Raw genomic sequence first — 55,788 nt, 5'->3', positions numbered from 1 at the left:
CGGCCAAGACCGTTTCGGTGGGCATCGATTTCGTGACGCCCGATGGCATGGTGGTGCCTCGCGCCTTGGGCGAAGCCGCCCTCTTGGGCCGCACGGCCGTGCTGGTGGGCGGCCTACTGGTAGGGGTATGGCCCCAGTCCTGATTCCTCCTTTCCGCGTTAGCTTCTACAGATTAAATCCAGTCGATTATCGATAACTTATTCAATCTCTTGTATTTGGTATAATACACTACTCATTTCTACCCACATTTCGCCTCTACCGCTCGCTGGCTACCCCTGACGAGTTTTAACCCGCCGTCTACCCCGGCGGGTTTTTTTTATAGTCTATTTTCGCTCTGCCGGCCAATGATGGCAATGCCTTCGGGGAAGGAATGGGGCGTGTAGCCAAGCTCGTGCCGGGCTTTGGCGATGAAAAACCCCGTGCGGGCCGGCCGCCGGGCGGGCTGCGAAAACGTGCTGGCGTCTACCCGCTCAATCAACGTTTTATCGAGGCCGAAATAGTCGGCTACCTGCAGGGCCATGGCGTGGGGCGTGAGCATGTCGGCGCCGCTAAGGTGGTAGATACCCTGCGCGCTTTGCCGCGCCAGCAGCCAGCAGCCTTCGGCCAGGTCTTCGGCCAGGGTGGGCGTGCGCCACTGGTCGGCCACCACTTTGATGGCTTTGCCGGCGCGCAGAGAATCGCGTACCCAGAGCACGATGTTGGTGCGGCCATACTCATGCGCTACGCCGTAGACCAGCACGGTGCGGGCAATGGCCCAGGGGCCGGGGCTGGCTTGCACCAGGCGTTCGGCGGCCAGCTTGCTTTCGCCGTAAAAATTGACCGGACCGGGCGCGGCGTCTTCGGCCAGCGGGCCCGCTTCGCCGCTGAAAATAAAGTCGGTGCTCAAGTGGGTGAGGTGGATGTGGCGCGCGGCACAGGCTTCTACCAGATGGCCGACAGCTGTCACGTTTTGCTGCCAGCAGGCGTCGTGGTTCAGCTCGCACTCGTCCACGTTGGTCATGGCGGCGGTGTGGATGACGTGGGTGGGCTGTTCCTGGGCGAGCACCTGGTGTACCTGAGCAGCGTCGGCTACGTCCAGCGGCACGAAACGAAGGTCGGGGTAGAGGTCGGCCAGCTTATTGGCGCCGCGGGAAGTGGCCACCAGGTTCACGTTGGGCTTGGGGAGCAGCAGAGCCACCAGCTTCTGCCCCAGCAGGCCGTTGGAACCGGTGACGAGAATTTTCATAAAAAGCTTTTGAAAAAGGCAGCAAAGCCGACTGAAACGTCATGTCGAACTGGCCGAGACATCTCGCGTGCTGGAGTAATCTAACCGAGATGATTAGTGGCGGCACGCGAGATGTCTCGGCTGCGCTCGACATGACGTTCCCTCAACAAGACGTGCCACTGGGCAAACCGCTACTCGTACTTGTAGCCGTAGAGCTTGGTGATTTTTTTGCGCTTGAGCTTCTCCACTTTCACGGTCATTTTGGCATCGGCCAACGGACGGTCGCGCGGGTCTTTGGGCAGTTTGGCAATTTTGTCGATAACATCGAGTCCTTGAATGGCTTGGCCGAAAACGGTGTACTGGCCGTCGAGGAAGTGGGTACCGTCGTGGTTTTCGACCAAATAGAACTGGCTGCCGCTGCTGGGCGTGCCGGCCGGGCCGCCCATGCGGGCGGCGGCCAGGGCGCCGTAGTTGTGCGGGTGGCCCACCAGCTCGGCCGGAATGGTGGGCTCGTTGGGTTGGCCCTGGCCGTCGTTGGTGGGGTCGGCATCCTTGGAGTTGGCATCGCCGCCCTGAATCATGAAATTGTCGATGACACGGTGAAATGTGGTGCCGTTGTAGAAGCCACTCTGCGCTTTTTTCAGGAAGTTAGTTTTGTGCAGCGGCGTGTCATCGAACAGTACAAGCCGGATAACACCCTGCGGCGTGGTGATGGTGACGACTTCGTCTTTACTGCTCTTTTTGGGCTTGCCGGGTTTGGCGGCCCAGGCCGGTGCGGCGGTCATCAGGGCCAGAAGCACCCAGATAAAGCGGGAAGAAATGCGGTTCATGCTGTAGATGGAAAGCAAAATGTGAAGCAAAACTACGGTCGGTGCGCAAGGCTACCCACGGTGCTCCCGGATGCTGGCCAGGATTTCGCGGCCACCGCGCGCCAATACGGCATCGGCTACGGATACGCCCAGCGCGTGGGCGCCTGCTTCGGTGGCTGCGTCGGTGGTCTGAATTTCTTCCACGTATTCTTCGCCGCTGAGGCTGATGAGGCCGCCGTGCAGGCGCAGGTGGCCATTTTCTAAGGTGGCCAGCGCAAATGACGGGATGCTGCATCCGCCCTCCATGGTGTGCAAAAAGGCGCGCTCGGCCAGCAGGCAGGTGTGGGTGGCGGGGTGGTCGAGAGCGGTTTGGAGGCGGGCTTTAAGGTCCGCATCGAGGGCGGCGGCGCACTCCACGGCGATGCTGCCCTGGCCGGTGGCGGGCACAAACTGGTGGGCCGGCAGCGTGTGGCGCACCAGGTGCTCATAGCCCATGCGGTGCACGCCGGCGTAGGCCAGCACGAGGGCATCGAACTGGCCTTCTTCGAGCTTGCGCAGGCGGGTTTGGAGGTTGCCGCGGGCTTCGGCGGTTTCAGCGTGGGGGTAGAAACGGCGCAGCTGGGCCTTGCGGCGGGTGCTGCTGGTGCCCAGCACAATGCCCGGCTTGTCGAGCGAAAACTGCTCGTCGAAGCTCAGCACCACGTCGTTCACCTGCTCGCGCTCCAGGAAAGCCAGCAGTTCCAACTCGCGCGGGATGCTGCTTTGCACGTCCTTGGCCGAGTGCACGGCGAGGTGGGTTTCACCGCGCAGCAGGCTGGTTTCCAGCTCTTCGGTGAACACGCCTTTGGAGCCGATTTTGGCCAGGCTGCGGTCCTGCACGGCGTCGCCGGTGGTTTGCATGGGCACGATTTCGGTTTCGAAACCGGCTTTTTTCAGCAGCGCGGCCACGTGTTCGGTTTGCCACAGGGCGAGGCGGCTGGCGCGGGTGGCGAGGCGGATTTTCATAATTGAGGCAGTTGTTATACAAAACGTCATGCTGAGCGGAGTCGAAGCATCTTTACCGCGCAACACAACTCATTTACTATTGCGGTAGAGATGCTTCGACTGCGCTCAGCATGACGTTCCTTTTGAATCTTAAACTCTTAAAAACCCGCCCATCCGCAGCGAGCTGTCGACAAACACCATTTTGGCGTTGGCGTTGCGCTCGATGTGGTAGTGGGCATCGGTGAGCTCTTTGGTTAATAAATCGGCGTTGCGCGGGGTCACGAAGCGGGCGAAACCCGTTACGAATTGCTGCTCGCCGCTGGCCAGGTGCGGCACGAACTTCGGGTCGATGCCAAACAGCAGCACCTTGCGCAACAGGCCCAGCGAGTAGCTCAGCAGCTCCTTCTGGTTTTCGCGGCCCAGTTTCTGGAATTCGTCGCTTTGCTTGAGAATATCGGCCGCCTTCTGGCTGTAGCACTGCCGCATCCACTTTGCAAAAAACTCAAAATAGTCGTGGTCGGCGTTGGCGTCGCGGCTGGCGATGGCGGCGCCCAGGCTGCCTTCGGCCAGCTGCGCCACCTGGCGGGCTTTGGCCTCGGGCACTTGGTATTCGGTTTGCAGAAAGGCCGTGATGTCGTCTTCCGAAAACGGGCGCACCACCACCGGCTGCACCCGGCTGATGATGGTGGGCAGCAGCTGCTCGGGCGCGTGGCTCACGAGCAGGAAGATGGTGGCGGGCGGCGGCTCTTCCAGCAGCTTGAGCACGGCGTTGGCAGCGGCCGGGTGCATGAGCTCGGGCAACCAGATGATGACGATTTTGAAGCGGGCTTCGAAGGCTTTCAGGCTCACCAGCTTCAGAATCTGCACGGCCTCGTCCTTGCTGATGTTGCCCTGCTTGTTTTCGGCCCCGATGTGCTGCATCCAATCGTTGAGGCCCTGGTAGGGGTTGTCGAGCACGAAGGTGCGCCACTCGGCCATGAACTTGCTGCTCACCGCGTCTTTGGCCACCGATTTGGTGGTGGTCACGGGCATGATGAAGTTCAGGTCGGGGTGGGCCAGCTTGGCTATTTTGGTGCAGGCGGGGCAGTGGCCGCAGCTGTCGGCGGCATCGGCAGCGCGGTCTTCGCAGTTCAGATACTGCGCGTAGGCCAAAGCCAGCGCCAGCGCCGCGCCGCCCTCCTGCCCCCGGAAAAGCTGGGCGTGCGCCACGTGCTGCCGCTGCACCGACTGGCGCAGCAGGGCCTTAACGGCGGATTGGTTGGGGATGTCGGCGAAGGTCATGACTTTGCCTTCTCCCACACCCGGTCCTCTTCCGTCGCCTCAAATACGGCTTTCATAATAACCTGTTCCACCGCATCATACGGCAGATTGCGGCGCGCCATCACACGCTCGGCTACTTCGTTGGCTTTGGGCAGCTTGAAGGTTTCGAAGCCCGCCGCGCCGCCCCAGCTGAAGCTCGGGATGAAAGTACGGGGGAAGCCGGCGCCGAAAATATTGGCCCCCACGCCCACCACGGTGCCCGTATTGAACATGGTGTTGATGCCGGCCTTGCTGTGGTCGCCCATCATCAGGCCACAGAACGTCTGGCCGGTGTCGACGAAGCGCTTGGCGGTGTGGCTCCAGATTTTGACGGGCGCGTAGTTGTTCTTGAGGTTTGAAGTGTTGGTGTCGGCCCCGAGGTTGCACCACTCGCCGATGACCGAATTGCCGAGGTAGCCGTCGTGGCCCTTGTTGCTGTAGCCCAGCAGGATGCTGTTGCCCACTTCGCCGCCCACCTTCGAGAACGGGCCCACGGTGTTGTCGCCGCGCATTTTGGCGCCGGCGTTGATGTGCGAGCCTTCGCACAAAGCCAGCGGCCCTTTGATGATGGCCCCCTCGTGCACCTGCGAGTTTTTACCCAGATAAATCGGGCCGTCCTCCGCATTGAGAATGGCGGCCCGGATTTTCACGCCTTCCTCAATGAAGATGTTTTCGGCCCCGTACACAATGGTGTGCGCGTCGCCCACCGGCTGTGAGGTGCGGCCTTTGGTGAGCAGCGCGAAGTCGCGGCGGATTTCGACGCCGTTGCGCAGAAACAGCTGCCACGGCCGGTCTATCACCGTCACAGGCTCAGCTACCTGCCGGGTTTCGGGAATGCCGTCCTGAATGAGCTCGGCCACCAGCGAGGCGTCGGCCACGTGGGCGGCCACCAGCAGCTCGTCGCAATACAGGGCCTGACCGGGCCGCAGGGCTTGCACCTGGCGGGTCAGCAAATCGTCGGGGCACACGGCACCGTTGATAATGAGGGCCGCGCCACACACGTCGCCGGCTGGGAACTTGGCCTGCAAATAAGGCTGCGTGAGGTAGCCCACGGTTTCAACACCTAGGCGGTACTGCCACTTTTCGGCCAGCGTGAGGATGCCGCAGCGCAGCGCCGCCACCGGCCGCGTGAACGTGAAAGGCAGCAAATGGGGCCGAATGGCCGGGTCGTCGAAGAGAAGAACGTGCATTCTTTTTAGCGGCTGGCTTTTGATGGGAAAGGCAAATTTACGGCTGCCGCTTTCGGCAGCGGCAATAAAAAAACTCCTTCCGGCGAAACCGAAAGGAGTTTTCAAAAAGCTAACAGCTAGTAGCCAAGGGCTAACAGCTCGAATAAAAGCTATTCTTTGTTGGCGCTGTTCTGCTCTTTCTTGGCGTAGCGGCTGCGGAATTTCTCCACGCGACCGGCTGTGTCGATGAACATGTTTTTGCCGGTGTAGAAGGGGTGCGAAGCAGAGCTTACTTCGATTTTCACCAGCGGGTACGTCTTGCCGTCTTCCATCGTGATGGTGTCGGTCGGCTTCATCGTGGAGCGCGTGATGAACTTGAAGTCCGAAGAGGAGTCCTGGAATACGACTTCCTGGTACTCGGGGTGGGTGTCCTTTTTCATATCGAGAGGTCGGTTTTACCGGTTGAACCCTGCCGATTTTGCGGAAGGGACTGCAAAAGTACAGCTTAGCTCTGAAATACCCAACCTCCGACCCAATATTTTCTACCGGACGCGGGCTGCCAGGGCGTACAGCTTAGCTTGTTGGCTTTCTGAAAAGGTTGTACATTTGAATCCGGCCCACACTCGGGGCCGCCTCGTCGCGCGTGTTGAAATCGCTACTCATTCGCCGCTTGTTTCGCCGTTCCGGCCCTGCCGTGCTGCTGCTCGTGCTGGGCAGCGCCGTGGCCGCCATGGCCGCGTCGCTGACGGTGTTCACCGCTGCTTACGACAGCTCGCGGGTGCGCATCGACTGGGAAGTGAACTCCGAAACCGACGTCACGGGCTTCGACCTGGCCCGCAAGGGCTCCAACGAAACCAGCTACTCCGCCGTCACCAGCGTGACGCCCAACGGCCAGCGCCGCTACACGTACTACGACGCCAACGTGTTCCGTACCGCTACCGGCGGCGCGCCCACGCCGGCCCAGGTGGGCGGCCCCTTCACCTACCGTCTCACCATCCACAGCCCCGGCGGCGACCAAAGCTTCCTTACGGTGCTGGCCGGCACGCCCAGCAGCGTGCAGCGCTCCTGGGGCACCATCAAGTCGATGTTTCGGTAATAAAACCGAAAAAAGGACGTCATGCTGAGCGCCGCCGAAGCATCTCTACCGCGCAAGTAATCCAAATCGACAGGATTTGCTATTGCGGTAGAGATGCTTCGGCGGCGCTCAGCATGACGTCCTTTTTATTTGCCTTTCTTTTAATCCCTCACCCCATGCCCGCCCCCACCCAACTCTGCTTCGCTTCCAATAACGCCCACAAGCTCGATGAAATCCGGCCGCTGCTGCCCGCCGGGCTCACGCTGCTGAGCCTGGCCGATATCGGCTGCCACGAAGAACTGCCCGAAACCCAGGACACCCTGGAAGGCAACGCCCGCCAAAAGGCCGAATACGTGCGCCAGCACTACGGCGTGGACTGCTTCGCCGACGACACGGGCCTGGAAGTAACGGCGCTGGGCGGGGCACCCGGCGTGTACTCGGCCCGCTACGCCGGGCCCCAGCGCCGGGCCGAAGACAACGTGGCCAAGCTGCTACAGGAGCTGCGCGGCGCCCCCGACCGCTCGGCCCGGTTCCGCACGGTGGTGGCCCTGGCCCGGGCCGATGGCCGCACGCAGGAGTTTGCGGGCGAAGTAGCCGGCACCATCACGGAATCGGCCCAGGGCGCGGGCGGCTTCGGCTACGACCCGGTGTTTGTGCCCGCGGAGGGCGACGGCCGCACCTTTGCCGAAATGAGCGGCGCGGAGAAAAACCGCATCAGCCACCGGGCGCGGGCGGTGGCGGGGCTGCTGGCGTTTTTGCAGGCGGAATAAAAGAAAGACCGTCATGTCGAGCGCAGTCGAGACATCTCGCGCGGGGTAGTAACTCAATTCAATCGAAAGAATTACTTCGGCACGCGAGATGTCCCGACTGCGCTCGACATGACGGGCCAGAGGCTTTCCATATAGCTACGCCACCGTGATTCTTCCGCCCTCCTTTTTCATTCCTCATGAAGCAAAGCATTATCTTTGCCTGCTATGCACACCCCGTATCTAATTGGCATCACCGGCGGCAGCGCTTCTGGTAAAACCACGTTTCTGCGCCGGCTTCTGGCTTCGTTTCCTGAAGAGCAGATTTGCCTCATCTCGCAGGACAATTATTATCACCCGCGCGAAAAGCAGCTGCGCGACGACCAGGGCGTAGAAAATTTCGACCTGCCCGCCAGCATCGACGCCGCGGCCTACGCCAACGACGTGCTGCGCATCAGCCAGGGCCACGAGGTGCGGCGCAAGGAATACACCTTCAACAACGCGGCCGTGACGCCGCAGGAGCTGGTGTTTCGGCCGGCGCCCATTGTGGTGGTGGAGGGCATTTTCGTGTTTCACTTCAAGGAAATCGCCGAGCTGCTCGACCTCAAGGTGTACATCGATGCCCAGGAGCACGTGAAGCTGCACCGCCGCATCATTCGGGACCGCGACGAGCGGGGCTACGACCTGGCCGACGTGCTGTACCGCTACACCCATCACGTGGCGCCCACCTACGAGCAGTTCATTGCGCCCTACAAGCACTACGCCGACATTGTGATTCCCAACAACCGCCACTTCGAGAAGGGACTGGAGGTGCTGGTGGGCTTCCTACAGGGCAAGGTGGCGGCCGCGGCGCAGCAATAACCTCTCGTACGCAGCAATCGGACCCTTTTTAGCACGTCCCGACTGGCCGGTTTGGCCCGACGGGACGTGCATTTTTTTGGCCGCTTCATCAGTATTGAAGTAAAAACAGATTATCTTGGACCTGTAATTAGAAACGGCTGTGCGCCTGCGAACGGTGTCGCTCCGCTCCCCTTTCACCCGGTTTAGATAGTTTTTTGCTTTGCTGCTTATGAAACGCACACGTTTACTCCTCTCTCGTCTGGCCACCTTCACCGTAGTTTCGGCTGGCCTGCTGGGCCTGATTAGCTGCGACAAAAATGGCCAGGCGGGCATTTTGCAGCACCCGGCCGGCAACACGGCCTACCGCGTGGAGGTGACGCCCGACAACGCCTACGGCCAGGCCTTCGACGCCAACCTGGGCAAGCTCAACGACACGACTTACCTCATCATCACCAAGGCCGAGCGCGGCAGTGTGTTTGCCGTGCACACCGGCCCGCTGCCCACCGCCGACCACGCCGTGTGCTTTGCCAGCACCAACAACGCCGGCTTCAAAGAGTGCGTACAGGAATACTACCACAACGCCGGCGGCGTGGCCATCCAAAGCAACGAGGCCGGCTGGTGGGCCACGCCGCTGTAGATAACGGGCTCATTCGGGCAGTTTTAACGGACAACAGCACGTCATGTTGAGCCTGCCGAAGCATCTCTACCGCGCAGCTAATCTTATCGATTGAATTAGTATTGCACGCGAGATGCTTCGGCAGGCTCCGCATGACGTTCTTTTTTCCCTAATCGATGTATAGCAAAGCAGAAGCTACCCAGCTGCGGCAGGCGTTCTGGACGGCCTTTGGCCAGTATATGGCGCCCGTGCCCTCGGCCGAGGGCGAAACCACCAACTGGATTAACTACAAGACGGGCTTCCGGCACTTGTATTTCCGGATGCAGGCCGACAACCGCCACGCCAGCATCAGCATTGAGCTGAACCACCCGGACCCGGGCATCCGGGAGCTGTTTTATGAGCAGTTCAAAGAGCTGAAAACCCTGTTGCACGAAACCCTTGGCGAAACCTGGACCTGGGAAGCGGAGACAATTGATGCCCAAGGCCTGCCGCTGAGCTGTATCTCCAAAGAGTTGAGCCCGGTCAACATCTTCAACCGCGACGACTGGCCGAAACTGATTTCGTTCTTCAAGCCCCGCATCATGGCCCTTGATGCCTTCTGGGCCGATGCACAGTACACGTTTGAGGCGCTGAAGTAGGCAGGACGCTATATTGCAACCATGTCGACCAAACTTATTCTGGCGCTGGGTGTGGTGGCGCTGCTGGCTTACGTGGCGGTTTCATACGGGCTGAAGCAGCGCTTCCCGCGCGTGGAGGTGGCTGCTGATACGGCGCTGAAAGGCCGCGTCAGCGGGGTCGTGCATATGCAGGGTTCCTATTCTTTTTTCCTGAACGGCCAGACAACTACCCGCTACGATTTTGACGCCTTCGCTCCTGCTCCGGGCCAGGCGCCATTCCGCCGAGACAGCAGCCTGAACCAGTACCTGCACGTCGGCGATTCCATTAACAAACGCCCCCATTCTGGGGCGTTAACCGTGCGGCGGGGCCAGCGCCTGTCGCGGTGAACATGCCTGCCGGTAGCTGCGGGCCAGCAAGCCAGTCGGCGCGGCTTATAGAAGGGAGCACCAAATAACGGCCATGCCGCGCTTGTAGGGGCAGCCGGCCGGGCTCGTCGTGCACCCCGACCAGTGGCCAAGCGTTCAGGGAGAGGAGGCGGTATTCACCCTCTGACGATTAGTAAACGGTCGGCTATTCGGTTTTGACCATGTCCGGATAATCCGTAATCAGCCCGTCGACTTGCAGGGCCTGCAACCGGGCAGCATCGGCGGGCGCGTTTACCGTCCAGGGGATGACCTGCAGCCTGCGTTGGTGGCAGGCCTGCACCAGCTCTTCCGTCACCCGCCGGAGCTGCGGGCTGTAAATGGCGGCCGTGAAGCTCAGGCGCCGCAACGTTTTAAGTCCCCGGCGTAGGCCTTGGCCGTGTTGGGTGCGCCTTGCCATCCCGCCTCGACGTAGCGCGAGGTGTGTTCGGCCAGCTGCGCGAGTGCGGCCGACGAGTTCACGGGAATGGCGAGGGCCGAATCGTTTTCCACGGCCCCTATCAGCGAGGAAAAAACCGCCCGAAAATGGCCGGTCCTCAAAAGCAGAATATTATATCCGATAAGTCAGCTTTATCGCGCCTTACTCACTATCGTTTATGGCCATCGCCATATACTGTTGATTCACCTTACGATACTTAAGCAGACCTTCCCTTAGGTATCGCAAGGCGCGAGATGGTGGAGGGGCAGAAGTCGAGACACGACCCGCGGATGACTGAATGCCGCTAGCTGACGTCCAGCCCCGGCAAGCCGAGCAAATCTGCCGCGCGCCGCGCCACGGTTTTGACACTCGCGACATCCGGGCCGGTAATGGTCAGGTGGCCCATCTTGCGGCCGGCGCGCGCCTGCAGCTTGCCGTACAGGTGCAGGTGCGTGCCCGGCAGGCTTAGCACGGCAATCCAGTCAGGCTCCCGCCGTTGACCGTTGCCATCAAACCACACGTCTCCCAGCAGGTTGAGCATGATGGCCGGGGAATGCTGGCGCGGCCGCGGCAAGGGCAAGCCCGCCATGGCATGGACCTGCAGGTCAAACTGGGAAACGTCGCAGGCGTCCAGGGTGTAGTGGCCGCTGTTGTGCGGGCGCGGCGCCATCTCGTTGACCACTAGCATGCCGTGCGCGCTGCCGTCCTCCACCACAAAAAACTCAACGCATAGCACCCCCACATAGCCGAGATGCTGCGCGATGGAAACAGCCGCGTCGCGGGCTCTGGTTGCCAGGGCAGGCGGCATGTTGCCTGCGTACGCGTGGGTCACGGCCAAAATGCCCTCGACGTGCACGTTACGCTGCGGGGCGAAGCTAACGACTTGCCCGTCCCAGCCGCGCGCCACCAGCACCGAACACTCGGCGGTGAGCGGCAGCATCTTTTCCAGCACGCAGGCGGCGGCGCCCAACTCCGCCCAGGCGGCAGCCAGCTCATCGGTGGTCTTCACGCGGACCTGGCCCTTGCCGTCGTAGCCCAAGCGCGCGGTTTTCAGGATGCCGGGCAGCAAATCAGCCCGTTCGTCCTGGACGGCCTGCAGCTGGGCCCGCGTTTCAATCACCGCATAAGGCGCGCAGCTCACCCCCGACACGTCGGCGCAGGCCGTGAAGTGGGCTTTTTCCTCGATGCGGTTTTGCGCAATGCCCACCACGGCCGCGCCAGGCGCTACGGGGCGGGTCAGCGCCAGCGTTTGCAGGGCCTGGGCGGGCACGTTTTCAAACTCGGTGGTGATGGCCTGGCACAGGTGGGCCAGTTGCGTCAGCCCGGCCGGGTCGTCGTAGTCGGTTTGAATGTGGTAGTGACTCACCCGCCCGGCCGGGCTCTGCGCGTCCGGGTCCAGCACGGCGGTGAGGTAGCCCAGGCGCTGGGCGGCATGCACAAACATCCGGCCCAGCTGGCCACCGCCCAGCACCCCTAGGGTGGCCTGTCGGCCAGCGGAGTCCTCACTGCCGGGGAAAATAGGGGTCATCGCTGCTTCCTGAATGCCGTCGTTCATACCGGCAACGTCATGGCGCGAGCGGCTTCGGTTTGTTCGACGCGAAACGCCTGCAGTTTGGCCGCTAGGCCCGGGTCATGCAGGGCCAGCATGCTGACCGCGAACAGCGCCGCATTGGCCGCCCCGGCGGTGCCAATCGCAAACGTGGCCACCGGCACCCCTTTGGGCATTTGCACGATGCTGTGCAGCGAGTCGACCCCCTGCAAATGCCGGCTGGCCACCGGCACCCCCAGCACGGGCACCGTGGTTTTGGCGGCCATCATGCCCGGTAGGTGGGCGGCCCCCCCGGCGCCGGCGATGATAACCTGCAGGCCGCGCGGGCCGGCTTGTTCGGCGTAAGCAAACAAGTCGTCGGGCATGCGATGGGCCGACACAACGCGCGCTTCGTGGGCCACACCAAAGTGCGTGAGCATCTGCACGGCATGCTGCATGGTGTCCCAGTCGCTGCTGGAGCCCATGACCACGCCGATAAGGGGCTTATCTGATGTATTGGAGGAGGGAATTGTACTCATCGAAATTATTTGATGTCATGCTGAGCGCAGTCGAAGCATCTTTACCGCGTAACTAATCCAAACCATGGAGTTTACTGCCGCAGTAGAGATGCTTCGACTGCGCTCAGCATGACGTTCTGTTTTCAGCCAAGCTCTAACAGTTAGCGCTCCAGCAGAATTTCCGCACCCAAAATCACCAGGTTTACCCGGCCTTTTAGCGTTTGGTCGATGAAAGGCGTGTTCTGGGATTTGGATTTCATGAAATCCCGCGTGAAGGTCGTTTCGGCTTCGGTATCGAACAGGACGCAGTTGGCTTCCTGGCCGATTTCGATGGCGGCTACCGGCAGGCCCATCAGGCGGCGGGGTTCTGCCGAGTAGCGCTTCACCACCAGGTCCCACCCGAATTTGCCGGGCTCGACGAAGTGGTGATAAAGCGAGACAAGGGCCGTATCCAGGCCCGTGATGCCGTTGGGGGCACTGATGAAATCCTGGGCTTTCTCGAACGGCGTATGCGGCGCGTGGTCGGTGGAAATGAGGTCGAAGACCCCCTCGATGAGCCCTTCGAGCAGCGCATCACAATCGGCCTGTGTGCGCAGCGGCGGGTTCATCTTATAGTTCGTGTCGTAGTCGCCGATGTGCTCGTCGGTGAACAGCAGGTGGTGCGGGGTCACTTCCGCCGTCACCTTCACATCGCCGCGCGATTTCCACCAGCGGATGGTTTCCATGCCGAGCTTGCTCGACACGTGCTGGATGTGCACGTGCGCGCCCGCCGCGTGGGCCAGGCGGATGTCGCGGTCGATGATGATTTCCTCCGCGCACGCCGGCGAGCCCTTGATGCCGAGCCGGTAGCTCATAACCCCTTCGTTGAGGGCGCGCGGCCCGGCCAGCTCCGGCACCTCGCAGTGGCTGGCGAAAAACATCCCGAACTCGGTGGCGTACTGCATGGCCCGCAGCAGCACCGCCGGGTCGGCCGTGGTGTCTCCGTCATCGGTCAGCATCTTCACGCCGAGGCCGCGCATGCCCTCGATTTCGGCCAGTTCCTTGCCCTCGCGGTTCTTGGTGACGCAGCCGGAAGTATACACCGGAATGCGGGACCGGTGCTTGGCATTTTCCAGCACGGTGGCGATGGCGGTGGCCGAGTCGAGGGCTGGGCGGGTGTTGGGCATCATCACCACGCCGGTCACACCGCCGTTGATGGCCGCCTCGCTCCCCGTGGTGATGGTTTCCTTGTTCTCGAAGCCAGGGGCGCGGAAATGGACGTGGGCGTCAAACATGCCCGGCATCAGCACCCGGCCGCGCGCGTCGATGACGCGGGTGCCCTCGGGGATGGCCAGGCTTTTGCCGATTTCCTGAATTTTCCCTTCGACAATCAGGACATCGCTCTCGACAAGCACGGGGGAGTTTTCGGAGGCGATGCGGGTGTTTTGAAGGAGAAGCATGAAGTGATGATTTCGGTAAACCGGTAAGGCTTATGGGAGATGTAAATATGGAGTCAGATGCAGTGTCCGGCGTTTAGGGCGTCACCACCGGTGAGCCGGCTCGTTGCGGTGCGGCATACGCTTCCTGCCGCGGGAACTCCCCGCCCGGCGTGAGCCAGTCGAGTACGGCCATGCGCACAGAAATGCCGTTTTCGACCTGGTTGGTGATGAGGCTGCGCTCGTAGTCCATCACAGCGTCGCACAGCTCCACCCCCCGGTTTACAGGGCCGGGATGCATGATGTAAAGGCCCTTGTCGCTGATTTCGGCCAGCCGGTCGTTGGTGATGCCATAAACCCGGTGGTATTCCCGGACGTTGGGGAAAAACTGCACGTCCTGGCGCTCCATCTGCACGCGGAGCAGGTACACGACATCGGGTGCCCAGGCCATGGCCGCCTCGTAATCGGTGAAGCGGGGGATGGTGGTCGGGACGTATTTGGGCACCAGCGAGCCCGGCCCGAGGTAAGCGACCTCAACGCCCAGCTTCTGCAGCAGCGTACTGGTGGAGCGCGCGACGCGGGAGTGCAGAATGTCCCCGATGATGAGGACTTTTTTGCCCCGGGGGTCGGGGAATTTCTCCCGGATGGTGAAGGCATCCAGCAGGGCCTGGGTGGGGTGCTCGTGCGCCCCGTCGCCGGCATTGATGACCGACGCCGTGGTTTGGCGGGCTATCATGGCGGGCAGGCCGGGGTGGCTATGCCGGACGACGATGTAGTCGGTCCGCATCGCCTGGAGCGTCTCGATGGTCTCGCGCACCGACTCGCCCTTGGTGATGGAGGAGTGGGCGACGTCGAAATTCGTGACCTCCGCCGAGAGGCGTTTGGCGGCGACCTCGAAGGAAGAGTGCGTTCGGGTGCTGGCTTCGTAGAACAGCATGAGCACCGACTTCCCTTCGAGGGCGGGAATTTTCTTCACCGAATGGGAGAATAATTTTTTAAAGGACGTGGATTGGTCGAGCAGGAACTCGATTTCCTCACGGTGGAGGGAGGCGATGTCGAGCAGGTCTTTGCGTGCCATACCGGTGCTGAGGAATTAAGGGTGTGGTCAGAATGGGGGCGGTTAAAACGAGCGGTAGTGGCTGCGCTCACCCCGCATTTGCGTGATGCGATGTGCTTGGCTACGGGGCGGCTGACAAACTCAACGGGCATAAAAAAACCGTTTCGAAATCCGAAACGGTAATGGAGCAACCGGCAGAAAAAACAACGGAAATAATAGCGTCAAAATCGGGGGACCCAATGGCAGCAACGACCTTCCGGCCCTCCCGCGGTTCCCGGCTGAGCAGGGCCCCGCGCTTCATCAACAGGTGTTTGGGTTGAAGCATGCCGCAAAAATACGGAATTGTTAAGCCCGGCAATTCACCGGTCATGTTAAGTTATTTTTTGCACCGGTTTTCTCAACTTTTATTTCCGACCTAACCGGCTAAACCACGCTCTTTTCGTCGTTCTTTTCGCCGCCTAAAAAAATTACGGCTTGCGTAACCAATTGCTTTGCAAGCACCATCTACCCTAACTTTAGCTCTTTATTCCGCCGGCTCAGTGGGCGAACCATTGCTTTCCGGTGGCAGGCAGCCCATCTCATTGGGTTCGATTACGCTGCCGTTGTACTGGAAGCATGGCGAGGTCCTGGCGAAGAAACCAACCGGTTCTCAAAGCAATGCCACCCCGCGCCAACGCCTTGTTAATCCGGCGCACGAGCGCCGGGCCTTCGTAGCCAAAGCCCGTGCACCGCTGCACTGAGGAGGTCTGGCTAAGCCGGGCGGCGTTGGGACGTTGTTTGAAGATGGGTTTCGAAGTGGTTGGGGGTACGGTAACCGAGCGCTGGGTAGCGTCGCTCCGTTGTAGTCCACCACGTGGTGACTGATTTCGAGCCGTGCTTTGGCCAGCCCGGGGAAGCGGCCCCCGTCGAGCAGCTCAGCCTCGAAGCGGCTCCAAAACGATTCGGCGTGGGCAGCTTCCCGGGCTGGCCGAAGATGACCAGGGCTTTTTGATGCCGCGGCTTTCCGAAGCCAGGCGCAGGGCTTCGGCCTTGAATGCTTCGTCGTAGTTCACGCCGTTTGTCGGGCGGCGCCCCGCTCTTTTTTGCTGTCATTTCAGAAGACATATACGTCCTGCTTCTGTCCGCCTTGCCTACAGCATCTCAGTTGCGACTTTGTTCTCCACGCTTGCAATTCTGGTTTACATGCCTGCAAGGCGTTTTTTTTGGCCGACGCTCTCCCCCTTGCCCGCATTCCCCTCAGAATGGTATCTTTGCAGACCCCGTACATACCCATGCTGGCTCTGCTCTCCCGTTTTTGGTTCTCGCTCCGCTTTGCCCTGCTCGCCGCTACGGTGCTGCTGGTGCTGGGCCTGAACCAACGCGCCGTGAGTGTGCTGCGCCCCGTAGGCAAAGGCGATGCGCGGTTTACCCGCGCCACGGTGGTGAAGCAAAAGGTGCTGCTGGAAGCCACGGGCTCGGCCAAGCACTTTGTGGCGCCGCTGGCTACGGCCTGGCTGCCGCTGCCGGCGCTGGCCGCTACCTGGCTGCCCACCCTGCGCCAGGCCCTGGCCGTGCCGCGCCTGCGGGCCGGCATCCGGGCGGGCGAGGTGTTTCGGGCGCGGCTGCTGGCCGTGGCCCTCTCGCCGCAGGCCCCTTAGTGAAGTGTTGAGTTTTGAGGGTTGACTGTTGAGTGCGCTTTTGCCGGACGGCAGATGGCTCACGCAGCATTCAACCCTTTTCCACTTCCCCCCTTATTCGATTCGCTTATTCTCCGCTGTCAATGGCGAGAATTCAACCCTCAACATTCAAAACTCAACACTTTTAAATAATGCGTAACAAAGGATTAATCATCGCGCTTACCGTCGTCGTCACGGCGTTGTGCGCGTACTTTCTGTTCTTCACCTACGTCTCGCGCGGGGTGCAGCAGAAAGCTGTGGCTTACGCCACCAAGAACGGCAAGCTTAACGAAGGCGAGCGCCAGCACTACCTCGATTCCGTGTGGCGGGCGCCGGTGTTCGGCCCCTTCACCTACCGTGAGGTGCGCCAGAGCGAGCTCGGCCTCGGCCTCGACCTGAAAGGCGGCATGCACGTAACGCTGGAAGTTTCGCCGGTGGAAATTGTGCGCGCTATGAGCGGCAACAGCAAAGACCCCGCCTTCAACAAGGCCCTGGCCGATGCCCAGGAGGCCCAGAAGGTGAACTCCAGCACGCCCTTCACCACGCTGTTTGCCCAGGCCTACCAGCGTCTGGCGCCCAGCAAACCGCTGGCCACCATCTTCGCCAACACCACCAACAAGAGCCGCGGCATCGACATCAACTCCTCGAACGAGAAGGTGATTGGCGCCATCGACAAGGAAGTGGAAGAAGCCATCGACCGCTCGTTCAATATCCTGCGCACCCGCGTCGACAAGTTCGGCGTGAACCAGCCCAGCATTCAGCGCGTGAAAGGCACCGGCCGTCTGCAAATCGAATTGCCCGGCGTGGATAACCCCGACCGCGTGCGCAAATTGCTGCAAGGCCAGGCCAAGCTGGAGTTCTGGGAAGTATGGAACCAGAACGAAGTGGCCCCTTACCTCGTGACCCTCGACCAGCAGCTCTCGGCTAAGCTGGCTGCCGCCAAGGCTGCCCCCGCCGCCGCTGCTACCCCCACTACCGACACCACGGCTACGGCCGCCGCAACCGGCGACTCGACCTCGCTGGCCGCCCAGCTGGCCAAGAAGACCAAAGCCGGCAAAACGGCCGCTGATTCGGCCAACGCCAACAAGCCCGGCGTGCTGTCGAAGCTCTTCACCATGCCCGGCCGCCTGGGCGTGAACCTGCGCGACACCGCCGCGATGAACACCATCCTGCGTTCGCCCGAAGCCAAAGCCACCCTGCCCCCCACCCTGGCCCTGCTCTGGAGCCTGAAGCCCACCACCATCGACAAGCAGGAGTACCTGGAGCTGATTCCGGTGCGCAAAACCCGCGACGGCGTGCCCATGCTCAGCGGCGAAGCCGTGAACGACGCGCGCGCCGACATCGGCCAGAGCGGCCAGCCCGAAGTGCTGATGAACATGACCCCCGCCGGCTCGCGCAAGTGGGCCAAGATGACGGCCGCCAACATCGGCCGCCAGGTGGCCATGGTGCTCGACGATTACGTGTGCTCGGCGCCGGTGGTGCAGGGCGAAATCACGGGCGGCGGCACGAGCATCACGGGCAGCTTCCAGATTGAAGACACCCAGGATTTGGCCAACCAGCTGAAGGCCGGTAAGCTGCCCGCTCCCACGCGCATTGTGGAAGAGGCGGTAGTAGGTCCGTCGCTCGGCAAGGAAGCCATCAACCAGGGCCTGTACTCGTCGCTGGCCGGCGTGGTAATTATCATGCTCTTTATGGCGTTCTACTACGGCCGCGCCGGTATTGTGGCCGACATCGCCCTGCTCTTCAACATCTTCCTGATTTTGGGTGTATTGGCCCAGTTCGGCACAGCCCTCACCCTGCCCGGCATCGCCGGCCTGATTCTGGTGATGGGCACTTCGGTGGACGCCAACGTACTGATTTTCGAACGGATTCGGGAGGAATTGGACCACGGGCTCAGCCTGACCGACGCCATCAACAAAGGTTACTCGCGCGCTTTCTCGGCCATTTTTGACTCGAACGTGACCACCATGTTGATTGCCGTGATTCTCGGCTTTTTCGGCACGGGCCCGGTGCAAAACTTCGCCATCACGCTGGGTATCGGCGTACTCACCTCGTTCCTGTCGGCCGTGTTCGTGTCGCGCCTCATCATCGAGTGGATGGTGAAGGGCAACGAGAATCACCCGATGACCTTCAGCACCGCGATTTCGCGCAACCTGTTCAAGAACCTGAACTTCGACATCGTGGGCAAGCGCAAGCTGGCTTATACCTTCTCGACTGTGTTCATCATCGTCGGCTTCGCGCTGATGGCCTACCAAGGTGGTCCGAACCTGGGCGTGGACTTCAAAGGCGGCCGTGCCTACGTGGTAGACTTCAACAAGACGATGGTCGCCTCTGACGTGGCCGACAAAATCCGTCCCTCGTTCCAGGACGCCGGCCTCGAAGTGAAACAGTACGGCTCGCCCGACCGCCTGCGCATTACCACCGGCTACCTGGCCGAAGACGAAAGCCCCGCCGCCGACGCCAAAGTAGTGGCGGCCCTCAACCAGGGCCTGCAAGCCTACAGCGCCGATGCCCCGGTTATCAAGTCGACCTCGAAAGTGGGCGCCACCATTGCCGACGACATCAAGCGCACTTCGGTGCTCTCGCTGGGCCTGACGCTGCTGGGCATTTTCGTGTATGTGTTGTTCCGCTTTGAGAAGTGGCAGTACTCGATGGCCGCCGTTGTGGCTCTGTTCCACGACGCCCTGCTCGTGATTGCCGCCTTCCCGATTGCCCGCCTCTTCGGCGCCAACTACGAAATGGACCAGATTTTCGTGGCGGCGCTGCTCACGGTTATCGGCTTCTCGATGAACGACACAGTGGTTATCTACGACCGGATTCGCGAATACCTGCGGGAGAACCCCAAGCTGACCTTCGCCCAGGTGGTGAACCCTGCCCTGAACTCAACCTTCTCGCGCACCATGATTACGTTCACCACGGTGTTCCTGGTGGTGTTTGTGATGTACGTGTTTGGTGGCGAAACCCTGCGCTCGTTCTCCTTCGCCATGATTATCGGCGTGATTTTCGGCACGTACTCGTCGCTGTTCATCGCCACCCCGATTATCCTCGACACCTACGGCAAGAAAGAGGAGCGGGAGCGCCTCGCCCGCGGCGAGGACGTGACCGGCGTGGACGCCGGCACCCCCAAGCTGAGCCAGGCCAACGTGTAATGGCTTGCGGCCCTCGGCTGCGAACAAACTAAAAAAGCCCGGCCCTGTGCCGGGCTTTTTTTATGCGCCGGGCAACCGATTTTGCTTATCTTCCGAGTGGTCTAGTGAAGCCCTCCCAATTGCCGCTTATGCTGCATATCTCCTCTCCTTCTTCTGCTCCCCCAACGCTGCCGGAGCTGCTGGTGGCCTGCCAACGGCAGGACCGGGTGGCCCAGCGCCGCCTCTACGGCCAGTTTCACGGCTTCGCCATGAGCATTTGCCTGCGCTACGCCCGCGACCGTGACCAAGCCCTGGAAGCGGCCAACGACGGTTTTCTGAAAGTATTCCGCGACTTATACCGCTTTGATGCCACCCGCCACCCGGAGGATGTGCTGGGCTCGTTCCGGGGCTGGCTCAAGCGCATCATGATTCACACGGCCATTGACCACTACCGCGCCAACGAGCGCCACCAGCACCAGCAGGAGCTCGACGACGTGACCCTGAACCAGGCCGACCAGGCCGCCACGCCCCTCGACACACTGAGCTACGACGAGCTGCTGGGCCTGGTGCAGCGCCTGCCCCCGGCCTACCGGGCGGTGTTCAACCTCGCGGCGATTGACGGCTTTGGCCACGAGGAAATCGCGGAGCAACTGCACATTTCGGTGGGCACATCCAAGTCCAATTTATTTAAAGCCCGCGCCCATTTGCGGGTTATGCTGGCCCAAATGACTTCTATTTCAACAGCCCGCTATGTGGTCGGATAACGATATTGATAACGCATTCCAACGGCTGAACCCACCGGAGCCGGAGCCCGCGCCATTTCCGCTGGACGCCTGGCTGCGCCTGGAAACCCAGCTTGACAAAGAGGAAGTGGCGCGTACCGTGCGCCGCAAGATGTGGCGTTTTGTCGCGCTCGAAGTGCTCATTGTCGCCCTTGTGGGCTTGGGCTGGTTGCTCTGGAAACCCACCGGACTGGCTGCTTCCTCTGCAGTTGCCGCTACTGCGGCCACCGAGCGTGTGGCTGTCTCGGCGCCGGCACGCTCGGCGTCTGGCCCCGAAACACGCCGCGATGGCAGGGCACTAGTTGCCCCAACCACAGCTCCGACAGCGACGGCGGTTGCGCCGGTTGCGAAAAGCGCTGCGCCCGCTGCAGCACCAGCCCCTGTTGAGCCAATGGCCACAGCCTCGGCCCTGATTACGCCCAAGCCCATGACGCCGGCGGCCCGGATACCGGCCCCCGCAGGACGCCAGTTATTGGCCGCTGCGGTGGCCTCCAAGCACATTTCGCAAAGCCGGCCGTTGGCAGAAAACCGCCAAACCGCCCATCGACCGCTGGCTTTTGCTCCAGCGGCAACACCTGAAGGGCAAGCACGCATCAAGCCAACCGAAGCGCGGGCGGCGGCGCGCCTTGCCACTGCCTCAAACGTGGCCAGCCGCGTTGCTTTAACTGAACGCGTTGCTTTCACTGAAAAAAATACGCGCCGCCGCAACGCCACCCTTGCCGGCGGCAACGAAGCGACCAAGCCAACGACAGGTCGCTACCCGGCGGTGACAAGCACTACCAATAATGCTACTGATGAAGGAATTACCGCCTCCAGTCAATCGGCTGGCACCGTGGCTTTGAGTACTGAATCTGTAACTTCTGCCCGGGCCGACAATGCGCCGCTGGCGCCGGTTGCGGTGAGCCTGACGCTGGCCACTGCCGGGCCACTGCCGACGCCGCTGGCGAAGGGGGCCGCCGAGGCGGTGCCGGTAGCCATTGCACGTCAGCCGCGCTTCTTCATCGGGCTGGTGGGGGCGCCGGATGTGAGCACCGTGCGGTTTGCCAGCGTGGAGCGGCCGCTCCTGAACTTGGGGCTAACGCTGGAATACCAACTCAGCAACCGGCTGCGCATCAGCACCGGCCTGTTGCGGGGCAACAAGGAATACTACGCCCGGCGCAACGACTATGACTGGACGAACTACCCACGCGCCCAAACCCGCGACTTTGACTGGGTGGAAGGCAAATGCACCGTGCTCGACGTGCCCCTGAACCTGCGCTACGATGCCGTGGTGCGGGACAACGCCCGGTGGTTTGGCACAGTGGGCCTGTCGTCTTTCTTCATGCACCGCGAAAATTACAGCTACGATTACCGGGAAGGCGGCGAAAATAAACTCTGGGAAATGCCGGGCTTGGTCAATGCCAACCACCACTTATTCAGCGTCCTCAACCTGTCGGCTGGTTACGAGCGCAGCCTGGGCCAGCACTGGCGCCTGCAGGCCGAGCCCTACGCGAAGCTGCCCCTGGGCGGCGTGGGCGCAGGCAAAGTGAAGCTCACCAGCGCCGGCGTATTTCTGGGCGTGAAATACGGATTTTAGGGGCGCAAAGGCCCGCCAGTCGTCGTAGCTTTCCGGTCCCAGGCCTGGGCCTGCCTATCTTTTTATTTTCTCTGATGCTGTTCGGTATGTCCGTCAACTCCTCTTTTTCTGCCCTGCTGCGGCCCGTGTTAGCGGGCGCTTCGCTCCTCGCGCTCGGCCTGGCAGCCGGTTGCTCCTACTCGCACGGCGACCCCGTGCCCGAGTGCGACGTGCCCCACGAAACCGTGACCTACAGCGCCGTCATCTCCCCGATTTTCGACGCCCATTGCCGCGAGTGCCACGGCAGTACCGTGTACACGACCAAAGGTTCGGGGAACAACTTTGGTGATTACGCGGCCATCAACCGCTATTTCTCGCCGGCCAAAATCATCGGCAGCATTCGGCACGCCCCCAACGCCATTCCCATGCCGCAGGGCCGCGACCAACTCTCGGAATGCGACATCCAGCGCATCGAAACCTGGATAGCCGCCGGCAAGCCCAACAACTAACTTCCTTCTCGCTATGAAACGCCCCTTCTTTCTGCTGCTTGCGCTCTTCTCGCTCTCGGCACTGAGCCAAACGCACGCGCAAAGCAAGTTCATGACCAAGACGGGGCGGGTATCGTTTTTTTCGGCCAGTCCCATCGAGGACATTGAGGCGAAAAACCAACAGGTGGCCGCCGTGCTCGACTTTGCGGCCGGCCAACTGGCCTTTTCGGTACCCATCAAGGGCTTCGTGTTCAAGCGCACCCTCATGCAGGAGCACTTCAACGAGAACTACATGGAGTCGGACAAATTTCCAAAAGCCACCTTCACGGGCCGCTTCGTGAGCTTCGACGCCGCCACGCTGGCTACCGCCGGCCCGCACAACGTGCAGGTGGAAGGCGACCTGACCCTGCACGGCGTCACGCACCACATTCAGGCGCCCGCCAGCGTGGAGCTGAAAAGCGGCCAGCTGCTGGCATTCGCTGTGTTTCCGGTGGCCACGGCCGACTACAACATCGAAATCCCGCTGCTCGTGCGCAACAACATCGCCAAAATCGTGACCGTGCGCGTGGCCCTCACCTGCGACCCCGTGCCCGGGGCCGTGGGCGCCGTCACGCCAGCTCATTAATCAGACTTCCCGCCTATTCCTCCTTCATTATGCGCCGTCATTTTTACGCCAATTTCTGCTTTTCGGGCCTGCTGCTGGCGGGCCTGCTCGCGCTGGCCAGCCCGGCCCGCGCCCAAACCGATTTGCTGCGCGACCTCGAAAAGCAGACCACCGACTCGACCAAGCGCGAGGCGGTGGCGGCCACCTTCAAGGGCACGCACATCATCAACGCCCAATCGGTCGAAACGCCGGGCCACGGCACGCTGGCCTTCCTCATTCAGCACCGCTTCGGCACGCTCAACAGCGGCGCCTACGAGTTTTTCGGCCTCGACCAGGCCGTGCTGCGCCTCAGCTTCGAGTATGGCCTGAGCGACCGGCTGGCCGTGGGCGTGGGCCGCAGCTCGCAGGAAAAAACCTTCGACGGCTTTCTCAAGTACCGCGCCCTGCGCCAGACCAGCGGCGCGCGGCCCGTGCCGGTTTCGGTCACACTGTTTGCCTCTTCGGCCATCACCACGCTCAAATTCAACGAAGTAGCCAATACCGCGGAGCGCAGCGTGGGCTCGCGCATGGACTATGCCTACCAGGTGCTCATCGCCCGCAAGTTCAACTCCAACCTGTCGGTGCAGCTCATGCCCACGCTCATCCACCGCAACTACGTGGCGCTGGCCGGCATGCAGAACGATGTGTACTCCATCGGGGCGGGCCTGCGCCAGAAGCTGACCAAGCGCGTGGCCCTCACCGCCGATTATTTCTACGTGCTGCCCGGCTACGTGGCCGACCATTTCCACAACGCCCTTGGCGTGGGCTTCGACATTGAAACCGGCGGCCACGTGTTCCAGCTCCACGTCACCAACTCCAAAGGCATGACCGAGAAGTTCTTCGTGCCCCAAACCGAGGGCAACTTCTTCAAAGGCGATATCTACTTCGGTTTCACCGTGGCGCGGAATTTCACCATCAAGTCGCAGCTATAGGACGTCACATTCTGGCTGTCATTGCGAGGCCGCAGGCCGTGGCAATCCGTCCTCTCTTAGCGACCACCCCTGAGTTGTAATGAAGCCACTTCAGAACATAAAAAGCCCCGACTCGTTCAGAGCCGGGGCTTTTTATGTTCTGAAGTTTTGTCGCTGAGAACAGGACGGATTGCCACGGCCTGCGGCCTCGCAATGACGGCGTTTTTACTTACACCATAATGCCTTCGGCCACTACGCTTTGCACTTCGGGTACCATGCGCTTGAGCAGGTTTTCGATGCCCGATTTCAGGGTGACGGTGGCCGAGGGGCAGCCGGAGCACGAGCCCTGCAGATTCACGGTCACGATGCCTTCGTGGTAGCTTTTGAAGGTGATGTTGCCGCCGTCCTGCTCCACGGCGGGGCGCACGTAGTTATCAAGCAGGTCGATGACTTTCTGGGCAATCTGGCCTTCCTGCTGGGTGGGGTCGCCGGCGGTGGCCGCCTGGGCGGCTTTTTGCTCGGCGGCGGGGTCGACGGTGAAGATGGGGCCACCGGCTTCCACGTAGCTTTTCAGGAACTGGCGCAGCTCCGGAATCAACTGCGTCCAGCCCAGGTCGGGCTGCGTTTTGGTGATGGTCACGAAGTTCTGGGCGATGAACACGCGGCCCACGTAGTCGAAATTGAACAGCTCCTGCGCCAGCGGCGAGTTGGCGGCGGCTTCGAGGTTGGGGTAATCGACGCTCACGCCATCAACCAGCAGGTTGTTGTTGAGGACAAATTTCATGCTCTCCGGGTTGGGAGAGGCTTCGGCATAAATGGAAACAGACATGGCTGGGAGGCTTAAAATCAAGGGGAAAGCTTGACGCGTTTGCAACGGCAAAGGTACAACCGCAACGGGGCATCGGAGGTTGCAAATGTACCTACATTGGTGCGGTGGTGGCGGGCACGGTTGCCAGCCGTGCCCGCAAATCAGCTATGCGCTCGAGGGCCAGTATATGGCCGGCTGCGTTGTTGGCATTCAGCACGAGGGGCTCGGCTTCGGCCCTTCGAAAATGCGTTTGGGCTTCTTCGTACTTGCCCAAGGTCCACGCCACTTCGGCCCGCGTAAAATAGTCGTCGGCGGCGTCGAGTGCCTTAATCTGCTGAGCCTGCTCCAGCCATTGCTGCGCCTGCGCGGCGTTTCGAGCGTGCCGGGCCTCGAAATAAGCCGCCTCGCAGCACACCTCTTGCTGACTTTGCGATGTCAGCGTGCTGAGTTTATCCAGGCAGGCGTATAGCAAAGTGCGCGCTTGGTCGGGCCGGTTGGCATCGAGGTGATGCGAATAAGCCAGCAGCCAGGCACTGCAATCGAGAGCCGAACTGTCGGGGCTGGCAAGGGCATGGTCCAGCAGTATGCTGTCCCAGTCGCGGGGCCGCAAGCCCGCGTATGAGCTGCCCATGAGCGCCGTCACGGCCAGCTGCCGATGCAGGGCGGGCTCGCGCCGCCACAGGTGCCACAGCAGCAACCCGTCGTTTCGCATGCCGTTGCTTAATTTCCTCGGCAGCAGATTGGCACAGCCCATGAAGGCCGACACCAGGCCGAACAACTGAAGCTCCGCAACGGTCAGCAAGCGGGCGGGGCTCGAAATAATGCCCGCGGGGCCGGCAAGCGCGTAGCTCAGCAGGATGGCAACGGCGCCCGTGGCTAGGTTGGCTACGGGGCCGGCCGCCACCGAAGCGACTTTGCGCAGGCGCAGCTGCCGGCTGCCAACGGGATAGTGCACCACCAGCCCGGCTAGTTTGGCGGGGCGTTTTGCCCACTTAAACCTCCAGTGCTGGCCGTGGCGCTCGATGTTCAGCCACAGCACCGTGAATTTTATTCCAATGAAGCCAAGCCACCGCCCACCAAACCAATGGCCCGCTTCGTGGATGGCAACGGCGGCTACGTAGAGCGGAAAAATGCTGGTCACCACCACCCCAAATTGGGTGTGCGTGAGGTAGCCGGCAATTCGGTAGTCCATTAGCTTATCGACCCAGCAGATAAACAGCACTATCCAGACCATAGAAATGGCCCCATGGAACATATTTAACGCTTTTTCCTGCATTGCGCCCATAAGCGAAAATAGCAGCTAAGCGCCAATCACAACGCTGCTTACAGCCGGTTGGCCCGCGCCCGCAGCAGCAAGTCGGCCAGCACCAGTTGCGTCATGGCTTCCACGATAGGCACGGCGCGGGGCAGCACGCAGGCGTCGTGGCGGCCGCGGCCCACCAGCGTCACGGCCTCGCCTTGGTCGTTGATGGTTTGCTGGGGCTGGAGCAGCGTGGCCACGGGCTTGAAGGCGACGCGGAAATAAATATCCTGGCCGTTGCTGATGCCGCCCTGGCTGCCGCCGCTGTGGTTGGTGCGGGTGCGCACGGCGCCGGTTTCGTCGGTATAGAATTCGTCGTTGTGCACCGAGCCCGGCAGCTTGGTCCCGGCAAAGCCGGAGCCGAATTCAAACCCTTTCACCGCGTTAATACTCAGCAAGGCATGCCCCAGCACGGCCGGCAGCTTGTCGAAAACGGGCTCGCCCAGGCCGGCGGGCACGTGCCGGGCCACGCCCGTAATCACGCCGCCCACCGTGTCGCGCGCCGCCTGGGCTTCGCGGATGCGGGCCTCCATGCGGGCGGCGGTTTCGGGGTGTGGGCAGCGCACGGGGTTGCTGTCGATGAGGCTTAAATCCAGCTCCTGGTAGTCCAAAGGCAATTCTACCTCGCCCACGGCCGAGACATACGCGGCAATTTCAACCCCAAAATGCGCCAGCAGCTGCATGGCCACGGCGCCGGCCGCCACGCGGGCCGCCGTTTCGCGGGCCGAGCTGCGGCCGCCGCCGCGGTAGTCGCGCCGGCCGTATTTTACGTCGTAGGTATAGTCGGCATGGCTGGCGCGGTAGGCGTGGGCAATGTGCGAGTAGTCGTCGGAGCGTTGGTCGGCGTTGGGGATGAACAGGCTGATGGGCGTGCCGGTAGTAAAACCCTCGAATAGACCCGACTGAATGTGCACGGTATCGGCCTCTTTGCGCGGCGTGGTGAGGTCGGACTGCCCGGGCCGGCGCCGGTCCAGCGCCGCCTGAATCCGGGCGGCATCCACGGCCACGCCGGCCGGGCAGCCGTCAATAATCACGCCGATGCCCGCCCCGTGCGACTCGCCAAAGGTGGTGATGCGAAAGAGGGAGCCGAAGGTATTGGACATTGGTTTAGCGTATAGTTGTCAGTTGTTTGTTGCCAGTTGTTAGCCCCAAACGACACCAGCCTAACAACTGGCAACGAACAACTGACAACCAAAATCCCTCAAAACTACGCCCGCCGCCCCGCCCGCCACCAGCCAATGGCCGCCACGCCGGCCAGCCCAACCAGCAGCCAGTCGGCGTAGCGGCGCACGTCGCGGTACACGTCGAGCGACTGCAGGGTGTCGTCGGCGCCCGCCAGCGCGGGACCGTAGAAGGGGTCTTCCTCGGGCTTGGGCAGGGGTGCGGGCGCGGCCACCACACCGCGCACATCGGGGCGTACCTCGGGCCGGAGCGTGTCGTAGCGGGCCGTGGCGGGGTTGAACACGACGAGGCTGAGGAGGCTGTCGAGAGGCAGCACGCCCGGGCGGCGCGCCACCAGGCGGTAGCGAAACATTTTGCGCCCGCCGCCGGGCGTCGGCTCTTCTTTCACCTCAGGCCCAAACACTTCTAGCCCTGGCCGAGATAGCCAGGTGGGTGCCAGCACGGCCGCCAGGTTGCCGCGGCCCTCCACCCCAAACGAGTAAGTGAACGACTCGCCCACCCGAAACCGGGTGCGGCTGATGGCTTCCCGCACCTCGAACGTCCCCACCGCCACCGCGCCCTGCCGGGCCGCCTGCGGCAGGCCCTGTACCTGCACCTGCACGCCCGGCGCGTAGTAGGTTTTGTAGCCCGCCAGGCGGTTGTCCTGGCCCGGTTCGGGCTTTTTCAGCACCTTGAATTTCACCATCGTCAGGGCCAGGGGCGGGAAGCGCAGGGGCTGGGCCGTGAGGGGGTAATAGATGTTTTCGGCCAGCCGGAAGCGCAGGTAGCGCTGGTCCAGGTGGCGCACGGTGTCGGGCGTCACGCTGGCGTCGGGGCCGGGCTCCTGCCAGGCGGTGGGCTGGTGCAGTTCGTGCAGCAGCGGCGGCAGCTGGTCGTTGAAATCGTGAAAGGCCAGCAGGGCCTGGTCTTCGGGCTTGAGGTAGAAATACAGGCCCACGCGCACGCCTTCGCCCACAAATACACGCGGCCGCTCGGCCACCACGGCCAGAAAGGCGTGGTCGGGCACGTCCTGGTAGAGCGCCGGCTTGGGCTTGCCGAACATCTTGTCGAGGTCGGCCACGGCTTGCAGCGGGGCATTGGGGTTGGCGGGCTTGGTGAGGGTGCCCGGGTTGGGCACCGGCGCCGGGCCCACGTGCACGGTGTTGCCGCCGCCGCGCAGCACCACGCCATTCACAGTCAGCTGGAAGGGCTTGATAACGACATCGCCCTCGCCGTAGGGCACGTAGCGCTGCGTGATGGTGACATCGACGAAGCGGCGGCCCTGCACGGTGCGCACGGTGTTGGTGCGGGTTTTGCCGATTTTTTTGAAGCCCTCCAGCTCCGGAAACTCGGAGTACTTGTCCAGCGTGCCCCCCCGCAGCCGGAAACCCAGCGTGAAAACGCCCGTGACGGGCAGCGCCGCCGGCCCCGGCACCAATTCCACATCGGCCGGGGCAGTGCTGGCGGGCCTGGGCGGCGCGGCCGAGGGCGCGGCGGCCGGCTGCGCGGCGGCGCTCCCCGCCCCCAGCAGCCACCCGAGCCATAGCATTTGCCTAAAAAATCTTCCCATAGTTGCCGGCACGTTAGCAGACCTTAAAAGTAGCCCCTAACGGTGGAATCCGCATTTCCGCGTTTATGCAACAACTGAGATATAATAAACTGTCCCGGCATTTGCAATACAAAATTTGGGCTTTGTGAATCCTTCCCAGGCGCTATTGCCGTATCTGCCCACACAACACCCCAACACTGCTGGCTTAATTCTCCAAAAAACGGCCCTTCGGCGCCGAGCGGACCCTTATTGCCTTTTCCCACCGCATCATTTTCTTTTTCACCTAACCTGTTTTCACCATGTCCGACAATCTCCAGCCTCGTGGCTCCGACGATACTTCGTTCGCTCAGCCGCTGTACACGCCCATCAAGCGTCGTTCTTTCTTCATGTACGCCGGTGCCACGGCGGGTGCTACGGCCCTGGTATTGGCGGGCTGCTCGAAAGACAATGACCCCGTTACCTCCAGCAACCTCATCAATGTGGGCTCGGGCGATACCGGCGTGCTGAACTACGCTTATGCGTTGGAGCAGCTCGAAGCCGGTTTCTATACCCGGCTGCGCACGGGCACCTACTACACGGGCCTGGGCTCCACCAGCGCCGAGAAGCAGATTCTGGACGACCTCTACTACCACGAAGTCATCCACCGCGAATTCTTCAAAGCTGCCATCACCTCGGGCCGCATCAGCGACAGCCTGACGCCAGACTTCTCCAAGGTTGACTTCAACAGCCGCACCAGCGTGCTGGGCACCGCCATGGCGTTCGAAGACCTGGGCGTGGCTGCCTACAACGGCGCAGGCCAGTACATCGCCTCGCCGCTGTACCTCACCCTGGCCGGTAAGATTGTGTCGGTAGAAGCCCGCCACGCCGCCATTATCCGCGACCTGGTTGGCGAAGCCACCTTCGTGGGCAACGACGTGGTGACCCTCACCACGGCCAACACCAGCGGCGTGACGACCAACAACGCCCCCGCAAACTCCAGCCTGGAGCGCTCGAAGTCGCCCGCCGAGGTAGTGGCCACGGCCAACACCTTCTTGGCCGAAGGCTCCAAGCTCGATGTCTCGGGCCTGAAATAAACTCCCTTTCTCTTTTCAACTCTGAATTCTCTTCGCCATGAATTTTTTTCAAATCATCTCGGAAATCGAGAAAGTGGACCCGGAAGTGTACGACCGTCTCGATTCGCGTCGTAGCATTTTCAAGCACATGACCGGCCTGGGCCAGAAGCTGTCGGCCGCGGCCGTGCCGCTGGCACTCGGTTCGATTTTCAACAAAGTGTACGCCCAGACGCCGGTAGGTGCCTCGGTAAACGACGTGCTCAACTTTGCCTTGAGCCTGGAGTACCTGGAGTCGTACTTCTACCAGCGCAGCGCCGCTGGGTCTGGTGCATCAGCGGTCACCCTGCGGGGCGGTTTCAGCGGCACCAACCTGGCTGCCATCGACCTCATCCGCACGGATGAAGCCAACCACGTCACCTTCCTGCGCTCGGTGCTGGGCACGGCGGCCATCGCCGACCCAGGCGCCGCTACGTTCGACTTCACCGGCGGCAAGGGCGCCGCTGGCGGCCCGTTTGCCGACGTGTTAACGAACCCGCTGACCTACCTCGCCGTGGCGCAGTCGCTGGAAGACACCGGCGTGCGTGCCTACAAAGGCGGCGCCGCGCTGCTGATGAGCAACAAAACCGTGCTGACGGCTGCGCTCAACATCCACTCGGTGGAAGCTCGCCACGCCTCCCGCCTGCGCACCATGCGCCGCGCCGGCCCCATGAACAACGCGGCTTCGCAAGGCCTGCCGGTTTCGCCTTATAATGCAGCTCCCAAGAGCTGGATTTCGGGCACCGATAACGGGGGTGCCGGTGGCTCGCCCACTGGTCCTACGGCCCCCATTTACGGCGCTGGCAACAACACGGGCGCTCCCACGGGCGTGACGTTTGATGCCGAAAGCAACACCACCCAGGGTGGTGCTGTCCTGACGGGCCTGCCCAACACCACCGGTTTCCCGGCCTCGGCTTTCTCCGAAGCTTTCGACGAAGCTTTGGATGTGACGACGGTGAAAACCATTGCCCGCACCTTCGTGGTGAACGGTAACAATTTCCTGGCGTAGTTTTAGGGCAAGGCTTCTTGCTTGCCAATGAAAAGGGCTGACCTGCGGGTCGGCCCTTTTTTTGTGTTTGCCCGGCAGCCTGGCCGGGCGCTGGCGGCCATCATGTTCGGCGGGGCAAGCGACTTCCGGCGCCGCCCCGTTACTTTTACTTGTTCAACCGTACAACCTCCTGGCCCGTTGCCGGCTCTTGCTTGCGTAGCAAGGCCTGGGCAGAGGCCTCCGATTCTTATTCTGTTTTCTTCATGTCTGATACTCTTCAGCCGCTGCACACGCCCATTAAGCGGCGCTCGTTTTTCCAGTATGCCGGCGCCACGGCGGGGGCTACGGCCCTGGTGCTGGCCGGCTGCTCCAAAGACAACGACCCCACCACTACCACCACGGCCGGCACCGTGAGCCTCGGCACGGGCGATGTGGGTGTGCTCAACTACGCCTATGCGCTGGAGCAGCTCGAAGCCGCCTTTTATGCCCAGGTGGTGAAAACACCGGCCGCCGATTTCCTGACCGGTGAGCTGGCCTACTTCACTCAGATTGCCGCCCACGAGGCCATTCACCGCGACTTTCTGAAGGCCGCCATCACCAGCGCGGGCGGCTCGCTGCTGCCCACCCTCACGCCGATTTTCACCACCATTAACTTCAGCAGCCGGGCCAGTGTGCTGAACGCGGCCAAAACGTTTGAAGACCTGGGCGTGGCCGCCTACAACGGGGCAGGTATTCTGCTCAAGTCGCAGGCTTACCTCACTATTGCCGGTCAGATTGTGTCGGTGGAGGCCCGCCACGCCGCCTACGTGCGCGACCTGCTGGCGCCGGGCTCCTTCGCCGACGACAACCAGGTGGACGCCACCGGCCTCGACAAGCAGCTGACGCCCACCGACGTCATTGCCGCGGCCCAACCCTTCATCACCGAGAAGCTGGATGCCAGCACTGTGGGCAAATAGCCCGTCTTCCCTCCCTTCGTTATCCTTCGCAACATGAATTTTTTTCAGATTATCGACCAGCTTGCGGCCGTAGACCCCGACGTGCTGGACCGTTTCGATTCGCGGCGGGCGGTATTTAGCTCGCTGGGTTCGGCCGCCAAACGCTCGGCGCTGGCCGCTACGCCGCTGTTTCTGGGCGCGCTGTTTCAGAAGGCCTACGCCGGCACCAAGTCCACGCCCGTCGATGTGCTGAACTACGCCCTGACCCTGGAGCTGCTCGAAGCCGACTTCTACCGGCTGTTTCTGGCGGCCGGCACCCTACCCAATGCCGCCGCCACGGCCGCCATCACCCAAATCAAAAAGCACGAAGACGCCCACGTGGCCCTGCTCACGCGCACCATTCAGGCGGCGGGCGGCACACCCGTTACGGGCACGGCTACTTCGGGCATCCGCTTCAAGCCGTCGGCATTTCCGAGTACCTACGCCGGGCAGCTGCAAGTAGCCCAGCTGCTGGAAGATACCGGCGTGCGCGCCTACAAGGGCCGCGCGGCCGAGCTGGTGGGCACCACGCTGCTCACCACGGCCTTGCAGATTCATTCGGTCGAAGCCCGCCACGCGGCCCACATCCGCGTTATGCGCGGGCAGCGGCCCTGGGTGAGCAATACCGACGACGTGGCCACCAACCCCACCTACACCAGCGGCGTGACCGGGACTCCCAGCACGCAGGTGACCACCCCCGGCGGCGCGTTCGGCATTCCGGCCTACACCAAGGCCAGCCCCGCCGAAAACAACACCATTCAGGTGAACCTCCCGCTGACCACGGCCCTCGCTACTACTTACGACGCCGCCGATGTGGCAGCTGCCTTCGACGAATACCTGCAGCCCGCCGAGGTGGTTGATGCTTCGCGGGCCGGTGGCTTGCTGGCTTAAAATCAGCCCGGAAGACACCTTTTCGGCCTGATTCAGCTTATGGAGCCGGTTCCGCCTGGGTGGGGCCGGCTTTGTTGTGGGGGCTTTGCAACCAATGGACGGGCAGGGAGTACCTTTGTAATGGCCGAGGCCCGGCATATCGGGTTGGCGGGCTGGCTTGAATATTTAACGAATGTCTGACCAATCTCATTTGCCCGCCTGGCGGGAACAGTCGCTGGGGCGGCGCTTGTTTTTGCAGGTTTCGGCCGCTTCAGCGGCTTCGGCCGCGCTGGTGGTGGCGGGGTGTAGCTCCTCCACCCCCACCCCGGCCGCCGATACCAACCAGATTGCGCTGCCTCAGGGCAACAAGGGCCTGCTGTACTACGCCTACCTGCTGGCCCTGGCCAAGTCCACGACCTACCAAAAAGTGGTTGACTCGCCCCCCGGCGACCTCCCCGCCGCCGAACGGGCCATTTTTGCCGACATGCGCGACCACGAAGTGGTGCACCGCGAAACGCTTAAATACCTCATCGACCCCACCCGGGCCACCGCGCTTTTCCCCGCAGATTTCGCCTTCAGCCTCACACGGTTCACGCTCACGTCGCGGGCCGGCGTGCTGGCGGCGGCCCTGCAGCTCGAAGACTTGGCGGCAGCGGCCTACCCGGTGATTCTGCCGTTCTTCAACAGCACCAACGCCTACGCGCGCGCGCTGCTGCTTAAAATGTCGACGGTGCTGGCCCGGCACGCGGCCACGGTGCGCGATTTGCTCACGCCCGGCTCGTTTGCCAACGGCACGGTGGTGGATGCTAGCGGCCAGCTCATCACCAAGACGCCGACCGAGGTGCTCACGGCGCTGGCTCCCTTCTGGACGCCCTATGTGCTGTCCATCACCTGCCCCGACACCAGCCCCAGCTCCGACCCGGGCCTGTGCACCGCCAACGGCTAATTGTCGCGGCCTTTTTCGTTATTTCTACAGCCGCCCGCCGGTTTTCGCATGAAGCTGATATCCCTGCTTGACCATCTGGCCGCCACCCCGGCCTCTTCTTCGGCCGCCCCGCGCCGCGACGTGCTGGCGCAGCTGGGCCGGGCCGCCGTGGCGGCGCTGCCACTCGCGCTGGGCGCCCTCCCGGCCGCTGCCGCCACCCAAGACTCGACGCTGGATGCCGTGCTGCAGCTGTTGCAGCTCGAGCGCCTGCAAGCGGCCCTCTACACCCAGGGCCTGGCCGCCACCGGCCTGATTCCGGCAGCCCAGACCGCCGATTTCCAGCGCTTGCTGTCCCACCAGTCGCAGCACATTGCGTTCCTGACGCAAACGGTACAGGGCGCGGGCAGCACCGTTCCCACGGCACCGACGTTTGACTTCAGCGGCCGGCGCAACGCGGCGGCCAACCCGGAGCTTTTTCCCGCGGTGTTCACCAACTACGACAATTTTCTGGCCCTGGCGCAGCAGATTGAGGACCTGGGCGTTCGCCTCTACCAAAACCACGTCTTCAACATCGTCTCCGATTTCCGCCTCGTTCGGGCCGTGCTGCGCATGCAGAGCGTGGAAGCCCAGCACTCGGCCCACGTGCGCGGCCTGCGCCGCAGCCGTGGCGCCACGGTGAGCAACTGGCCCAGTGACAAAGACACGGTCATTGCACGGCCCGCTGCGGCCCAGGCCCTCACCGCGGCCGCCACCGGCGGCGAGGCCAACGTGCTCCAGCCCGTTTCGGTGAGCACCACCCTGCCCTCGGCCAGCATCTTCCTTGTACGCGACAATACCGCCGTTCAGGACGCGGCTTTGGCCGAAGCGTTTGATGAGCCCATAAGCACTGCCGTGGCACAGGCGGCGCTCAATTTGTTCTTCTAAACAAGGCCATATAGGAGAATACAAAATTTTGGCATTCCCCCGGAAAAGAGCGGCCCTGGCCGCTCTTTTCGCGTATTGACGGTCCCGCAACGCTTTGGGCCATTTGGCCTCTTGCGTTTGGTCCTTCCTATATTGTATCTTTCCTATTATCAAGGCAGCCAAGCTCGTGCGTATCGAGAGGCCGCTGTTTCCACCCATTTTTCACTACCCTTGTACTCACCCCGATGCTGGAATATGTGAAAATGATTCTGACCAAAGTCAGCTTCAACAAGGCGCTGTTCGAGAAAGAACTGCGCAAAGCCCTCAAAATGGTGCTCCCGGCCGAGCTGGCAGACTTCCGCAGCTGGTGCTACCAGCAGTTTTCCCGCGTGTACCGACACGTGCTGAAGCGGGTATTTGGCCGCTTCCGGGATGATTTTCCCGTGGCGGGCGTCGGCTAGTCGGCGTCGGCGGGGGCTGTGGTGGGCGCGTCGGCAACAAACCGGATGTTGCGTTTCAGCCCTTCGTAGCCGGTGCGCTTCACGGCCGATTGCCGGAACAGCTCTGTAAACAGTTCGTGGGTGATTTCGCGCCAGTCGCCGGGCGTCAGGTCTTTCAGGCCAGGCGCGGGGTTGAATTGTGGCTCGTTGTGCGGTTTGGCGAAGCGGTTCCAGGGGCACACATCCTGGCAGATGTCGCAGCCAAATACCCAGTTGCCAAACTGCCCGGCCACTTCCGTCGGAATCTGGTCCTTGAGTTCGATGGTGAAGTAGCTGATGCACTTGCTGCCGTCCACTACGTAGGGCTCGGTGATGGCCTGTGTGGGGCAGGCGTCCACGCACTTGGTGCAGGTGCCGCAGTAGTCCCGAATGGGCCCGTCGGGGGGCAGTTCTACGTCCACAATCAGCTCGGCAATGAAGTAGAAAGAGCCCGTGCCGGGCGTTATCAGGTTCGAATTCTTGCCCACCCAGCCGAGGCCCGATTTCTTTGCCCAAGCCTTGTCCAATACCGGCGCCGAATCAACAAAGCAGCGGCCTCCGATAGCTCCGATTTCGGCCTCCATGTCGGCCAGCAGCGTTTTCAGCTTGTCCTTGATGACGAAGTGGTAATCACGGCCGTAGGCGTATTTACTGATTTTGAGGGTGTCGTCGGGCTGCTGGGTTTCGGGCGCGGGGTAATAGTTGAGCAGCAGCGAAATCACCGATTTGGCACCGTCCACCAGCAGGCGCGGGTCGAGGCGCTTGTCGAAGTGGTTTTCCATGTAGCCCATCTTGCCGTTCATCCGGCGCGTGAGCCAGGTTTCGAGGCGCGGGGCTTCTTCTTCCAGGAACTCCGCCTTCGAAATGCCGCAGGCCATAAAGCCCAGTTCCGCCGCGCGGCGCTTGATAAAAGGGGCCCATTGGGACGGAGGAAGCATGGGTAACAAGAGAAACTGAGCTGCAAAGAAACGGGAAACGCGCCGCTGGGGGCGGCGCGTTCCTTGTAGCGTGGACTCTGCGAGTCCGCGCATGGTTCGGCTCGTTCGAGGCGCTGACTCGCAGAGTCCACGCTACAACGCTACGACGTTATCTCATCGAACAAGCTCGCGCCGTTGTTGCCGCGCAAATGGTTGGGCAGCAGGCGACCCAGGTGCTGGTACGCCGCCTCGGTGGCCTCGCGGCCGCGCGAGGTGCGCTTGATGTATCCTTCCTGAATCAGGAAGGGCTCGTACACTTCCTCGATGGTTTCGCCTTCTTCGCCGCAGGCCGTGGCGATGGTGCTGATACCCACCGGGCCACCCTTGAACTTGTCGATGATGGTAGTCAGAATGCGCTTGTCCATATCATCGAGGCCGCGGGCGTCCACATCCAGCGCGTTGAGGGCAAACTGCGCGATTTCGACTGTGATGGTGCCGTCGCCCTTGATTTGGGCGAAGTCGCGGGTGCGGCGCAGCAGGTTATTGGCAATGCGGGGCGTGCCGCGCGAGCGGCGGGCAATTTCAAAGGCCGCGTCCTCGTGAATGGGCGTGCCCAGGATTTCGGCCGAGCGCTGCACAATAGTGGTCAGCAGCTTGGAATCGTAGTACTCCAGGCGGGCCGAGATGCCGAAACGGGCGCGCAGCGGCGCCGTGAGCATACCCGAGCGCGTGGTGGCGCCCACGAGGGTGAAGGGCGAGAGCGAAATCTGCACCGAGCGGGCATTGGGGCCCGAGTCGAGCATGATGTCGATGCGGTAGTCCTCCATCGCCGAGTAGAGGTACTCTTCCACCACGGGGTTGAGGCGGTGAATTTCGTCGATGAACAGCACGTCGTGCGGCTCCAGGTTGGTGAGCAGGCCGGCTAGGTCGGAGGGCTTGTCCAGCACCGGGCCGCTGGTCATCTTGATGCCCGAGCCCAGCTCATTGGCGATGATGTGCGAGAGCGTGGTTTTGCCCAGGCCGGGCGGGCCGTGCAGCAGCACGTGGTCGAGGGCGTCGCCGCGCTGCTTGGCGGCGGCCACAAACACCTTCAGGTTTTCCAGAATCTTGTCCTGGCCCGTGAAATCGTCGAAACTAAGCGGGCGGAGGGCTTTGTCGATGTCCTTGTCGGTGGCATCGAATCCCTCAGTTCCGCCGGTGAGAAAGGCTTCGCGCATACTGATATTACTAAAATGATTGGTCGACGCTTGCTAAGCTAATGAGTAACTGTATTGCAGGCAAAAAAGCTCCTTCGAATTGAAGAAAAAGAGCTTTTCACAAAGAACGTCATGCTGAGCGCAGTCGAAGCATCTCTACCGCGTAACTAATCCAATCGGAAGGAATAGTATAGCGGTAGAGATGCTTCGACTGCGCTCAGCATGACGGCCTTATTATTCTGTTCTGTCTTTACTACTCGTGCAACAGCACTTCAATATCGAGGTGGAGCCAGTCGGTTTCCCAGGATTTGTGGTTGAGGCGGGCCGAGAGGTGCTTGCCGGCATCGAGCAAGCGGGCCACGGTTTCGTTGCGGCCCTCGGGCAGGTAGCCGAGCCACACGTTGGCGGGGTCGGTGGCGGGGGCGGTGTGCACCTGCACGGCCCAGTCGTCGTAGTGGTTGTCGGCTTCGCGGCTCAGGTGCAGGGCCTGGCCCACCGTGAGTTTGGGCTCGTACTTCTCTAGGTTGGGGCGGTGCGAGGTGCCGGCCACGAGGCATTCGAGCAGCACGAGGGGTTCGGACGCGGGGACGATTTTCATCATGGGGCCAAATTACGGCATGGGGAGGGCTTTTGCTACCAGCGGCGCGGCCGCGGTAGCCGGCACCGGCGTGGCAGCAAAGATGCTCCGCTTGTAGCGCGCCTTGATGTAGCGGTTGCAGGGCAGCTCGATGAAGCGGTGCAGCAGGTAGCTCAGCACCATGGCCACCACGAACATGATGCCGGCCAGCACATAGGTGTTGTCGGTGAAGTTGTGGCGGCCGTTGAGGGTGAGCATGTGCCGCATGGTGAGTTGGTGAATGAGGTAGAAGCTAAAGCTGATTTCGCCCAACCACACCCAGGCGCGCGTCGAAAACACTGCCGACAGGAACCCGTTCTGATGCGCAAACGCGTAGATAATCATCGCCATGGGCACCCAGTAGTACCACGAAAAGCGGTAGCCCATGGGCACGTCGTTGTGGTAGTAGAACGCCACGCCGAACACGCCAAAGGCCAATAGCTCCATGAACGTGGCACCGATTTTCGACCTGAACACCCCGCTGAGAAAACCGCGCTTGTAGATTTGGTGCAGGGTAATGCCCAGGATGAAATCGACAATCCGGAAAAAGGGATTGATGTACATGAAGGGGTGGTGGCTGTTGTCGAGGGAGTAGTACATCACCACCGGCACGGCCAGAAACAGCAGCCAACCGAAGCGCAGCAGCGCCTTGTTGCGCACAAACAGGAAAATGATGAACGGGAACGCGAAGTAGAAGAACATCTCGTCGGAGATGCTCCAGGAGGGCACGTTGTAGGAAAAGAAGTATTCGGGGATGGGCACGAAAGCGTGCAGGAGCGAGGCATTGGTCATGAACATGACCGTGGAGGCGGCCGGGTCGGCAAAGAAGTCCTTCCACTGCTCGGTGCCCTCAATGACCAGGCCCAGCGCGATGAGCAGCGTGGCCAGGTGCAGCGGGTAGACGCGGGCAATGCGCGCCACCCAAAACTCCCGGAACGTGACCTGGCGGCTCAGCAGCCGGTCGTCGTAGTTCAGTGAGAGAATGAAGCCGCTTAGAATGAAGAAGAAGCTGACGCCGATGAAGCCCTCGCCGGTGACGTAGTACTGGATTTCCTTGAACGTAGGGTACGCCACGTTGTCGAAGAACTGCAGGTGGCTGCAGAACACCATCAGGGCAAACAGGAAACGGAGGGAAGTAAGGGGTTTAATCATCGGGCAGTAGCGGTGGTAAAGCCGGGGTGTCGCTTTGTTTTTTCAGTCAGGCACGGTCCCGCGTCTTACAAAGCTAAGTGCTGGGCCGGAGCCCATTGGCATGCGGCCCGGCGTGGCAAACGAAGCATGGGGCCGGGCCCGCGCTATTGGAGGCTGAATAGCTGGACAGCGGCCACCCGTAGGCTTTCAATATATGCCGTTAAAATCACGCTGCCTCAATACTCAACTACGTATAGCGTTGCCTCTCTACGCCAACCTGTTCCGGTGTTACTGTAGACGCTGGTTTCCCATCCATCGCCGCCAACGTTCACCAAAGCCCGCTTGTGGTCCTTCGAAAATAAAATACCCCCAACAAAAAAAGGCTGCTCGCTGCCGTAGCGTTGCAAGAGGGAATCACGCATCAGTATGTGCGCCCGCTGGCCCAGCCTTTGGTTCAGGGCGGTTAGGGTGTCGAGCGAAAGCACGGTGACCCCAGGCTGCCGGATTTTGCTCTGCTCGAATTTAAACGTCTGGCTGGCCGGCAGCTGCTGGCGCATGTAGGCCACATCGGCCAATGAGAAATACTGCAGGACCTGGGCGCGCTCATACGTTCCGTCCCTGGCCAACACCACCTGATAGTCGTCATCGGAGCTATAAGGATGGTCGAGCAACAGGAGCCGCACGGTTGGCGTGTCCGTTGCCATTGGGGGCAGCCGGTGGTACTTGCCGTCAGTGCCCCGCTTCGCGTAAGCAAATGGCCGTGGCAGGGTATTTAGAATGGATTCGAGCAGCTCATACTTCAGCTTTTCGGGCACCCGCTGGGCGCGGCAGGCGGCTGCTTCCAGCAAAAGCAAGGGTAGAAACCAGACAAACTTTCTCATCATTAGCACTAACGCAAAAGGCCGTTCTATGCATAGAACGGCCTTTTGGTCTGGAATACCTAATTTCTTACTTAAACGCCTGAATGCCCGTAATGTCGGCGCCGGTGATGAGCAGGTGAATGTCGTGCGTGCCCTCGTAGGTAATCACCGACTCCAGGTTCATCATGTGGCGCATGATGGGGTACTCGCCCGTGATGCCCATGCCGCCGTGAATCTGACGGGCTTCGCGGGCCACGTGCAGGGCCATGTCCACGCTGTTGCGCTTGGCCATGCTGATTTGGGCGCTGGTGGCTTTGCCTTCGTTTTTGAGCACGCCCAGGCGCCAGGCCATGAGCTGGGCCTTGGTGATTTCGGTAATCATCTCGGCTAGCTTCTTCTGCTGGAGTTGGAAGCTGGCGATGGGCTTGCCGAACTGCTCGCGCTGCAGGGAATATTTCAGGGCCGACTCGTAACAGTCGATGGCCGCGCCGATGGCGCCCCAGGCAATGCCGAAGCGGGCCGAATCGAGGCAGGACAGCGGGCCTTTGAGGCCGTCGACGTTGGGCAGGATATTCTCTTTGGGGATTTTCACGTCTTCAAACACCAGTTCGCCGGTGCAGGAGGCGCGCAGGCTCCACTTGTTGTGGATTTCGGGCGTGCTGAACCCTTCCATGCCGCGCTCCACGATGACGCCTTTAATGCGGCCCTGCTCGTTTTTGGCCCATACCACGGCCACCTGGCACTCGGGCGAGTTCGAAATCCAGAGCTTGGCGCCGTTCAGCAGGTAATGGTCGCCCATGTCCTTGAGGTTGGTGGTCATGCCGCCGGGGTTCGAGCCGTGGTCGGGCTCGGTGAGGCCGAAGCAGCCCAGCCATTCGCCGGAGGCCAGCTTGGGCAGGTATTTCTTGCGCTGCTCTTCGGAGCCGTAGGCGTAAATAGGAAACATCACCAGCGAGCCCTGCACCGAGGCGGTGGAGCGCATGCCGGAGTCGCCGCGCTCAATCTCCTGCATGATAAGGCCATAGCTGATGTAGTCGAGTCCGCCGCCGCCGTATTCCTGCGGGATGGTGGGGCCGAAAGCGCCGACGTCGCCAAACTTGCGCACGATTTCGCTCGGGAAGTGCGCGTCCTGCGCCCACTTCTCGATATTGGGGCTGATTTCCTTCTTCACGAAATCGCGGATGGACTGGCGAATGAGCAGGTGCTCCTCGGTCAGCAGGCCGTCGAGGTCGAAATAATCGGTAAAGCCGTTGGCGTTGGTGCTGCCTTTCTGGGCAGTGTGGGCTTTGGCCTGGGGGGAGAGAACGTCGGCTTCGGAGGACATAGGGCGGGAATTGGGTGGTGAGGTGGGAGTTTGGACAAAGATAACAGGCGGGTTTGGGGCACGGTTCGGCGGGGGGCAAAAAGGCTGTTTCCCGCAACATGACAGCGAATTAAATGTAATGGCGCGACTGCTTCATGAGCCCGCTGCCCCGCTACCCAAAGCCGCAGGGCATTTCTATGGCTAGCGGGCCACCTGCCCTGCCCGGTTGAATAGCTTCTCCAGGCCACAACCTGTAGGCGTTCCAAACTATATTTGAAGTGATACCCCTTGCATGGGGCGCCGACTTGGTTTTTACCCCGCTTTTCCCACCCCGGATGGTTTGCCTCTACTCCCGTGCCCGCTGGGTGCTGCCCGCCGCCTTGCTCCTGGCCCTTACGGGGGCTGCCCGGGCACAGGCGCCCGTCATCACGTCGGTGATTCCGATGGCCAACGCGCGGGCAGTGGCGCGCAATGCCCCCCTCACGGTCACGTTCAGCCAGCCGTTGCCGGTTGCCGCGGCGGGGGCGCTCAAGGTGTTCAGCAGCCAGCGCGGGGGGTTGCGCGCGCGCGGGACCACGCCAGCCGTGGTGAGCGGCAACACGCTGAGTTTCGCGCCTACGGCCTACCCCTACCTACCCGGCGAGACGGTGCAGTACACCGTGGTGCCGACGACGGCCCCCGGCGGCGGGACGCCGGGCCGGGTGGGCCAGTTTACGACGGCGGTGGGGGGCACGGGCGGCGGCAATTTCCAGCCGGGTACTGACATTGTGGTGGGAAATAACCCTGTCGGCATCACATCGGGGGACATTGATGGGGATGGTGACGTGGATTTGCTGGTTGCCAACAGTGGCAGCAGCGCCGTTAGTGTCCTGCTCAATGATGGCAGGGGTCAGTTTGCTTCAGCTCCGGACGTGAGCATTCCTAACGTTGCCAACGTTGCATTGGCCGACGTGGACAGCGACGGTGACCTAGACCTGCTGGCCCCTTATAATAGCAACGGCAGTGCCATGGTTAGTGTGCAACTCAACACCGGCGGTGGCAACTTCAGCTTGGGCCAAACCGTTGGAGTGGGCAGCAGTGCTGCCAGCATTGTAGTAGCTGATGTGAATGGAGACGGCGATTTGGATTTGCTCACCACCAGCAGCCTAAATCCGGGCGGCGTAAGTGTCCGCCTCAACGGCGGCAGCGGCTTGTTTAGCGGCACGCAGAATGTAAGTGTCGGCATTGGTCCTTATGCGTTGACGGTGGGCGACATTGATGCCGATGGTGACCTTGATTTGGTCACCGTCAGCGGAATCGGCAACGTGGCCAGCGTGCGCCTGAACGACGGCAACGGCGTCTTTTCCGGGACGCAAAGCATTGGGGCCGGCAGCTACCAACGAGGCGTAGCGCTGGGCGATGTGGACGGCGATGGCGACCTCGACCTGCTCACATCCAATCAAACCGACCCTGGGACGGTAACTGTTCGGCTAAACGACGGAAGCGGCCTTTTTACCACCAGCCAAACGGTCAATGTAGGTAGCTACGCAGGTAGTGTAATACTAGCAGATGTGGATGCCGACAGCGATTTGGATTTGCTGGCCACGAATGGCGTTTCTTTCGGTGTGCCAACCGGCAGTGTGAGCATACGACTCAATAACGGCAATGGCTCGTTCAGTGGTACGCAAAGCGTTGTAGCAGGCAACGGCAACGCTCCGTATACAATAGCGAGAGACTTGGACGGCGACGGTGACCTAGACCTAGCGATTGCAAGCAACACCACCAACGGGGTAGTAAAACTGTATTTGAACGGCGGCACCGGCCCGCTGGCCACCACTGCCGGCCACACCACCGGCCCAGCCCTCGCCCTCTTTCCCAACCCTGCCGCCAGCGCAGCCACCCTCAGCGGGGCCACACCCGGCGCGCCCATCTCCGTGCTCGACGCGCTGGGCCGGGTGCTACTCACGGCCACCGCCGATGCCACGGGCGCGGCGCGGCTGGTGCTGCCCGCCGGGCTGCCGGCCGGCGTGTACCTGATGCGCTGTGGCGGGCAGGTGCGCCGGCTGGCGGTGGAGTAGCAGCCTGCTTAACTCCCTCCCCGGCGCCCGCCGTATAGTGGCCCGGACCCTCTTGCCGCGCCATGTCCGCTCCCTTACCCATCCCCCACGCCAAAAAGCTCAACGAGCTGGAGGCCACCGCCATTTGCGGCAACGACATTTCCTCGTCGTGCCTCTACGTGTCGGCGTTGGCCATTTCCTACGCCGGGCAATACGCCTGGCTGGCGCTGCTGGTGGTGGGCGCAGTGCTGTTTCTGTTCCGCAAAATATACGGCGAGGTGGTGGGTGCCCTGCCCCTCAACGGCGGTGCCTACAACGTGTTGCTCAACACCACCAGCAAGCGCAACGCCGCGCTGGCCGCCTGCCTTACCATCCTCTCCTACATGGCCACGGCGGTGCTTTCGGCCAACGAGGCGATGCATTATTTGCACACGCTGTGGCACGGGCTGCCCATCATCGGGGCCACCGTGGGGCTGCTGGCGCTGTTTCTGGCGCTCACCATTCTGGGCATGTCGGAATCGGCCATTGTGGCCGTCGTCATTTTCATTACCCATCTGGCCTCGCTGACGCTGCTGGTGGGCGTGGCGGGCTGGTACCTGGCCACCCACGGCCTGCACAACCTCTCGCTCAACTTTGCGCTGCCCGTGAAGGGCGGCAGCATCCTGAATGCGCTGTTTTTTGGGTTTAGCGCGGCCATGCTGGGCATTTCGGGGTTCGAAAGCTCCGCCAATTTCGTGGAGGAGCAGGCCCGGGGCGTGTTTCAGAAAACGCTGCGCAACATGTGGGTGGTGGTCACGGTGTTCAACCCGCTCATTGCGTTCCTGGCCGTGGCGGTGCTGCCCATGGTGGAAGTGGGCCAGCACACCGAAACGCTGCTTTCGTACCTGGGCACCGTCACGGGCGGGCCGTGGCTGGGCACGCTCATTTCCGTCAACGCCGTGGCCGTGCTCAGCGGGGCGGTGCTCACCTCCTTCGTGGGCGTGAGCGGGCTGATGAAGCGCATGACGCTGGACCGCATTCTGCCCCAGTTTTTCCTGAAGGAGAACAAACGGGGCAGCAACTACTTCATTCTCCTTACTTTTTTCGCGTTGTGCGTGTCGGTGCTGCTCATCACCAATGGGCAGTTGGGGCCGCTGGCGGGCGTGTATACCATCTCGTTTTTGTCGGTAATGGCCTTGTTTGCCCTCGGCAATTTTCTGCTGAAGGGCAAGCGGCCCAACCTGCCGCGCCCCGTGTACGCGGGCGTGCTGACGGTGACGCTGGCGCTGCTGGGGGTGCTGGTGGCGCTGTTTGGCAACGTCCGGATTCACCCCGAATACCTCATTGTGTTCCTCGAATACTTTCTGCCGGCCCTGGGCATCGTCAGCATCATGCTCAACCGGACGGCCATTCTGAAACTGGCGCTGTCGGGCGTCGATTCACTGGCCCGGCACTTGCCGCGGGTGGCGCGGCTGGCGCGCCTCAAGGTGCGGCGGCAGCTGCGGGAGCTGGCCCAGCAGGAATTCGTGTTTTTCACGAAGGGCGACAACGTGGCCAACCTCAACAAGGTGATGACCTACGTGGTGGAAAACGAGTTTACCAACCGCCTCAAAATCGTGACGCTGCTGAAACCCAGCGAGAAATATCCCGAGGAGCTCCTCAACGACATCCGGGTGCTCGACCGCGCCTATGAGCAGATTGAGGTGGAGTTCGTGACGTTGGAAGGCCACTTCGGACCCGACCTGATTGAGGAGCTGTCGCAGCGGTGGCACATACCCAAGAACTTCATGTTCATCGGCTCGCCCGGCGACCGGTTTCCCTACCAGGTTTCGGAGTTGGGCGGCGTGCGGCTGATTATCTGAACCATAGTTTCTGAACCACAGATTCAGCAGATTAAACGGATTGCACAGATTTCGGAGGTGCTAATAGCGCACTGCCATCAATGCCCGCCTATGCAACAGAAAAGGCCACTCAAATGAGTGGCCTTTTTGCAAATCTGTACTTGGAAGTTGTCCGCAAAAATCCGTTAAATCCGAAAAATCCGGATGAATCCGTGGTTTAGAACCTAAGATTCAATGAGGCCAGGAAGTTGGTTTTGGCCTGCGGGTAGTAAGCGTTGAAATACTGGGTTTGCCCGCCGCTCACGTAGCCGTAGGTGAAGCCGTTGTTCATGTATTCGGCGGCAAAAACGTTGTTGACCAGCACGGCCAGCTCTACGTCTTGCAAACCCAGCTTTTGGGGGTGCCAGAGGTAGCGCAGGCGCAGGTCCTGCACGTAGTAGGGGTCTATACTACGGGTTTTAGTGCTGGTGTTGTCGAGGTACTGGCGGCCGGCGTAGCGGGCCAGCGTGGCCAGCTTCAGGCCGGGCAGGGCTTCGTACTCTACGGTGTAAGCAGCCGTGAAACCGGGCGAGAAGGCAATGTTGGTTTCCTTGTAAGTGGTGGCTTTTTCGCCGCCCTGGTCGTAGTCGGTCAGGTAGTCGGTGTAGTTGTTGATTTTGTTCTGGCTGGCCGTGGCGGTGGCCGTCAGGCTCAGGGCCGGCACGGGGCGGTAGGTCATTTGGGCTTCGACGCCGCGGCGGTACGACTCGGCCACGTTGGTGTGAATGGCGTTGCCCACATCGTCCAGGCGGCCGCTCAGCACCAGCTGGTTGCGGTAGTACATGTAGTAGAAGTTCAGGTTGGCCTGCACTTTCTCGGTGGCGCGGCGCAGGCCCAGTTCGTAGTTGAACAGCTTCTCGGCGGTGGGCCGGCGCTCGGCAGGCGTGTCGGTATAGTCAGTGCGGGTAGGCTCGCGCTGGGCCAGCGCTAAGGAAGCGTACAACTGCGTGCTGGGGCGCAGCTGGTAGGTGAGGCCGAACTTGGGATTGAGGAAAGTGAAACGGGTCGTTTGCTGGCTCTTGGCGCCGTTGGGGCGGCCGTCGGGCGCGTACAGCTCGTAGCGCACATAGCGGTTTTGGAGGTCGACGAAGCCAGCCAGCTTATCGGCCAGGCTCACATTTACCCGCCCATACACGTTGATGTCCTGCTTGTGGGCATTGGGCTCGTCGTTGTAACGCGTGCCGGTTTCGGGAATGAAGGTGCCGCGCTGGGCCCAGGTCAGTTCATCGAAATGCTGGCCCCGGTAGCCCACCACGGCCCCGCCCAGCGTGGCCTCGGTGATGCGGCCGCTGGTGGGCCGGGCCTGCAAGGCGAAGGTGGCCCCGTACATGTCGGTTTTCAGCCAGCGCCGCCGGATGACGTCGGTGGTGCGGAACGTGTCGCCGGCAGCGGTGTACACGGGCCCGCCGATGCCGTACTTCTCGAACTCCTGGTTGGCCTTGTATTCCTCGTAATAGCCCCCGCCGCGCGTCCAGAACGGCGTCACGCTCAGGTTGAGCGCGGGCGCGAGCTGGCGCGAAATCAGGAACTGGTAGTAGTCCTGCTGGTAGTTGTCGGTCTGGTTTTTATAGGCCGGCAGGTGCTGGCCGTAGTCGGTGCCGGCCTCGTTATAGCGGCGGTTTCGGTGCAGCAGCGAGTCGGCCAGGCCGTACCAGCTTTGGTAGGTGGTTTCGTAGCCGGTGAGGACGAGGGCGCGCAGCAGCGTCTTCTCGTCAGAATACGTGCCGGTCAGGTACAGCGACCGCAGCCGCGACGAGGCGCGGTCCACGTAGCCGTCGCTCTGCACCCGCGAGGCGCGGGCATCTACCGAAAAGTGGCCGTTGATGAGCCCAGTACCGGCCATAATGGTCGATTTCCAGGTACCAAAAGAGCCGGCCGAGTTGTTGACTTCGGCGTAGGCCTTGGGCCGTAGGCCGAGGGTTTCCACGTTGAGGCTGGCCCCGAAGGCGCCCGCGCCGTTGGTGCTGGGCCCGGCCCCGCGCTGCACCTGAATGCTTTGGGTGGAGGAGGCCAAATCCGGCAAATCGACGAAAAACACGCCGTGGCTTTCGGCCTCGTTCACCGGCACGCCGTTCAGCGTCACGTTGATGCGGGTGCCGTCGGTGCCACGAATGCGGATGCCGGTGTAGCCCACGCCGGTGCCGGCGTCGGAGGTGGTGACCACGCTCGGCGTCTGGTCGAGCAGATAAGGAATATCCTGGCCAAAGTTGCGGGCCTGCAGCTCTTTGCGGCTCACGTTTTGGTAAGCGGTGCCGGTTTTGTCGGTAGCGCGGGTGGCGGTCACCACCGCTTCGGGCGTCAGGATGCGGCGCAGTTTGGTGGTATCGGGCGGAGCGGGTTGCTGGGCCCAGGCCGGGGCAGCCAACCCCACGAGGGCGGCGCTAGCAAGCAGTACAGTTTTCAAAAAAGTGAACGGGTAAAAATAGAACGCGCCGTCGCCCCAGGGGTCGGAGCGGCAGCGGAAACGTCCGCGGATTGTTTGTTCCCTGCGCCGGCATTACCCGGTTCAGGTTCGATGGGTATCATCTCAGCCAATGTCTTGCACCACATCAGCACCCCTAAACATGCCGCAAAGGTAGCACCTCGGGCACCGGGCATCATTTTTTATCTTATTCCCGGGCCCGGAGCGTGAACGTTTGCTGACTGTCAGTTAATTTAGGGACGTGGGCGGCGCAACGCCGCACCGGGAACCTGCGTTTCAAGGTTCCGTCCCGATTTAGCTGCCTTCGCCATGTTCAGCCTCGTCTACGCCGTTGCTTTCTGCGCCTTTTTTCTGTTTGTGCTGGCCATGCCGGGCCGTCGGCGCGTGCTGCCTCCGCCCCCGCCTTCCGACGGTGACGACGACGGCGGCGAACCGCACGACCCCGGCCTGCCCGACCTGGACCTGCCGCCCGGCATTTCGCGTCCCATCAACGACTGGGAGCCTGAATACAACCGCCGCCGTATTGGCGTCTGAGGCTTTTTTTAAGTTAATTCCAAAGGGCCCGTAGTCTACAGCGCGCACACCATGCGCACGTAGGCCACGGGCCCTTTGTAGAATATCTCCCCCTCCGGCTGCATGCCAAACCGGGCGTAAAACGCGGCGCTGTCCTGCCGCGCATCGCACCAGATGTGCGCGGCGCCCAGCCGGCGGGCTTCCTCAAAAACGTGGCACAGCAGCTGGCTGCCGATGCCCTGCCGCTGGCAATCGGGCCGGGCGGCAAATTTGCGGAAGCGCGCCTCCGCACCCGTTACAAATAGGGAGATGACGGCTACCAACTCGCCGTGCCGAAAGGCCCCAAAATGGTGGCCGTCCGCGTCCTCAGCAATCATCACGTAGGCCAGCGGCTGGTCGGGCCAAAGCACCTCGTGGCGCAGAGCGTAGGTAGCTTCAGGGGTGATGGGCTGGATTAGGAGCGAATCGGACATGAAATGTTTTAAATTGAAACGTCATGCTGAGCGCAGCCGAAGCATCTCTATCGCGCAACTAATCCTTTTGGATTTACTACTGCGGTAGAGATACTTCGGCTGCGCTCAGCATGACGTTTCACTCTCGATGAAGTCGTCTCCGACTATCTACCTCACCCCACCTCAATGCTGAACGCGGCCGAGAACACCTCGCCTGGCTGCAGTGTGAGGATGCCTTCTTTGTCGCGCAGCTCGCCGGGCTCGCCGGTAGGGCTGGCGATGCCGTGCCAGGGCTCGACGCACACGAAACCGGCGCCGGGCCCTTTGGTCCAGAGGCCAAGGTAGGGAAAACCATCGAAGCGGAAGCGCACGAAATGCGCCGATTTGCGCGAGCGCAGCGTGAGGCTGGTGAAATCGTAGTGCTTGAACACCAGCGCGTCGTCGGCAAATAAGTCGTAGCTCAGCGGTAGCTCTTGCTCCTCGTTCAGCACGGGGGCGGTGGCGCCAGTGAGCAGGCCGCCCTGCAGCAAGTGCCGCTCTAGCGTCACGGGGTGGTCGAATTCAAAGTAATAATCCTCGAAAACTTCGCCCGGCAGCAGGGGGCAGCGCACAGCCGGGTGCCCGCCAATGCTGAAGAGCAGCGGCTGGTCGGCGGCGGGGTTGCGCACGTCCCAGCGCACGGTAAGCTGCGTGTCGCGCAGGGTGTAGGTGATGGTCAGCTCGAAGGCGAAGGGGAAGATGGTTTGGGTCGTCTCGTCGTGTTGCAGGCGGAAGGCCAGCTCGGTGGCGTCGTGGCGCAGCACGGTAAACTCCTGGTCGCGGGCAAAACCGTGCTGCGGCAGCTTGTAGTCGCGGCCTTGGTAGTGGTACAGGTCATCGGGCAGGCGGCCCACCAGCGGGAAAAGCACGGGCGCGTGCCGGGCCCACACGGCGGGGTCACCGGGCCACACGTATTCGAGGTTGTCGGCCACGGTGACGAGGCTGGTGAGTTCGGCGCCGTGGGCGGCGAAGGTGGCCCGGCACGACGGGCTTTCGAGGGTGTATTGGGCGGAGGTATTGGGCATGGATGGTTCCTTCAAAAGGGTTGACGGTGCGGCACTGCCCAGCAGCTCATCAACCAGAAAGCGGGCCTGGGCAAAGCGCCGGGCCGCATCGCCCGAAATTTCGGCAAAGTTGGACATCCGCTCGCGCAGTTCCCGCAGGTAGAGGTCGTAGAACTGCTGGCGCAGGTGGGGGTGCTCGCGCAGCGGGTCGGGCTGCCAGGGCAGGTCTACGCCCATGAGCAGCACCAGGTCGTACTGCTGCTGGTCGATGCGGCGCAGTATCCACTCGGGGCAGATGCCAAAGGAGTGCTCGGCCCAGATTTTAATCACCAGCAAGTCGGTGTCGCTGAACACCAAGCGGTGGGCGTGAGCTTCGGCCGTGGCCTCGGCCTGGAGCTGGCCGCGGGCAATTTCTTCGAGGTCTTCGAGCGTGTAGTGCGGGCCGGAATCGGCTAGGTATTCGCGGGCAAACTCGGGGGCGAAGGACGTGCCGTAGTGCGCCGCCAGCTGGGCAGCCAACGTCGTTTTGCCCGTGGATTCGGGGCCGGTAAGGGAAATGCGCAGCAAAGCAGGGGGCGGGAGGCAGGGGTGGAAAGGAGCCCGGGCAGCCGCGCAGAGACGTTAGGGGGTGGACTAACGCGGGTGCCTCCGGGCTACACAGTCGGCCAAAGATTGCACATCGCCATGACTTTATAGGCATGTACCACCTTAATCCCTTAAATATTAGTGCGTGACAACCTTGGCCAGGGCCGCCATGTCGCGTCGCCACTGCCAGTAGCCATAAGCCGCCAGCCCCAGAAACACGGCGTAAAGGCCGCTGGTGAGGTAGAGGTGGCGGTGCCAGTACATGCCCACGTAGGCCACGTCGACGCCAATCCAGAGCAGCCAGTTTTCGAGGTGGCGGCGCGAGAGCAGCAGCTGCGCCGCCAGGCTGATGGCCGTGGTGCTGCTGTCCCAATACGGCAGGGCGGCATCGGTATGGTTGGAGAACAAAAAGCCCGCGCCCAGCGCATAGAGCAGGCCCGCCACCGCGAGCCCGGCCGCCAGGCGCCAGGGCGTGCGCGTAATGGGCAGCGGCGCCGCGTCGGTATCGGCGCCGCGCAGCCACATCACCCAGCCATACACCAGCAAGGCAATGAAGGCCAGCTGCAAGCCCGCATCGGAATACAGCCGGCTTTGCCAGAACACCACGGTATAGAGTGCGCCGTTGAGGATGCCAACGGGGAAATTCCAGATGGAATTGCGGGCTGCCAGCCACACGCAGGCCACGCCCGTGAGCACGCCGGCCACCTCTATCGGGTCGGCCGATTTGATGGCAGCCGCTACGGCGGACATAAAAAAGTAAAACAGCGCAGCCACAGGAAAGGAAGAAGCGGAGCCGCAAGGTAGCCACGCCCCTACTTTTACGACCTCAAAACACTCGCCTATGGAAAGCGCTTCCCTCGAAATCAGCCCCGAAGAGCTGCACCGCCGCCTGCAAGCCGGCGACGACCTGCAGCTCATCGACGTGCGCGAACCCGAAGAATACGACTACTGCCACCTGCCCGGCAGCCACCTCCTGCCCTTGGGTGAGTTGACGCGCCGCGCTGAGGAAATCCGCCAGGACGGCCCCGTGGTGGTTATTTGCCACCACGGCGTGCGCTCCGGCCAGGCGGCCGGCTACCTACGCCACCGCCTGGGCCGCACCAACGTGCTGAACCTGCGCGGCGGTGTGGCTGCCTGGGCCGAGCAGGTGGACGCAGCTTTTCCGACTTATTGAGGCAAAAAATACATCTCAGACCGTCATGCTGAGCGCAGTCGAAGCATCTCTACCGTGCAAGTAATCCAAATAAACAGGGTTTACCATCGCGGGAGAGATGCTTCGACTGCGCTCAGCATGACAGCCTGAATTTTCAAGTAGTTGAATGGAACGACTCTGAGGAAAATTTCCCAATCGTTTGGGGCCAAAATCCGTTGTAGAGGCACAACCAGCTTCTGCCCATGCCTGATTTTGCATTTGTCCCGCCTGCGCTCACCGACCCGAATGCCCCCACCCTGGCCGACCGGCTGGCCCTGCGCGAGCGGCCTATGGGCACGCCCCTGCTGCGGCAGGAGTGGCGCGAGCTGCTCTTTATGCACTGGGCGGTGCCGGCCGAGCTGCTGCAGGCGCACCTGCCGCCGCGTCTGCGCATCGACACGCACGACGGCATGGCCTGGCTGGCGGTGGTGCCCTTTCAGATGGCCAAGGTGCGGACGCGGGTGACTCCGCCGGTGCCGGGCGTCGATGAGTTTCTGGAGCTGAACGTGCGCGCTTATGTTCACCTCGATGGCGTGCCCGGCGTGTGGTTTTTCTCGCTCGATGCCACCAGTCCGCTGGCGGTGTGGACGGCGCGCACGTTTTTTCACCTGCCCTATTTGCGGGCCGACATGCGCATGGAAAGCCCCAGCGCCCAGCTTCGGCAGTTCACGGCCCGGCGCACCCACGGCGGGGCGGCGGCCGCGCATTTCCGCGCCACCTGGAAAATTGGCGCGCCCCTGCCGCCGGCCGAGCCGGGCTCGCTGGCCTTCTTTCTCACCGAGCGGTATGCCCTTTACGCCAGTAATAAGGCCCAAACCAAGCTCTACCGCGGCCGGGTGGCGCACCAGCCCTGGCCCCTGAGTTCGGCGCAGGTGCTCCACTACGAATCGAGCCTGATAGAAAGCCACGGCCTGCCCACGCCCGCCGGCGCGCCGGTGGTGCACGCGGGCGGCCCCGTGAGCGTGGAGCTGTGGCCCATGCAGCGGGTGTAATTTTGGCGGGTGAATAAGCCCTTTGCCCTGCCGCCACTGCCCGATTTGCCCATTATCGCAGCCCTGCCCGAACTCCGGGCGGCGCTGGCGGCCAACAGCCGCGTGGTGCTGGAAGCCCCGCCCGGCGCGGGCAAAACCACCGTGGTGCCCCTGGAGCTATTGGCCGCCGAGTGGCGCGCTCCCGACGATAAAATCCTGGTGCTGGAACCGCGCCAACTGGCGGTGCGCGGGGCCGCCGCCCGCCTGGCCCAGCTGCTGGGCGAGCCCGTGGGCCGCACCATCGGCTACCGCGTGCGCCTCGACAGCAAGGTGAGCCCGGAAACCCGCGTGGAAGTCATCACCGAAGGTATTCTCACCCGCATGATTCAGGACGACCCCGCGCTGGAAGGCGTGGCGGCCGTGGTGTTCGATGAATTTCATGAGCGGAGCCTAAACGCAGATTTGGGCCTGGCGCTGGCGCTGGATGCGCAGGCTGTGCTGCGGCCCGAGCTGCGCATTCTGATAATGAGTGCTACGCTCGAAGCCCAGCGGCTGGGGCAATGGCTGCCGGCGCCGGTGGTGTCGTCGGCCGGTTTTTTGTATCCAATTGACACGCATTACCTCGACCCGCGCCGCGCGTCGAGCCTACCCAACAAGCCCAATGAGCGGCTGGCTGAGCTGGTGCCCGCGCAAGTGCGCGTCGCGTTGAGCACGCACGCTGAGGGCGACGTCTTGGTTTTTCTGCCCGGCGTGGGCGATTTGCAGCGTAGCGCCCGCAAGCTCGAATCATTGCCCGATAACATCGACCTGCACCTGTTGCACGGCGAATTGCCCCTCGAAACCCAGGATGCCGCCCTGCGCCCCGCGAAGGCAGGCCGGCGCAAGGTCATTCTGGCCACCAGCATTGCCGAAACCAGCCTCACCATCGAGGGCGTGCGGGTGGTGATTGACGGCGGGTTTGCGCGGGTGCCGCGCTTTGTGCCGCGCACCGGCTTCACAACTTTGGAAACCGTGCCCGTGGCCCGCGCCGCTGCCGACCAGCGCCGGGGCCGCGCCGGTCGCCTAGCGCCCGGCACCTGCTACCGCCTCTGGACTGAAGCCGAACACCACCTGCTGCCCGCCCACCGCCCGCCCGAAATCCACACCGCCGACCTCAGCAGCCTCGCCCTGGAACTGGCCCTCTGGGGTGCCGCCGAGCCCACCAGTCTGCGCTGGCTGGATGTGCCGCCCACCGCCGCGTTTGCGCAAGCGCAGGACTTGCTATTGCGACTGGGTGCTTTGGTGTCCAATGATGCAACGGCAAAGCCCACGGCCCACGGCCGCCAACTGGCGGCGCTGGGCCTGCCGCCGCGTCTGGGCCACCTCGTGGTGCGCGGGCAGGAGCTGGGCCACGGCGTGGCGGCGGCTTCGTTGGCTGCGCTGCTGGCCGAGCGCGACCTGCTGCGCTGGGCCGCCCCCACCGACACGCGCCCCGCCCCGCCCGACCTTCGCCTGCGCCTTGAAGCCCTCGGCAATGGGCGGCCGCCCCTCCCGGGCCTGGCCCTGCACCATGCCACCCTGCAACGCGTGCGCGACGTGGCCCGCAACCTCACCAGCCGTCTGGGCAAAACCGCCAGCTCCTCCAACCAGCTGGCTGATGCTCCAGTCGGGCTGCTCACGGCGCTGGCCTACCCTGACCGGCTGGCCCAGCGCGAAACCCACGACCGCCTCCGCCTCGTGACTGGCCAGCGCGTGAGCCTGAACACGACGGATGTGGACCCGCAGGCCACGTTTTTCGCGGTGGCCCATTTGGCGGGCACGGCCTCGGCCCCGCGCGCTACGCTGGCCGCGCCGCTGGGGCAGGATGAGCTGGAACTGGCCTTCGCCGACCAGATTACGACCACCGACGAAGTGCGCTACGACGCCACCACCCAGCGCGTAACCGGCCGCCGCGTGCGCCGGCTGGGAGCCTTGCTGCTCGATGAAAAGGTCATCGGCCAGCCCGAGGCGGCGCTGGTGGCGCGGGCCCTGCTCGATTATTTGCAGGAAGCCGGCGTGAGCAAGCTAAACTGGACGCCCGCCGCCCGCCAGCTGCAGCAGCGGCTGGAGTTTCTGCGGCAGCATTTCCCGGCCACTGAGTCTTCAGAGCCCTGGCCCGCTTTCGATGATGCCACGCTGGCGCAGGAGTTGGCTGACTGGCTCGGACCGCACCTCACCGGCCTCAAAACCCTCGACCAGGTGCAGCGCCTCGACCTTTACGACCCGCTTCTCTCCCGCCTGCCCGGCGGCTGGAACCAGCGCCAGGAGCTCGACCGCCTCGCCCCGGCCGCGCTGGAAGTGCCCAGCGGCTCACACATCAGCCTCGATTACAGCGACCCCGCTGCGCCTGTGCTGGCCGTTAAGCTACAGGAGTTGTTTGGGCTGACGGAAACGCCTGCCGTGGCCGCTGGCCGCGTGCCGCTGCTGCTGCACCTGCTGTCGCCCGGCGGCCGGCCGGCGCAGGTGACGCGCGACCTGCGCAGCTTCTGGGAGAAAGGCTATTTCGAGGTGCGCAAGGATTTGAAGGGCCGCTACCCCCGCCACCCCTGGCCCGATAAACCGATGGAACACATTCCGACGCGGCTCACGAAGAAGCGGCTAGGACAGTGAAGCGGTAGAGAAAAACCGTCATGCTGAGCGCAGCCGAAGCATCTCTACTGCAGCAGTAATCTAAGCGAAAGGATTAGTTGCGCGGTAGAGATGCTTCGGCTGCGCTCAGTATGACGTGCTGTTTTATCCGTTTTTCCTAACGCATCTCGTTCTCATCCAGAAAGCTACGGCCGTCGGTGCGGGGCGAGTAGTGGCGGTGCAGCCAGCGGCTGAGGCCACCGAGGCCCGGCAGCAGCACCCGCTCGGTGATGTTGGCCTGGTCGAGCTTGTCGCGCACTTCCCACTTGAGCTCGGCAGGAATGATGATGCGGAAATACAGTTCGGGGCGGGCGGACAGCCAGTCGTGCAGTACGCTTTCGGCCGTACTCATCAGCGAAAACAAGGCGTATTGGTGCACAATGCGGGCATCGAGGCTGGGCGGCTCCAGAAACAGCACGTAGGGCTCGGCCTGTAGCTCTTCGAGCTCGTCCAGGCTGCTGCTTTCGGGCTGGAGCAGCTCGGAAGTGAAGACGTTGGAGCCTTCCTGGCGAAGGGCCTGGCGGAGGCGTTCGGGCAGGTGCTCGGCGGCTTTCACGTAGTTCAGGGCCCACACGATGCCGTCTTCGTGGTAGGCGTCGAGGTCGTCGGTGGCGAAGTGCAGGGCCACGTAGGGCGAGTACGTCCAGTCGAGCAGGCGGGTGGGCAGGCCGTGGTGCTGGGCCAGGGCCAGCCAGTCCCAGGTGCTGGCGCCCACCACGGGCATGGGCGTGTCGCGGGCATACTTGCGGAAGTTGCGCAGCAGGTGGTGCTCCAGGTTTTGGTATTCGCCGCCGAGGCGCTGCAGGCTGGTGTTCAGCAAATAATGCCGCGAGCGGCTGCCCCGGTACACAAACGGCGACCGAAACCGCCCGATGCGCGCGTCCCAGGTGTCCTGAAACAGCAGGCGCTGCAAGTCTTCCCAGGAAGCGGCGCGGTGGTCGTTGGTGGAATGCGGCATGGGGCGAAGATACGCCGGGCGGGCAGCAGGATTTGGTTTAAGAATTCATTTAAAAGCGGCCAGGCTGAGCACCGCCGGAGCATCTCTACTGCGCCGTTCGTCATCCTGAGCAAAGCGAAGGACCTTATCACCGGCGCGCCGCTAATTAGGCAAACGTGCTAGG

At 62.3% G+C, this 55,788-nt stretch carries 55 protein-coding genes and 1 riboswitch (1 of these 56 running past the window's edge); of the genes, 27 read left to right on the top strand and 28 right to left on the bottom strand.

All coding sequences use genetic code 11. The features are described 5' to 3' along the window. Positions 1-143: the 3' portion of a hypothetical protein gene (locus Q4S41_RS01160; protein ID WP_305029297.1), read on the top strand. Its footprint begins 61 nt before the window's first position; the window shows 143 of its 204 coding nt (coding positions 62-204); its start codon lies beyond the left edge, outside the window; the stop codon is at positions 141-143. 173 nt (positions 144-316) lie between these two features. On the opposite strand, the gene Q4S41_RS01155 is transcribed toward Q4S41_RS01160, so the two are convergent. The 6 genes from Q4S41_RS01155 to Q4S41_RS01130 all read right to left on the bottom strand — a co-directional run bounded on the left by Q4S41_RS01155 (position 317) and on the right by Q4S41_RS01130 (position 5,905). Beyond that, positions 317-1,225 (bottom strand): SDR family oxidoreductase, encoded by a 909-nt coding sequence (locus Q4S41_RS01155; protein WP_305029296.1) that lies wholly within the window; start codon positions 1,223-1,225, stop codon positions 317-319. Between the two features lie 170 nt (positions 1,226-1,395). Continuing rightward, positions 1,396-2,034 (bottom strand): peptidylprolyl isomerase, encoded by a 639-nt coding sequence (locus Q4S41_RS01150; protein ID WP_305029295.1) that lies wholly within the window; start codon positions 2,032-2,034, stop codon positions 1,396-1,398. A gap of 51 nt (positions 2,035-2,085) precedes the next feature. After that, complete coding sequence (hemC, locus tag Q4S41_RS01145) at positions 2,086-3,018, bottom strand: hydroxymethylbilane synthase (RefSeq protein ID WP_305029294.1); 933 nt, start codon at positions 3,016-3,018, stop codon at positions 2,086-2,088. A 129-nt stretch (positions 3,019-3,147) separates the two neighbouring features. Next, positions 3,148-4,278 (bottom strand): DNA polymerase III subunit, encoded by a 1,131-nt coding sequence (locus Q4S41_RS01140; RefSeq protein WP_305029293.1) that lies wholly within the window; start codon positions 4,276-4,278, stop codon positions 3,148-3,150. Continuing rightward, a complete protein-coding gene (locus tag Q4S41_RS01135) occupies positions 4,275-5,486 on the bottom strand; it encodes a GlmU family protein (RefSeq protein WP_305029292.1) in 1,212 nt (403 codons plus the stop codon). Before Q4S41_RS01135 ends, Q4S41_RS01140 begins: the two co-directional genes overlap by 4 nt. A 149-nt stretch (positions 5,487-5,635) precedes the next feature. Next, complete coding sequence (locus tag Q4S41_RS01130) at positions 5,636-5,905, bottom strand: type B 50S ribosomal protein L31 (protein WP_196294405.1); 270 nt, start codon at positions 5,903-5,905, stop codon at positions 5,636-5,638. 230 nt (positions 5,906-6,135) lie between these two features. Between Q4S41_RS01130 and Q4S41_RS01125 the strand changes: the two genes are divergently transcribed. The 6 genes from Q4S41_RS01125 (at position 6,136) to Q4S41_RS01100 (ending at position 9,746) form a co-directional block, all read left to right on the top strand. Then, positions 6,136-6,561, top strand: a complete 426-nt coding sequence (locus tag Q4S41_RS01125) for a hypothetical protein (protein ID WP_305029291.1) — start codon at positions 6,136-6,138, stop codon at positions 6,559-6,561. Between the two features lie 155 nt (positions 6,562-6,716). Next, entirely contained in the window at positions 6,717-7,310 is a 594-nt protein-coding gene (rdgB, locus tag Q4S41_RS01120; RefSeq protein ID WP_305029290.1) for an RdgB/HAM1 family non-canonical purine NTP pyrophosphatase, read from the top strand. Between the two features lie 204 nt (positions 7,311-7,514). After that, positions 7,515-8,147, top strand: coding sequence for a uridine kinase family protein (locus Q4S41_RS01115; RefSeq protein WP_305029289.1), 633 nt, complete (start codon positions 7,515-7,517; stop codon positions 8,145-8,147). Positions 8,148-8,355: 208 nt separating this feature from the next. Next, positions 8,356-8,763 carry a hypothetical protein gene (locus Q4S41_RS01110; protein WP_305029288.1) on the top strand — a complete coding sequence of 136 codons (408 nt, stop codon included), beginning with the start codon at positions 8,356-8,358 and terminating at the stop codon, positions 8,761-8,763. A 155-nt stretch (positions 8,764-8,918) separates the two neighbouring features. Continuing rightward, entirely contained in the window at positions 8,919-9,380 is a 462-nt protein-coding gene (locus Q4S41_RS01105; protein ID WP_305029287.1) for a DUF4268 domain-containing protein, read from the top strand. Between the two features lie 21 nt (positions 9,381-9,401). Further along, complete coding sequence (locus Q4S41_RS01100; RefSeq protein ID WP_305029286.1) at positions 9,402-9,746, top strand: hypothetical protein; 345 nt, start codon at positions 9,402-9,404, stop codon at positions 9,744-9,746. A gap of 184 nt (positions 9,747-9,930) precedes the next feature. On the opposite strand, the gene Q4S41_RS01095 is transcribed toward Q4S41_RS01100, so the two are convergent. The 7 genes from Q4S41_RS01095 to Q4S41_RS01065 all read right to left on the bottom strand — a co-directional run bounded on the left by Q4S41_RS01095 (position 9,931) and on the right by Q4S41_RS01065 (position 15,088). Then, positions 9,931-10,131 (bottom strand): glycerophosphodiester phosphodiesterase family protein, encoded by a 201-nt coding sequence (locus Q4S41_RS01095; RefSeq protein WP_305029285.1) that lies wholly within the window; start codon positions 10,129-10,131, stop codon positions 9,931-9,933. Then, complete coding sequence (locus Q4S41_RS01090; RefSeq protein WP_305029284.1) at positions 10,119-10,322, bottom strand: hypothetical protein; 204 nt, start codon at positions 10,320-10,322, stop codon at positions 10,119-10,121. The genes Q4S41_RS01095 and Q4S41_RS01090 overlap by 13 nt, the downstream gene beginning before the upstream one ends. A gap of 182 nt (positions 10,323-10,504) precedes the next feature. Further along, positions 10,505-11,755, bottom strand: a complete 1,251-nt coding sequence (locus Q4S41_RS01085; RefSeq protein ID WP_305029283.1) for a 5-(carboxyamino)imidazole ribonucleotide synthase — start codon at positions 11,753-11,755, stop codon at positions 10,505-10,507. Further along, the gene (purE, locus tag Q4S41_RS01080; protein ID WP_305029282.1) at positions 11,752-12,267 is read right to left on the bottom strand and encodes a 5-(carboxyamino)imidazole ribonucleotide mutase; all 516 of its coding nucleotides are present in this window, start codon (positions 12,265-12,267) and stop codon (positions 11,752-11,754) included. Before purE ends, Q4S41_RS01085 begins: the two co-directional genes overlap by 4 nt. 140 nt (positions 12,268-12,407) lie before the next feature. Further along, on the bottom strand, positions 12,408-13,685 hold the full coding sequence (locus Q4S41_RS01075; RefSeq protein ID WP_305029281.1) for a dihydroorotase: 1,278 nt from the start codon (positions 13,683-13,685) through the stop codon (positions 12,408-12,410). Between the two features lie 73 nt (positions 13,686-13,758). Continuing rightward, positions 13,759-14,739: an aspartate carbamoyltransferase catalytic subunit gene (locus Q4S41_RS01070; protein WP_305029280.1), complete on the bottom strand. Its 981-nt coding sequence runs from the start codon at positions 14,737-14,739 to the stop codon at positions 13,759-13,761. Positions 14,740-14,839: 100 nt separating this feature from the next. Continuing rightward, entirely contained in the window at positions 14,840-15,088 is a 249-nt protein-coding gene (locus tag Q4S41_RS01065; RefSeq protein ID WP_305029279.1) for a hypothetical protein, read from the bottom strand. Positions 15,089-15,989: 901 nt separating this feature from the next. Here Q4S41_RS01065 and Q4S41_RS01060 point away from each other — a divergent pair. The 7 genes from Q4S41_RS01060 to Q4S41_RS01030 all read left to right on the top strand — a co-directional run bounded on the left by Q4S41_RS01060 (position 15,990) and on the right by Q4S41_RS01030 (position 23,901). Then, a complete protein-coding gene (locus Q4S41_RS01060; protein ID WP_305029278.1) occupies positions 15,990-16,355 on the top strand; it encodes a hypothetical protein in 366 nt (121 codons plus the stop codon). Between the two features lie 170 nt (positions 16,356-16,525). Further along, entirely contained in the window at positions 16,526-19,522 is a 2,997-nt protein-coding gene (gene secDF / locus Q4S41_RS01055) for a protein translocase subunit SecDF (RefSeq protein WP_305029277.1), read from the top strand. A gap of 128 nt (positions 19,523-19,650) precedes the next feature. Continuing rightward, entirely contained in the window at positions 19,651-20,265 is a 615-nt protein-coding gene (locus Q4S41_RS01050; protein ID WP_305029276.1) for an RNA polymerase sigma factor, read from the top strand. Between the two features lie 856 nt (positions 20,266-21,121). Next, a complete protein-coding gene (locus Q4S41_RS01045) occupies positions 21,122-21,859 on the top strand; it encodes a hypothetical protein (protein WP_305029275.1) in 738 nt (245 codons plus the stop codon). An 86-nt stretch (positions 21,860-21,945) separates the two neighbouring features. Beyond that, entirely contained in the window at positions 21,946-22,347 is a 402-nt protein-coding gene (locus tag Q4S41_RS01040; RefSeq protein WP_305029274.1) for a c-type cytochrome, read from the top strand. 13 nt (positions 22,348-22,360) lie between these two features. Further along, positions 22,361-22,951: a YceI family protein gene (locus tag Q4S41_RS01035; protein ID WP_305029273.1), complete on the top strand. Its 591-nt coding sequence runs from the start codon at positions 22,361-22,363 to the stop codon at positions 22,949-22,951. 29 nt (positions 22,952-22,980) lie between these two features. Next, the gene (locus Q4S41_RS01030) at positions 22,981-23,901 is read left to right on the top strand and encodes a DUF5777 family beta-barrel protein (protein WP_305029272.1); all 921 of its coding nucleotides are present in this window, start codon (positions 22,981-22,983) and stop codon (positions 23,899-23,901) included. Positions 23,902-24,109: 208 nt separating this feature from the next. Here the strand turns inward: Q4S41_RS01030 and Q4S41_RS01025 are convergent, their stop codons facing one another. The 4 genes from Q4S41_RS01025 to Q4S41_RS01010 all read right to left on the bottom strand — a co-directional run bounded on the left by Q4S41_RS01025 (position 24,110) and on the right by Q4S41_RS01010 (position 28,698). Continuing rightward, on the bottom strand, positions 24,110-24,709 hold the full coding sequence (locus Q4S41_RS01025; RefSeq protein ID WP_305029271.1) for a NifU family protein: 600 nt from the start codon (positions 24,707-24,709) through the stop codon (positions 24,110-24,112). Between the two features lie 91 nt (positions 24,710-24,800). Continuing rightward, positions 24,801-25,922 carry a M50 family metallopeptidase gene (locus tag Q4S41_RS01020; RefSeq protein ID WP_305029270.1) on the bottom strand — a complete coding sequence of 374 codons (1,122 nt, stop codon included), beginning with the start codon at positions 25,920-25,922 and terminating at the stop codon, positions 24,801-24,803. A gap of 89 nt (positions 25,923-26,011) precedes the next feature. Then, positions 26,012-27,091 (bottom strand): chorismate synthase, encoded by a 1,080-nt coding sequence (gene aroC, locus Q4S41_RS01015; protein ID WP_305029269.1) that lies wholly within the window; start codon positions 27,089-27,091, stop codon positions 26,012-26,014. A 104-nt stretch (positions 27,092-27,195) separates the two neighbouring features. After that, positions 27,196-28,698 (bottom strand): BatD family protein, encoded by a 1,503-nt coding sequence (locus Q4S41_RS01010; protein WP_305029268.1) that lies wholly within the window; start codon positions 28,696-28,698, stop codon positions 27,196-27,198. A 299-nt stretch (positions 28,699-28,997) separates the two neighbouring features. On the opposite strand from Q4S41_RS01010, the gene Q4S41_RS01005 reads away from it, so the two are divergent. From Q4S41_RS01005 to Q4S41_RS00975, 7 genes are all read left to right on the top strand, one after another. Further along, entirely contained in the window at positions 28,998-29,771 is a 774-nt protein-coding gene (locus Q4S41_RS01005) for a ferritin-like domain-containing protein (RefSeq protein ID WP_305029267.1), read from the top strand. Between the two features lie 37 nt (positions 29,772-29,808). After that, positions 29,809-30,795, top strand: coding sequence for a ferritin-like domain-containing protein (locus tag Q4S41_RS01000; RefSeq protein ID WP_305029266.1), 987 nt, complete (start codon positions 29,809-29,811; stop codon positions 30,793-30,795). Positions 30,796-31,037: 242 nt separating this feature from the next. Then, the gene (locus Q4S41_RS00995) at positions 31,038-31,730 is read left to right on the top strand and encodes a ferritin-like domain-containing protein (RefSeq protein ID WP_305029265.1); all 693 of its coding nucleotides are present in this window, start codon (positions 31,038-31,040) and stop codon (positions 31,728-31,730) included. Positions 31,731-31,763: 33 nt separating this feature from the next. Beyond that, positions 31,764-32,639 (top strand): ferritin-like domain-containing protein, encoded by an 876-nt coding sequence (locus Q4S41_RS00990; RefSeq protein WP_305029264.1) that lies wholly within the window; start codon positions 31,764-31,766, stop codon positions 32,637-32,639. Positions 32,640-32,811: 172 nt separating this feature from the next. Next, positions 32,812-33,564, top strand: coding sequence for a ferritin-like domain-containing protein (locus Q4S41_RS00985; RefSeq protein WP_305029263.1), 753 nt, complete (start codon positions 32,812-32,814; stop codon positions 33,562-33,564). Between the two features lie 48 nt (positions 33,565-33,612). Next, a complete protein-coding gene (locus Q4S41_RS00980) occupies positions 33,613-34,467 on the top strand; it encodes a ferritin-like domain-containing protein (protein ID WP_305029262.1) in 855 nt (284 codons plus the stop codon). Between the two features lie 224 nt (positions 34,468-34,691). Further along, positions 34,692-34,907: a hypothetical protein gene (locus Q4S41_RS00975; RefSeq protein ID WP_305029261.1), complete on the top strand. Its 216-nt coding sequence runs from the start codon at positions 34,692-34,694 to the stop codon at positions 34,905-34,907. On the opposite strand, the gene queG is transcribed toward Q4S41_RS00975, so the two are convergent. The 6 genes from queG to Q4S41_RS00945 all read right to left on the bottom strand — a co-directional run bounded on the left by queG (position 34,904) and on the right by Q4S41_RS00945 (position 40,969). Continuing rightward, positions 34,904-35,863 carry a tRNA epoxyqueuosine(34) reductase QueG gene (gene queG / locus Q4S41_RS00970; protein WP_305029260.1) on the bottom strand — a complete coding sequence of 320 codons (960 nt, stop codon included), beginning with the start codon at positions 35,861-35,863 and terminating at the stop codon, positions 34,904-34,906. The genes Q4S41_RS00975 and queG overlap by 4 nt on opposite strands. A 140-nt stretch (positions 35,864-36,003) precedes the next feature. Beyond that, positions 36,004-37,059 carry a Holliday junction branch migration DNA helicase RuvB gene (gene ruvB, locus Q4S41_RS00965; protein WP_305029259.1) on the bottom strand — a complete coding sequence of 352 codons (1,056 nt, stop codon included), beginning with the start codon at positions 37,057-37,059 and terminating at the stop codon, positions 36,004-36,006. A gap of 232 nt (positions 37,060-37,291) precedes the next feature. Beyond that, entirely contained in the window at positions 37,292-37,639 is a 348-nt protein-coding gene (locus tag Q4S41_RS00960; protein ID WP_201977355.1) for an HIRAN domain-containing protein, read from the bottom strand. A gap of 9 nt (positions 37,640-37,648) precedes the next feature. Next, positions 37,649-38,806, bottom strand: a complete 1,158-nt coding sequence (locus Q4S41_RS00955) for an acyltransferase family protein (RefSeq protein WP_305029258.1) — start codon at positions 38,804-38,806, stop codon at positions 37,649-37,651. Positions 38,807-39,021: 215 nt separating this feature from the next. Beyond that, a complete protein-coding gene (locus tag Q4S41_RS00950) occupies positions 39,022-39,669 on the bottom strand; it encodes a hypothetical protein (RefSeq protein ID WP_305029257.1) in 648 nt (215 codons plus the stop codon). 64 nt (positions 39,670-39,733) lie between these two features. Continuing rightward, entirely contained in the window at positions 39,734-40,969 is a 1,236-nt protein-coding gene (locus Q4S41_RS00945; RefSeq protein ID WP_305029256.1) for an acyl-CoA dehydrogenase family protein, read from the bottom strand. A gap of 314 nt (positions 40,970-41,283) precedes the next feature. Here Q4S41_RS00945 and Q4S41_RS00940 point away from each other — a divergent pair, with 314 nt between their 5' ends. Both Q4S41_RS00940 and Q4S41_RS00935 read left to right on the top strand, forming a co-directional pair. Beyond that, complete coding sequence (locus Q4S41_RS00940) at positions 41,284-43,005, top strand: FG-GAP repeat domain-containing protein (protein WP_305029255.1); 1,722 nt, start codon at positions 41,284-41,286, stop codon at positions 43,003-43,005. Positions 43,006-43,067: 62 nt separating this feature from the next. Next, positions 43,068-44,825 carry an APC family permease gene (locus Q4S41_RS00935; protein ID WP_305029254.1) on the top strand — a complete coding sequence of 586 codons (1,758 nt, stop codon included), beginning with the start codon at positions 43,068-43,070 and terminating at the stop codon, positions 44,823-44,825. A gap of 196 nt (positions 44,826-45,021) precedes the next feature. On the opposite strand, the gene Q4S41_RS00930 is transcribed toward Q4S41_RS00935, so the two are convergent. Then, complete coding sequence (locus Q4S41_RS00930; protein WP_305029253.1) at positions 45,022-47,247, bottom strand: TonB-dependent receptor; 2,226 nt, start codon at positions 47,245-47,247, stop codon at positions 45,022-45,024. A gap of 60 nt (positions 47,248-47,307) precedes the next feature. Then, positions 47,308-47,413: riboswitch (TPP riboswitch) on the bottom strand. Positions 47,414-47,574: 161 nt separating this feature from the next. Between Q4S41_RS00930 and Q4S41_RS00925 the strand changes: the two genes are divergently transcribed. Then, a complete protein-coding gene (locus Q4S41_RS00925; RefSeq protein ID WP_305010027.1) occupies positions 47,575-47,799 on the top strand; it encodes a hypothetical protein in 225 nt (74 codons plus the stop codon). Between the two features lie 35 nt (positions 47,800-47,834). Here the strand turns inward: Q4S41_RS00925 and Q4S41_RS00920 are convergent, their stop codons facing one another. The 3 genes from Q4S41_RS00920 to pnuC all read right to left on the bottom strand — a co-directional run bounded on the left by Q4S41_RS00920 (position 47,835) and on the right by pnuC (position 50,632). Next, positions 47,835-48,251 (bottom strand): GNAT family N-acetyltransferase, encoded by a 417-nt coding sequence (locus Q4S41_RS00920; protein ID WP_305029252.1) that lies wholly within the window; start codon positions 48,249-48,251, stop codon positions 47,835-47,837. A gap of 152 nt (positions 48,252-48,403) precedes the next feature. Continuing rightward, the gene (locus Q4S41_RS00915) at positions 48,404-49,840 is read right to left on the bottom strand and encodes an aldose epimerase family protein (protein WP_305029251.1); all 1,437 of its coding nucleotides are present in this window, start codon (positions 49,838-49,840) and stop codon (positions 48,404-48,406) included. Positions 49,841-49,996: 156 nt separating this feature from the next. Continuing rightward, positions 49,997-50,632, bottom strand: a complete 636-nt coding sequence (gene pnuC, locus Q4S41_RS00910) for a nicotinamide riboside transporter PnuC (RefSeq protein WP_305029250.1) — start codon at positions 50,630-50,632, stop codon at positions 49,997-49,999. Positions 50,633-50,699: 67 nt separating this feature from the next. Here pnuC and Q4S41_RS00905 point away from each other — a divergent pair, with 67 nt between their 5' ends. From Q4S41_RS00905 to hrpB, 3 genes are all read left to right on the top strand, one after another. Continuing rightward, positions 50,700-51,032, top strand: a complete 333-nt coding sequence (locus Q4S41_RS00905; RefSeq protein WP_305029249.1) for a rhodanese-like domain-containing protein — start codon at positions 50,700-50,702, stop codon at positions 51,030-51,032. A 221-nt stretch (positions 51,033-51,253) separates the two neighbouring features. Next, positions 51,254-52,042, top strand: coding sequence for a YqjF family protein (locus tag Q4S41_RS00900; protein ID WP_305029248.1), 789 nt, complete (start codon positions 51,254-51,256; stop codon positions 52,040-52,042). 9 nt (positions 52,043-52,051) lie between these two features. Beyond that, positions 52,052-54,649 carry an ATP-dependent helicase HrpB gene (gene hrpB, locus Q4S41_RS00895; protein WP_305029247.1) on the top strand — a complete coding sequence of 866 codons (2,598 nt, stop codon included), beginning with the start codon at positions 52,052-52,054 and terminating at the stop codon, positions 54,647-54,649. Between the two features lie 136 nt (positions 54,650-54,785). Here the strand turns inward: hrpB and Q4S41_RS00890 are convergent, their stop codons facing one another. Continuing rightward, positions 54,786-55,625, bottom strand: coding sequence for an FRG domain-containing protein (locus tag Q4S41_RS00890; protein WP_305029246.1), 840 nt, complete (start codon positions 55,623-55,625; stop codon positions 54,786-54,788). Positions 55,626-55,788: the final 163 nt, after the last annotated feature.

Source organism: Hymenobacter convexus (assembly GCF_030580955.1).
Classification (GTDB): domain Bacteria; phylum Bacteroidota; class Bacteroidia; order Cytophagales; family Hymenobacteraceae; genus Hymenobacter.
Note: the sequence above shows the minus strand (reverse complement) of the source record. Positions and strands in the feature narration are given on the sequence as shown.

Bases quoted from the DNA above. Each gene is read 5' to 3' on its own strand.
- Q4S41_RS01155 (WP_305029296.1), bottom strand. From the start codon at position 1,225: ATGAAAATTCTCGTCACCGGTTCCAACGGCCTGCTGGGGCAGAAGCTG.
- Q4S41_RS01150 (WP_305029295.1), bottom strand. From the start codon at position 2,034: ATGAACCGCATTTCTTCCCGCTTTATCTGGGTGCTTCTGGCCCTGATG.
- hemC (WP_305029294.1), bottom strand. From the start codon at position 3,018: ATGAAAATCCGCCTCGCCACCCGCGCCAGCCGCCTCGCCCTGTGGCAA.
- Q4S41_RS01140 (WP_305029293.1), bottom strand. From the start codon at position 4,278: ATGACCTTCGCCGACATCCCCAACCAATCCGCCGTTAAGGCCCTGCTG.
- Q4S41_RS01135 (WP_305029292.1), bottom strand. From the start codon at position 5,486: ATGCACGTTCTTCTCTTCGACGACCCGGCCATTCGGCCCCATTTGCTG.
- Q4S41_RS01130 (WP_196294405.1), bottom strand. From the start codon at position 5,905: ATGAAAAAGGACACCCACCCCGAGTACCAGGAAGTCGTATTCCAGGAC.
- rdgB (WP_305029290.1), top strand. From the start codon at position 6,717: ATGCCCGCCCCCACCCAACTCTGCTTCGCTTCCAATAACGCCCACAAG.
- Q4S41_RS01115 (WP_305029289.1), top strand. From the start codon at position 7,515: ATGCACACCCCGTATCTAATTGGCATCACCGGCGGCAGCGCTTCTGGT.
- Q4S41_RS01110 (WP_305029288.1), top strand. From the start codon at position 8,356: ATGAAACGCACACGTTTACTCCTCTCTCGTCTGGCCACCTTCACCGTA.
- Q4S41_RS01105 (WP_305029287.1), top strand. From the start codon at position 8,919: ATGTATAGCAAAGCAGAAGCTACCCAGCTGCGGCAGGCGTTCTGGACG.
- Q4S41_RS01100 (WP_305029286.1), top strand. From the start codon at position 9,402: ATGTCGACCAAACTTATTCTGGCGCTGGGTGTGGTGGCGCTGCTGGCT.
- Q4S41_RS01085 (WP_305029283.1), bottom strand. From the start codon at position 11,755: ATGAACGACGGCATTCAGGAAGCAGCGATGACCCCTATTTTCCCCGGC.
- purE (WP_305029282.1), bottom strand. From the start codon at position 12,267: ATGAGTACAATTCCCTCCTCCAATACATCAGATAAGCCCCTTATCGGC.
- Q4S41_RS01075 (WP_305029281.1), bottom strand. From the start codon at position 13,685: ATGCTTCTCCTTCAAAACACCCGCATCGCCTCCGAAAACTCCCCCGTG.
- Q4S41_RS01070 (WP_305029280.1), bottom strand. From the start codon at position 14,739: ATGGCACGCAAAGACCTGCTCGACATCGCCTCCCTCCACCGTGAGGAA.
- Q4S41_RS01065 (WP_305029279.1), bottom strand. From the start codon at position 15,088: ATGACCGGTGAATTGCCGGGCTTAACAATTCCGTATTTTTGCGGCATG.
- Q4S41_RS01060 (WP_305029278.1), top strand. From the start codon at position 15,990: ATGCTGGCTCTGCTCTCCCGTTTTTGGTTCTCGCTCCGCTTTGCCCTG.
- secDF (WP_305029277.1), top strand. From the start codon at position 16,526: ATGCGTAACAAAGGATTAATCATCGCGCTTACCGTCGTCGTCACGGCG.
- Q4S41_RS01050 (WP_305029276.1), top strand. From the start codon at position 19,651: ATGCTGCATATCTCCTCTCCTTCTTCTGCTCCCCCAACGCTGCCGGAG.
- Q4S41_RS01040 (WP_305029274.1), top strand. From the start codon at position 21,946: ATGTCCGTCAACTCCTCTTTTTCTGCCCTGCTGCGGCCCGTGTTAGCG.
- Q4S41_RS01035 (WP_305029273.1), top strand. From the start codon at position 22,361: ATGAAACGCCCCTTCTTTCTGCTGCTTGCGCTCTTCTCGCTCTCGGCA.
- Q4S41_RS01030 (WP_305029272.1), top strand. From the start codon at position 22,981: ATGCGCCGTCATTTTTACGCCAATTTCTGCTTTTCGGGCCTGCTGCTG.
- Q4S41_RS01025 (WP_305029271.1), bottom strand. From the start codon at position 24,709: ATGTCTGTTTCCATTTATGCCGAAGCCTCTCCCAACCCGGAGAGCATG.
- Q4S41_RS01020 (WP_305029270.1), bottom strand. From the start codon at position 25,922: ATGGTCTGGATAGTGCTGTTTATCTGCTGGGTCGATAAGCTAATGGAC.
- aroC (WP_305029269.1), bottom strand. From the start codon at position 27,091: ATGTCCAATACCTTCGGCTCCCTCTTTCGCATCACCACCTTTGGCGAG.
- Q4S41_RS01010 (WP_305029268.1), bottom strand. From the start codon at position 28,698: ATGCTATGGCTCGGGTGGCTGCTGGGGGCGGGGAGCGCCGCCGCGCAG.
- Q4S41_RS01005 (WP_305029267.1), top strand. From the start codon at position 28,998: ATGTCCGACAATCTCCAGCCTCGTGGCTCCGACGATACTTCGTTCGCT.
- Q4S41_RS01000 (WP_305029266.1), top strand. From the start codon at position 29,809: ATGAATTTTTTTCAAATCATCTCGGAAATCGAGAAAGTGGACCCGGAA.
- Q4S41_RS00995 (WP_305029265.1), top strand. From the start codon at position 31,038: ATGTCTGATACTCTTCAGCCGCTGCACACGCCCATTAAGCGGCGCTCG.
- Q4S41_RS00990 (WP_305029264.1), top strand. From the start codon at position 31,764: ATGAATTTTTTTCAGATTATCGACCAGCTTGCGGCCGTAGACCCCGAC.
- Q4S41_RS00985 (WP_305029263.1), top strand. From the start codon at position 32,812: ATGTCTGACCAATCTCATTTGCCCGCCTGGCGGGAACAGTCGCTGGGG.
- Q4S41_RS00980 (WP_305029262.1), top strand. From the start codon at position 33,613: ATGAAGCTGATATCCCTGCTTGACCATCTGGCCGCCACCCCGGCCTCT.
- Q4S41_RS00975 (WP_305029261.1), top strand. From the start codon at position 34,692: ATGCTGGAATATGTGAAAATGATTCTGACCAAAGTCAGCTTCAACAAG.
- queG (WP_305029260.1), bottom strand. From the start codon at position 35,863: ATGCTTCCTCCGTCCCAATGGGCCCCTTTTATCAAGCGCCGCGCGGCG.
- ruvB (WP_305029259.1), bottom strand. From the start codon at position 37,059: ATGCGCGAAGCCTTTCTCACCGGCGGAACTGAGGGATTCGATGCCACC.
- Q4S41_RS00960 (WP_201977355.1), bottom strand. From the start codon at position 37,639: ATGATGAAAATCGTCCCCGCGTCCGAACCCCTCGTGCTGCTCGAATGC.
- Q4S41_RS00955 (WP_305029258.1), bottom strand. From the start codon at position 38,806: ATGATTAAACCCCTTACTTCCCTCCGTTTCCTGTTTGCCCTGATGGTG.
- Q4S41_RS00950 (WP_305029257.1), bottom strand. From the start codon at position 39,669: ATGATGAGAAAGTTTGTCTGGTTTCTACCCTTGCTTTTGCTGGAAGCA.
- Q4S41_RS00945 (WP_305029256.1), bottom strand. From the start codon at position 40,969: ATGTCCTCCGAAGCCGACGTTCTCTCCCCCCAGGCCAAAGCCCACACT.
- Q4S41_RS00940 (WP_305029255.1), top strand. From the start codon at position 41,284: ATGGTTTGCCTCTACTCCCGTGCCCGCTGGGTGCTGCCCGCCGCCTTG.
- Q4S41_RS00935 (WP_305029254.1), top strand. From the start codon at position 43,068: ATGTCCGCTCCCTTACCCATCCCCCACGCCAAAAAGCTCAACGAGCTG.
- Q4S41_RS00925 (WP_305010027.1), top strand. From the start codon at position 47,575: ATGTTCAGCCTCGTCTACGCCGTTGCTTTCTGCGCCTTTTTTCTGTTT.
- Q4S41_RS00920 (WP_305029252.1), bottom strand. From the start codon at position 48,251: ATGTCCGATTCGCTCCTAATCCAGCCCATCACCCCTGAAGCTACCTAC.
- Q4S41_RS00905 (WP_305029249.1), top strand. From the start codon at position 50,700: ATGGAAAGCGCTTCCCTCGAAATCAGCCCCGAAGAGCTGCACCGCCGC.
- Q4S41_RS00900 (WP_305029248.1), top strand. From the start codon at position 51,254: ATGCCTGATTTTGCATTTGTCCCGCCTGCGCTCACCGACCCGAATGCC.
- Q4S41_RS00890 (WP_305029246.1), bottom strand. From the start codon at position 55,625: ATGCCGCATTCCACCAACGACCACCGCGCCGCTTCCTGGGAAGACTTG.